The following is a 57,318-nucleotide window of genomic DNA, read 5'->3' as shown; positions in this document are numbered from 1 at the left end:
TCGCGGATATTGTCGCTGCCGCTGAAAACATTGACGCCGGCGGCACGCAACAGCGCGACCGGCGGGAAATTGTGATTGCCCGGCGCGTTGGTCATGATCGAGACGCCGCTCCGAGCGATCAGGGCGGCAATCTTCTTTGCTGCCTCCGGTGCGAGATCGCCGAGACCATAGGCATGGCTGACGGCGACATGGCCCTGCATGCCAAGTGCGGTCGTGCGAGCGCAAATCTCCTCGATCGTCATGGCCCCGAGCGTGCCTGCATCATGAAGATGGATATCGACATCGACGCCGCGCCTTTCCGCGATGCCGAAGACGACGTCGAGATGGCGCTTGATGTCGCGGTCGAAGGACAGCGGATCGAGACCGCCGACAAGATCGGCACCCATCGCGATTGCCTCGTCCATCAGTTCCGGCGTGCCCGGGCTCTTCAGGATACCGCTTTGCGGGAAGGCAACGAGCTGGATGTCGATGATGCCGGCATATTCCTCACGCACCCTCAGGATGGTTTCGAGCGACTTCAGGCCGACCGATCCATCGACCATCACGTGGCTGCGCATCTGCAATGCCCCGTTCGAAATGCAGAGGTCGAGCTGATTGCGGGCGCGCTCATCCATGGGCGCTGCGGCAGCCATGTTCTCAGCCTGAAAAGCGACGCGTTCATGCACGTCGAAACCGTTGATGCATGGTTTATGCGGGATCCACCTGTCGCCGTAGAAGCTGGTATCGAGATGGATATGACCCTCGACGAAGCTTGGCACGACAAGGGCTCCACCGATATCGACGACATCTTTCACGCCCTGGCTGGAGCCCGTCTCTCCTATCGCCGTGATCCGGCCGTCCTGCACCACGATATCTTTCAGCGTACCGTCGGCAAGCTTTGCGTTGGTGAAGACTGTTTGTGTTGCGCTCACTTGTGTTTCCTTTCCCGTCAATTCTGGTCCGGCCCCCGTTTGTGCGGTGGCCGGCCACTTTTTGGCAATGGATGATCAGTTCTGCGGCAGCGTACCCTGCACGCCGTCGATCAGCCATGTCATGCCCTTGATGTCATTCTCGGAGAGTTCCTGACCGGAGGCGACCTTCACCTTGCCGCTCTGGTCTTTGATCTCACCCGCAAAGACTTTCAGCTTGCCGGCAACGATGGCATCCTCGGCCACCTTCATTTCCTTGGCGACGGTTTCAGGCAGTTCCGGGCTGCTCGTCGTCATCTTGACGTAGCCGCCTTCGCCAAGCCCAAGCCAGCTACTTTCCGGCTTCCAGTTGCCCTCCATGACAGCCTTGGCAGCACTGATATGGGCCGAGCTCCAGTCGAGTTCGTAGGAGACAAGCTGTTTCTTCTTCACGTAGCGAGAGAAATCGCCGGTATTGCCAATTGACCAGACGCCCTTCTCCTCGGCGGCAAGGCCCTGAACCGGCGTGTTGGGACTACCCGAGAGAACGTCGGCGCCTTGAGCCACGAGGGCGGCGACAGCATCCTTTTCCTTGGCCGGATCGACCCAGGCATTGGCCCAGACGACCTTGACGACGACATCGGGATTGACGCTGCGTGCCCCGAGAAGGAAGGCATTGATGCTGTAAATGACCTGCGGCACGGGGAAAGCGCCGACCCAGCCGAGTACATTGGACTTCGTCATACGGCCGGCGGCAATGCCGGTCACATAGGCGCCTTCATATTCGCGGGCTTCGAAGACGCCAAGATTGGTGCCGGCAGCAATGCCGGCGCAGCATTCGAAATGCGAGTTCGGCATCGTCGGCGCGAGCTTCTTCAGCGAGGCATATTGCGAGAAGGTGGTACCGAAGATCAGCTTATGGCCCTGGGCCGACAACTGGCGGAACAGCCGCTCGCAGTCCTGGATCTGGGCGATATTCTCGAGGGCGGTGACCTTTACCTTGCCCGGGAAGGCACTTTCCAGGGCGCGCCAGGCATTGGCCTGGAAATATTCCCAGCCGGTGTCGGAAATCGGACCCATGTGAATGACACCGACTTTCAGCACTTCATCGGCGGCGAGAAGCGGGCGGACACCGGTTGCTGCGATCAGAGATCCGGCTGCTGCCGTCTTCAGGAAATCGCGTCTGGATTGGAATTTCATCTTCAGTTCCTCTCTTGTTGTGTTTGTATGCGGCATCGAGGTTCAGCCTCCGGCGACGAAGGGCTGTCCAAGGGAAGCGGGGACGTTGAGACGCATCAGCGTCGCGTTGCGTGAGATCAGCACCAGCACGAGGATCGTGACGAGGTAAGGCAGGGCGGACATCAGTTCCGAGGGCAGGCCGATGCCGGCGCTCTGGGCAAAGAGCTGCGCGATCGTCGCGCCGCCGAAAAGATAGGCGCCGAGAAAGCATCGGCCTGGACGCCATGTGGCGAAGACCACCAGCGCGACTGCAATCCAGCCGCGTCCGGCAATCAGCCCCTCTGTCCAGAGCGACGTATAGACAATCGAGATATAGGCGCCTGCGACCCCGGCCATCGCGCCACCGAACAGTGTGCAGAGATAACGGATCAGCACTACCGGATAGCCGATGGCATGGGCCGAGGAGGGCGCCTCGCCCACTGCCCGGACGATGAGGCCGGACCGGGTGCGATAGAGAAAGAACCAGACGCCGGCAAACAGTGCCCAGGAAAGCCAGACCAGCGGGTGCAACTGTCCGAGGACGATGCCAAGTAGTGGGATTTTGGATGCGAGCGCAGAAAGCGTCGACGGCTCCATGACAATCGCCATGCCGACATAGCTCTTGCCGATGAAAGAGCCGAAGCTGGTTCCGAAAATGGTCATCGCCAGGCCGACCGCTACCTGATGGGCGCGAAAGCTGACGACCAGCACCGAGAACATCAACGCCAAAACCATGGCGGCAAGCATCGCTGTCATCACGGCGAGCCAGAGCTCACCCGTCGTCTGCATAGTGATGAAGGCGATGACCGCGCCGACCACCATCATGCCCTCGACGCCCATGTTGAGCACACCGGAGCGCTCGGTGACCAGCTCTCCAAGGGCTGCATAGACGAGCGGCGTACCGGCGATCAGTGTGGCAATCAGAATGGGAAGAATCTGGCTCATCATACCGTGACGCCCTTTCTGCCGGATGTCTTGAAGCGGATACGGTGGTGGACGAGGACATCGGCCGTCAGCAGGAAGAAGAGCAGTGTGCTCTGCAACAGGCCGGTGATGGAGGAGGGCATGCCGAGCGACATCTGGGCGAGATCGCCAGCGAGATAGAGCAGCGCCATCAACAGTCCTGACAAGAGGATGCCGAGCGGGTTCAATCGGCCGAGATAGGCGACGATGATCGCCGCATAGCCGTAGCCGGGTGAGGCATTGGGAAAGATCTGCGCCAAAGGCCCGGCAATCTCGCCGACACCCGCCATGCCGGCAACTGCGCCGCTGACCAGCATGCCGATCCAGACCGCGCGCGTCACGCTGAAGCCGGCGTAACGCGCTGCCCCCGCAGACAGGCCTGTGACCTTCAGTTGGAACCCGATGAAGCTGCGCTTCATGAGGATCCATCCCATGACAACGGCGATCAGCGCGAAGATGATGCTGGCATTCATGCGCGTGCATTCAACGAGAATCGGAAAGAGGGCAGCCGGCGCCAACGGCTCGGACTGTGGGAAATTGAAACCGGCCGGGTCGCGCCAGGGGCCGAAGATCAGCCAGGTCAGCCAGAGCCCGGCGACATAGTTCAACATGAGGCTGGTGAGGATCTCGGACGCATTGAAGCGAACACGCAGAAACGCGGGGATGGCCGCCCAGATCATGCCGCCGATTGCTCCGGAAATGACCATCGCCGGCAGCACTGAGAGGCCACCATCCGGGCCGAAATGCAGGGCAACATAGCCGCCGAAGATGACGCCTGCGGTCAGCTGTCCCTCGGCGCCGACATTCCAGATGCCGGCACGGAAACCGATCGCAAGACCGATGCCGATCAGCACCAGGGGGGCCGCTTTGATCAGCAATTCGCCGACACCATAGAGATCAGCGAGCGGCGCCGTCAGAAAGGTGACGAGCGCGCCAAGCGGTTCGAGGCCGGCCGAGGCAAAGATGACCATCGCGACACTTGCGGTCAGAACAAGCGAGATCACCGGCGAGAGGAAAATCATCAGCGTGGAGGGCTTAGGGCGTCGCTCAAAGCGCATCGGCCATCTCCTTTTCCATCCTGCTGCCGGACATGGCGAGGCCTATATCGTTGCGATTGGCGTCTGCGATCGCCGTTGCCTCTGTCAGTCGGCCGCCGGCGATGACGGCGATGTGATCGGCAATGTCGAAGAGCTCATCCAGCTCTTCCGAGATGACGACGATTGCGGCGCCACGCTCACGCAAATCGAGCAACGCCTGGCGGATGACGAGCGCCGCACCGACATCGACGCCCCAGGTCGGCTGCGAGACGATGAGCACGCCTGGCTCCTGGAGGATTTCGCGTCCGATGATGAATTTCTGCAGGTTGCCGCCCGACAGACTGCCGGCAGGCGCTGCCGGTCCAGGGCAGCGGACGTCAAAGGCTCTGATGCAGCGTTCGGCAAAGTCGAGGATGCGGTCGAAACGGATAAGGCCGGCCTCGACGGCGCCGCCGCTATTGGCGGTGAGCAGCACATTCTCCGACAGCGGCAATGAGGGAACAGATCCCTGCCGCAGCCGATCCTCGGGGACCGAGCAAAGGCCGAGTTTGCGCCGTCCGGCCGGATCGAGATGTCCCGCCGGAGCGCCGTCGATGATAATGGCGCCCCTTCTTGCAAGACGGGTTTCGCCGGAGAGTGCGGCCAGCAATTCCTGTTGGCCATTACCGGAGACCCCCGCAATCCCAAGGATCTCTCCACCCCGCACCGATAGCGTAATACTGGATAGTATCGTGCCGAATGGATCGGCAGTCGGCAGATCAAGACCGTTTACGGCAAGCCTGACGGCACCGGCAACGCTCCGCGTGCGCTGGCGATAATCGGCAAGGTCCGTGCCGATCATAAGGCGGGCCATCGAGGCCGGGCTTTCCAGCGATGGATCGCACACACCGGTGACGCGGCCGCCCCGCAGGATCGTCGCTTTATGGCAGAGATCCCTGATCTCATTCAGCTTGTGGCTGATGTAGAGGATGCTGCAGCCCTCTTCCGCGATCTGCCGGAGCGTTATGAAGAGCTTCTCGACCGCTTGCGGCGTCAGGACGGAGGTGGGTTCGTCGAGGATCAGCAGGCGTGGATTCTGCAGCAGCGCGCGGATGATCTCGACGCGCTGTCGCTCGCCGACGGACATGGTGTTGATATGCCTGCCAGGCTCGACCGGGAGGCCGTAGTGGGTCGCGACATCGGCAATCCTGCCGGACAGTATTTCGATATTCTGTTTGCCCGGCAGAGCGAGAGCGATGTTTTCTGCGACCGTCAGCGTATCGAAGAGCGCAAAATGCTGGAACACCATCCCGATGCCGAGTCTCTGCGCGTCCGCAGGTGAGGTGATGCTCACCTCCCGCCCATCCCACAGCATGTCGCCGGAGTCGGCATGGACCATCCCATAGATGATCTTCATAAGCGTCGACTTGCCGGCACCATTCTCGCCAACGATCGCGTGGATCTCACCAGGATTGACGCGGAGATCGATCCCATCATTGGCAATGACGCCCGGATAGGTTTTACCAATGCCTCGTAGCTCCAGACGGTATTCCGATGAAGATAACGCAGTATGCGGCATGAGCAAAATCCAGGCTACATGATCTTGAAAATCAAGTATGCAATATGGATGCCAAGACGTATCGCAAGCGGCGACATCGAATTCATAAAAGACTAAGCATAGGAATTCGTTGCGAGAAAATGACGACGAGGCCATGCTCACTGCAAAGTGCAGCTACTGATCTGGAAGATAGGTAACCAGATCGCGTCTACATAATGATCATAATATTGTATACGTGATTGAAAAATCGGCAGCTCAGCCGGCTGCGCGGTTGGAAAATCGCGAGAGAATCGAACCGATGTCAGCTTCCACAGCAAGATCGTCTTCGATCAAGGCGCGGCTTTCGACGGACGACAGATGTTCGTCCATCAGCTGTTCCGCTGCGGGCAGGTCGCCCTTCTTCAATGCGCCGATGAGACCGGAATGTTCACTGATAGCGCATTCGCTGGAATGCGGCCGGCTGTACATGGCAAGGATCAGCGAGCAGCGGGAGACGAGTTCGGAGAGGTAGCGCTCGAGCAGGGCATTCCCTGACAACTCGGCAAGCTTCAGATGGAATTCGCCCGCAAGACGGGTCGAAAGCCGCACATCTCCTCTGGCGTGAGCGGCTTCCTCTTCCTGCACATGCTCTCGCAGCAGCTTTTCGATTGCAGGGTTCCAGCGCTTTATAACCGCCTTCATCACCTCCCGCTCGAGCGCGCGTCGGACGGCGAAGGCGTCGCGGGCCTCATCGAGGCTCGGCTGGGCCACAGTGGCAGTGCGCTTATGGTAGGTGTCGACCAGTCCCTGGGCTTGCAGCTTGGCCAGCACAGTGCGCACCAGCGTGCGGCTCATCGAAAAATGCCGGCCGATCTCGTCTTCAGGAAGCTTGGTGCCTGCTTTCAGCGCCTGCTCGATGATGGCCTGACGAAGGGTGCGATGGGCTGTATCTACCCGATCGGAATTGGAGGACATGTGATTTCAGAGGCTCGTTTGATTTTGTATACGTTAGCGCGCTGCCAAGGATACAACAAGCCGATACTTGTCGTGTAAACGCGGTGATGCCGCATTGAAATAGTCCGCGTCGGATGGACGCTTATTCTCTTCGGGAAGGTCAAATCTCGCGGCTTACGGAGATCAAATGCGGGTCTTCGGCGCAATCGTCAGCTCCGAACCATAGGCGCCGCGCATTTCCGTCGCCGCGGATGGATCGCGGTCGTCGGCCTTGTGCAGAAGCGTGGAGCGATAGCCTTCCGCATGACTGCCTTCGATCAGTGTCACATCGGCATTGCCCGGATTATCGGAGCGCTCGAACCATTCGACGCTGTGATGCAGAAAATTCATCTCGAAGGCACGATTGGTGACACCGTGGCCGACGATGATCACGGTGTCGTTGCCGCTTCCGATGTCATGCATAACAGTTTGCAGAAACAGCCGCACCCGCTGGGCAACGTCCGCCCGGCTCTCGCCATCCGGCGGACGGGCGTAGAATTTGCCGCTGTTGTTGCGCAGCCGCGCCCATTTCTCAAATTCTTCTGGAAACTTGCGTCGCTGCTCGGCCCGGTCATAAATCTCGGTGAACAAGCCGAAATCCTGTTCCCGCAGCAGGTAGTCCTCATGCACACCGCCGATGGCGCTAGCAGGCGAGGCCTCGATGATTGCGTCCTTCGTCTGGCGCGTCCGAAGATATGGCGAATGCCAGATGGTTGCCTTCCGCGCAGCAACGGGCAGCGCAGCCAGAGAGTCAGCGATCCTGCGCCCCGCTGCCAGCGCCTGCCGATAACCCCATTCCGTCAGCGGAACATTATGATCGCCGAACTGCCGGTAGGCGCTCTCGCTGATGTTGCCAAGAGATTCGCCGTGTCGAACGAGATAGATGTGCATGGCCGTCCGTTCATGCCGAAGATCATGCATCATGACGGGCGCGCCGGCGCTGCGCAATGGCTACGAATTGGTGGACGAACTCCCCCAACAAAGCCTGCGTTCGTAGCTGCCGTCCGATTGACGGACGGCAGCATCTTCGAGGCAGGTCAGGGCAAAGTGTGTCCTGCGGCCGTAAACAGCCGATACCATTCCTGGCGGGTGAGCGAGACAGAAGAGCCGGCTGCGGCTTCGACGACACGTTCCGGTTTCGTGGTGCCAAGGACTACCTGGATTTTTGCCGGATGGCGGGTGATCCAGGCAACGGCAATACCTGTCGGGGTGACGCCGTAAGCCTTGGCGAGTTCGTCGATGACATCGTTCAAATCGGCAAAGTTTTCGCGGTCGCCGAGGAATACGCCGTCGAAAAAGCCCTTCTGGAAGGGCGACCACGCCTGCAGCATCATGCCATTGATGCGGGAATAGTCGAGGAGACCGTTGTCGCGATCGACTGACTGGTCAAGGCCGGCCATGTTGGCTGCGACGCCTGATGCGATCAATGGCGCGTGCGTGATGCTGAGCTGTACCTGGTTGACGATGAGTGGCTGCGTCACCGCAGTTTTAAGAAGTTCGACCTGGCCAGGCGTGTGGTTGGAAACGCCGAAATGGCGTACCTTGCCCGAAGATTTGAGCGTGTCGAAGGCTGCGGCAACTTCCTCGGGCTCGACGAGCGTATCAGGACGATGCAGCAGAAGCACGTCCAGATAGTCGGTCTTCAGCGCCGCGAGCGATTGATCCACGGAGGCCAGAATATGCTCGGCGGAGAAATCGAAAAATCCCTTGCGGATGCCGACCTTGCTCTGGATGACAAGCTTTTCCCGTTCGGCCGCATCAAGTGAAATTGCCTCGCCAAAGCGAGCCTCGCAGCGATGCGGCGTGCCTCCATAGATGTCAGCATGATCGAAAAACGTCACGCCGGCGTCCCGGGCCGCGCCAACGAGCTGCTGAATTTCGCCGTTGCTCATGTTTGGGATCCGCATCATTCCAAGGATGATGCTCGACACGTCAAGGTCGGTTTGCGGAAGCCTGTAGAATTTCATGATGAATACCTCGGAGGTTGGGAAATAACTAAATAGTTATCTGCTTATTATGCGAACGACGGCCGCATGGCCAGCCGAAGCTATTGTTGTCAGCGATCGATGGCATCGAAGATTCGCTGATGCCGGCCTCGGATTCGGTCGCCCCCTTTGGACGAACCTCCCATGATAGGCTAGAGATTGCCATGCTTCCGCAAGGATATCGGCTGTAAATTGGAGGAAATGGGTGGCGGATCAGGCAAAATTGGCGGCGTCCCGCCGGGCTGCGCAGCGGGTGACCCTGCGTACCGTGGCAAAATCGGTGGGCCTCTCCGTCACGACTGTCAGCCGCGCCTTGAAGGACGGGCCCGAGGTCAACCGGGAGACGATTGACCTCGTCAAGAAAGCCGCATCCGATCTCGGTTATCGACCGAACCTCGGCGGCATAAACCTGAAAACGGGCAAGACACATGCTGTCGGTGTCATCATGCCGTTCCAGCGGGAGGGCGAGATGAATATCGTCGTCGCTTCGTTGATCGAAGGTTTTTGCGGCGCGATGAAACGCCTGGGCTACCGCACGACCGTTGTCCCACAGTTTCAGGCAGACGATCCGCTGACAACGGTGCGGGATCTCGTCGAGGAGGGGACGGTCGATGGCGTCATTCTCACCCATACGAGACCCCAGGACGATCGGGTGAAATATCTGCTGGAGGTCGGCATGCCCTTCGTCACCTTCGGGCGTACTGAACTGCTGAGCAAACATCCAAGTATCGACATAGACCACGAGGAGATCGGCGCGGCGGCTGCGGCGCGTTTGCTCGATGCAGGACACAAGGCACCGCTGCTTGTCGCGCCTTCCAGCCAGTTCACCTACAGCCTGCAATTCATCAAGGGCTGGACGGCTGAGTTCAATCGCCGGAACCAAACCGTTCCCGACGAGCGGATGTTCTTCACCGCAACCACCCCTGACAGCGGCAAGAAGATTGCCGTGGATGCGCTTGCCAAATACCCTGATGTCACCAGCGCCTTCGTGGCAAGCGACGAGGCGGCCCTTGGCTTCGTTTCCGGTCTCGCCGATCTCGGGCGAAAGGTCGGCGAGGATTTTTCCATACTGACCTATTCGGGCAGTCGGCTTCACGACTTCTACAACCCGTCGCTCAGTACCTATTATTTCCCGAATTTCCTCATCGGACAGCGCCTGAGCGATCTTCTCTACAGGTCGATGCAGGGCGAGGCTGCGTCCGGCCTGATTGAGATCGTCCGTGCCAGTTTTGTCGAACGCCGCAGCGAATTCAACCTTCGCTAAAAATCCCCCGGAAATTCTTCGCAGGCCAAGTCGTTCGTAACGTTACGAATTCGGCTGGCGTTGTCGCAAGGGAAATAGAAATCCAGAGGGAATGCCGTTGACACAATAAGCCACGCCATGCATTCGTAACGTTACGAATTGCCTTTTGAAGCGGAGGAGCGCTCCAGAGGGCGAGAAAATACGCTGCGAAATGATGGGAGGACGGCGTGGGTGCTCAAGCGCTTTTTTTCGGCTCGCCAATTTGGACGTTTAACTGGAACCCGCCTTATGCAGCGCCTCTGCGCCGGCTGGCTGCCACCGGCTGCAAAGGTTTCGAGCTGACGGCATGGTCGGTCGATATGCTCGGTTATTACACTGACGAGACGATCCGCGAGCTCAGGTCGATCGCCGATGGCGAAGGGCTGACGCTGACCAATTTCTTCTACAATCTGCCATTTTCACGCGACGATGGCGCGCCGGTCTCACGCGCGGACCTCGATGCCTATAAACGCGGCGTCGAGCTGGCGGCAAAGATTGGCACGCCGATCATGACAAGCATGACGCCTTATCCTTTCCAATCGGATATCCGGCCGATCCTGCAGCGGCCCACTGCCCAGGAATGGTCCGCCGTCGTCAGGCCCGAGTGGGATTGGGCTGAGGAATATGAGGTCGTCGTGGAAGGCTTCGCCGCCGCTTGCGGCCTTGCCGCGGATGCCGGGCTGCGTGTCGCCATCGAACCGCACCCCTATCGCTGGGTAAGCTCGGGTCAGGGAATGCTGCGATTGATCGAGCGCACGGGCGCACCCAATCTCGGACTCAATTTCGATCCAAGCCATCTCTTTCCAGCGGGCGACATGCCGCATTACGTGGTGCTGCAGCTTGGAGACCGGATCTACAACACACATTTCTCCGACAATGAGGGGCACACAAATGCCCACTGGCGCCCCGGTCGGGGCAAGATCGACTGGAAGGCGATCTTCGCGGCCCTGCGCACAATAGGCTATTCGGGACCGATAACCCTGGAGCTTGAAGATGCGCCCGGCGCGTCGCACTGGACCCATTTCCGGGAAGCCACGCCGGAATTCGATTCCGAAATGAAGCGCGGCATCCGCTACCTGCGCGACTGCGCTGCCGAACTCGACATCATCATCGCCTGAGGAACCAAAATGAGCGGGAACAACCCTATGAAAGTCGGCATTGTCGGTGCCGGGAATATTAGCGCCACTTATGTCGCGACGCTGCATATGTTCGATTTCATTCGCGTGAAATCGATCTACGACCTCTACCAGGAACCGGCGCGCAAGCTTGCCGAACAGTTCGGGGTGCAGTCGGTGTCGCTCGATTCAATGCTTGCCGACCCCGAAATCGGCCTCATTATCAACCTCACCACCCCGACTGCGCATTATTCCATCAGCAAGAAGGCGCTGCTTGCCGGCAAACACGTATACTCCGAAAAGCCGCTCGGGGTTTCGATGGAAGAAGCCGAGGAATTGATGGCGCTCGCTCGTGCCGGCGATCTGCGGCTTGGCTGCGCACCCGATACGTTTCTGGGCGGCGGCCATCAGCTGACGCGCCGCCTCTACGACGAAGGCCGCATCGGCACGGCGATTTCCGCAACCGCCATGCTGCTTCTGCCGGGTCACGAGCATTGGCATCCCAATCCGGCATTCTTCTACGGTCGTGGTGGTGGGCCGATGCTCGACGTCGGTCCCTATTATGTCACCAATCTGATCGCCCTTCTTGGACCGGTTCGCGAAGTCTTCGGCGCTGCCAAAGTCACCCGAATAGAGCGAACCGTGAAGACGCGGCCACGTTTCGGCGAGACAATCAAGGTGCTGACGCCGACGCACCTGACCGGTGTCATGGAGTTCCATAGCGGTGCGACGGTGACGATCGCCACGAGCTTTGACGTCATCAAGCACAAGCACAACCAGATCGAGATCTATGGTTCCAAGGGCTCGATGGTGACGCCGGATCCAAACAACTTCACGGGCAAGGTCGAGATCTTCACCGAAGGCGATGAGGCCTGGGAGGAGGTGGCGGTCGATCATCCCTACGTCGAAGGCGTTCCTGGTCATCTCGGCCTGAGAGGACTTGGTGCAGCCGAGATGGTGGATTCACTGCGCTCCGGCAGGCCGCACCGCGTCTCGTCGGAACTCGCTTTTCATGCCCTCGAGGTGATGACCGCCTTTGAACGATCTGCACAGTCCAAACGGCCGGTCGCCATCCGCAGCAGCTGCGGTCGTCCGGATCCGATTCCGAAGCATCTGAAGGAAGGCAGTTTCATTTAGAACTCTCTCCCGCCGGCCGGGCGATGCGAGAATGCATCGTCCGTCGAGGAGAGGAGAGTTCAGACGGCTGGATGTCTATCGCTGCTTCGGCCTTGTTGCCGTCTTTTGATTTGCGCGCTTTGGTGCCGGCTTCTCGTCGGCCAGTTCTTCCGAAGCCATGTGAGGCGTAGCAGAGCGGATGTCGTTGGTGATTGATTGTGCTGCCGCGATCACCGCCTGCCTGATGTCCGCTATACGCTTTTCGTCGACGCCTGTGACGAAGGGAACGCTGACGGCTGCAATGACCGTATCCTGATGATCCCGGACGGGGGCTGCGATCGCGTGAACGCCGGACATCTGCTCCCCCATGTCCCGCGCCCAGTTCTGCTTCCGGATCAGCGCAAGCTCGTCAAGCATCTGCCTGGGGTCAGTAATCGTCTGGCTGGTGAAGCGTTCGAGCTTGGTCAGGCGACGCTCAATATCCTCCTGCAGTGAAAAGGCGAGCAGGATCTTGCCGGCAGCGCCCGCATGAAACGGCAGGCGCTGGCCGGCCGTCGCCGACAGAGCATATTGGCCATGCCCCTGCGCCGAGGCGACGACCAGAATATTGTCGCCGGATGGTACCGTCAGCTTGCTGCCTTCACCCAGGAGTTCCGAGATCTTGTTAAGATGCGGCTGCGCGATCGCCAAGAGATCGTAGCTCGCAACGGTCGGGGCGACATGGGCAGCAAGGGTGAGCAGGCGCCGCCCGAGCGTATAGCTTCCCGCCGGTGAACGGTGCACGAAATCGTAGGCGCTCAGCGTGTTCAGCATGCGGTAGACCGTGGTGCGTGACAGCTTCACGGCCTTCACAACGTCGCGGATCGTAGCGCCTTCCGGCGTGCGCTCCAGGAGCGCAAACACCTCCACCATCTGCTCGATGACGGGGATGCGATATTTCTGCGCGGCGTCTTCGCTAATGTCGGTCATGAAAATCCTGCCAGGCCCATCGGGGCAATGCTTAGCCTTCCATAAGCAATGCGTGGAGTTCACGCAATCGCGGCTCCTTTCGATTGACTCCGACACCTGAATGCCGATAAATTCTTAAATGAACTTATATCAGTTCAAATAAGAAACGTCACGTCGATTTATCCTCGGCACGACGTTCCGAGAAATGCCGGATCAGGAGGTTCGGCAGGTGGCTGCGCCAGCGTGCGCTGTGAAACGGAAATACGGAGGAGGATGCAATGAAAAGTGTGAAATCGATCGGACATGTGGCCGTCAGTGTGAAGAACATCGACAGCTCGCTCGACTTCTATGTCAACAAGCTGGGCTTCGACGAAATGTTCCGGCTCGAGCGTGACGGCCGCCTGTGGATCGTCTACCTCAGGATCACCGACACGCAGTTCATCGAACTGTTTCCGGAGGGTGTTGGCGACGGCGCACCGCCATTTGCCAATGTCGGCTATAACCATCTGTGCCTCGAGGTCGAAAACATCGACGAGGCGATCGCCGACATCACCAGCCGTGGCGTTGTGTTGACGGCCGAAAAGAAGCTCGGCGTCGACAACAACTACCAGGCCTGGATCGCCGATCCCGAGGGCAACCGCATCGAACTGATGCAGCTTGGCACAGACGCCATGCAGACGGCCGCTATTCGCCGCATCAACGGACGGGCCTGAGCCATGGACCTTTTCAAGCATCTCGGCCATATCGCCTTGCGCGTCAACGACCTGGATAAGTCGCTCGCATTTTACCAGAAACTCGGCTTTCGCGAGATGACGCGTCTGCTGAACGATCAGGGCGAAGCGTGGATCGTGTATCTGCGCATCAACGACGATCAGTATTTGGAGCTTTTCCCAAAGGGCGTAAGGCGGCCGGAAACCGCCCCTGACACTATCGGCATCTTCCATATCTGCCTCACCGTCGAAAATATCGACAAGACGTTCGAAGAGCTTGCAAAAGTCGGTATTCAGCCCAGCCAGCCAAGGCCGACCAAAATCGGTATCGATGGCAATCGCGGTGCCTGGATCGAGGATCCCGATGGCACGCAGATCGAGGTCATGGAAATGGCGCCGGATTGCATTCAGCTGCAGGCCATCAAGAGGCTGCATACTGAATCAGTCTAAATGGACTGTTTTGCCTTAACGGCAAGGATTTAAGCTAACCCGGCAGTCACCTGCCGGGTTCTTTCGTCTGTCGATCTCAGAAAATCTGGTCGTAGGCGTCCTGCATCGCCTGAACGAACTCGTCATCCGTCCGCTTCGGATCGCTCCAGTATTTATCGGCTTCCTGCCAGATGGTGCGATACCAGTCGGCGTCGGCCATATTGAAGGGGTTGGAAACCTGCTTCGTCGGATCTTTCAGCGTTTCCAGAACGAGCTTGTTGCAGGCATCGAGGTTCGTCGTATCGGCGTCGGTACGAACGGGGCTTGCACCCTTCTTCAGTACGAAATCGGCATTGAGCTTCGGATCGACATCGAGCTTGGCAAAGTCTTCCTGGGCTTTTGCGGTATCGGCATTGTTGGTGTTGAGGAAGCCCCAGGAATCGACGGTGACGACGACAGCCTTGGTTCCCGGAATGTTGATGCAGTCGAAATCCTCGCCGAGCTTCTTTTGCGCGGCCATGAACTCGCCCTTCATCCAGTCGCCATGGATCTGCAGCAGGGCCTTTCCGGTGATGACCAGATTGGTCGTGTCGTTCCATTGGCGATTGGGTGAGCCCGGATCCGTGTGGTCGGCAATCTGGCGGAAACGCTTAAGAGCCGCCCGCATCTCCGGCGTATCGATCACGGTGCGGTCGGGCTTCTCGCCGTAGAAGCGATTGTAGATATCGGGGCCTTCTTCCGAGGCGATCAATGCCTGCAGCAGGTAAGCCTTCTGGAATTGGTCGCCGCCCTGGGCGATCGGGATGTAGCCGGCTGCCTTGACCTTGTCGAAGGCTGCAAAGAGATCGTCGAGCGACTTCCAGGATTTCGGGTCGACGCCGGCCGCTTCAGCGACATGTTTGTTGTAGTAAACCATGCCGTCGATATGCACCGTTGCGGGAGCCTTCATGATCTCGCCGTCGACAGTGATGTTCTTGAGAACCGAGGGCGGGAAGTTCTTCGTTGCGCCGATGCTGTCGAACAGTTTGGTGAGCGGCACGCCGAGACCCTGCTTGTTCAGATCCCGATAGATGCCGGGATCGGAGTTCATGAAGATCGCAGGCGGATTGCCGCCCGTGATCATGTTCATCAGGCTTACGTTGGCCCCGGAGTCATGGGCAATGGACAGATCTTTCCACTGGTGGCCGTCCTTGGCCCACGCCTCCCTGAGAACGGTGAGCGCCGCAATCTCTGAGGGTTTGGACCAGGTGTGATAGACGACGACTTCATCTGCCCAGGCGCTTGCAGCAAGAGTGGTCGCGGCAAGCAACAGTGATAGTCGTTTCAGCGATTTCCATTTTGTCATGCATCATTCCTCCCTTTTAGATCTGATCAGAGCCGCTGGCCGGTCGGAGCGTCGAAGACGTTCAATTTGGTCAGCGGCAGATAAACGGGCAGAGCCGGCTGGCTGCGATAGCGATTTGCGTCTCGCCCATCGATGCGCACGGCGATGCTCTTTCCCGACATGGTCAGGAAGGCAAAAGCATCTGGTCCGGATTTCTCGAAATATTCGACCGGGCAATCGAAACGGACGGTATTTCCCGCATCCTGGCGCTCCTCGATCAGAAGCTCCTCCGCCCGGAAGCCGACCTTCACAGGCTTGCCTTCGGCCGCCTTCGACTTCCACTTATATTCGCCGAGATTGATGCGGATGCTGTCCTTCTCATCCACGGCAACGAGATCGCCGCCATCACGCCTGAGGGTGCAGTCGAGCAGGTTCATGGCCGGCGACCCGACGAAATCGGCGACGAAGAGATTGGCCGGCTCGTTGTAGATCTCATCCGGCGTGCCGAACTGCTGGATGACGCCCTTGTTCATCACGGCGATCTTGGTGGCCATGGTCATGGCCTCGACCTGATCGTGGGTCACGTAGACGACGGTATTCTTGAGTTGGTTGTGGAGCTTCTTGATCTCCATGCGCATCTCGTTGCGCAGCTTGGCATCGAGGTTGGAGAGCGGCTCGTCGAACAGGCAGACGCCGTACTGTTTGACCAGCGCCCGGCCGATCGCCACGCGCTGGCGCTGGCCGCCGGAAAGCTGCGAGGGTTTGCGGTCGAGCAGATGCTCGATCTGCAGGAGCCTGGCTGCCCAGGCGATCCGCTTATCCGCTTCCTCCCGCGAAATGCCGCGGGAAGAAAGCCCGAAATTCATGTTCCCACGCACGGTCTTGGTGGGATAGAGCGCATAAGACTGGAAGACCATGGCGAGCCCGCGATCCTTGGGGTCGAGGTAACTGACATCCCGCTCGTCGATGAGGATTTCTCCGTCGTCAATCTCCAGCAGGCCAGCCAGGAGATTGAGAAGCGTTGTCTTGCCGCAGCCGGAGGGCCCGAGCAGCACAAGAAACTCGCCGTCACCAATGCTGAGGTTCAGGTTCTCGATGACTGTCAGCGCGCCGAACTTCTTGACTATATTGTTGAATGCGATGGAAGGCATGCATCTATCCCTTGATGGCGCCGGCAGTGATGCCCTGCACGAAGAACCTGCCGAGAACGAAGTAGATGACGAGCGGCGGCAGCGCGGTGAGCAGTGCCGAAGCCATGTCGACCGCATAGTTCTTGGCGCCTGTCGTCGTGACGGTGATGTTGTTGAGTACGACTGTCATCGGTTGCGTGTCCTGCGCACCGAATGTCAGGCCGACCAGGAAGTCGTTCCAGATGCCTGTTATCATCAGGATCAGCACGACAATCATGATATTGCCTGACATCGGCAGGACGATCTCGAAGAAGATCCGCCAGAAGGAGCCGGAATCGATCATCGCGGCGGCAATGATCTGCGGCGGCATTCCCTTGAAATAATTGCGGAAAATCAATGTGAGGAAAGGCATTGATAACACGCTGTGAATGACGGCTATACCGAATGTCGTGCCGTAGATATGCAGCGCACCGGTGATCTTGATCAGCGGATACATGATGATCTGGAACGGCACGAAGGCGCAGATGAAAAGCACGAACAGGAAGCCGTTCGCCCATTTGACGTTCCAGAGTGCCAGACCGTAACCGGTAATGATCGACAGCGAGATCGTCAGGACCAGGCTGGGAGTCAGAATATAGAGCGAATTGACAAAGCCGATGCGCACGCCGTTGCAGTTCATGCCCGAACAGGCCTGCATCCAGGCATAAGACCAGGCATCGGTCGTCCAGGGCGAGGGCAGGGAAAATATCTGCCCCTCGCGGATCTGATCCATCGTCTTGAAGGACGTGACGACGATGACATAGAGCGGCACCGCAAAGAAGGCGGCCGCCATCAAAAGGAACAGGAAGATCACCACCCGGCTCGGCCGGATCAGCGGACGCCTGCGCACCCTGGTCTCGCGACCGGATTGCGATGCAGCTGATATCGCCGTCATGCCTCCCTCCTTTGCCTGATGGCGGTGATGATGACGAGCGGCAGGAACAGAATGAGCGTCGTCAAGAGCATGACGGTGGCACCCGCGGACGCGAAACCGAGGTTCTGCTTCTGCCAATAGGCATCGATGACGAAATAAGCAGGCATGACCGAGGCGCCGCCCGGTCCACCATTGGTCATGGCGACGATGATGTCATAGGCCTTCACCACGCCGATGCAGAGCAGGATGATGCAGGTCAGGAAGGTGAGTTTCATCATGGGAATGATGACCTCGATGTAGAGCCGCCAGAAGGGCACGCCATCGAGGCGCGCGGCCTGCCAGATCTCGGTATTGATCGACTTCAGGCCTGCGAGCATGAGCGCCATGAAGAAACCGGTCGATTGCCAGACCGCCGCCAGAATAACGCCGAACATGACGGTGTCCTGACTTGCAAGCCAGTTAAAGGAGGCGCTCTCCCAGCCCATCGAGTGCAGCACATTCTCTACGCCGAGGCCCGGATTGAAGAGCCAGCGCCAGACGAGGCCGGTGACGATTAGCGAGACGGCGAGCGGATAGAGAAAGACGGTGCGGAAGACGCCCTCGCCATGCACTTCCTTGTCGATCAGCGCTGCCAGGATGAAACCCGTGACGATCGACAGCAGGCTGCCCACAGCAAAGATGACGAGGTTCTGCAGCGACAGAATCCAGGACGGATCGTGAAACAGCCGCCAGTACTGCTTCCAGCCGACCAATTCATAGTCGGGAAAGCGTCTGGACGCCGTGAATGAGAGATAGACGGTCCAGCCTATCGCCCCAACGAAAAAGACAAGCGTCAACAGTGCCGCAGGCGCAACGGCCAGATGCGGGGTGACGCGGCTCCATCGGATTCCCATGAGCCTCCTCCTCAGGTCTTCAGCGCTCTGCTCCTCCAGATCGCTGCTCTCCTGTTTCTGATATGAACAACATCTAGTTCATAATAGATCAACTATAGGAATCAAATAATCGCGATGTCAAATGACAATTGGCTGCGGCCGCAGCTGTTGCTCGCGCTGAAGTTGGATCGAGTGGCGACCTTCGGATCGTCGATCAATCGAAGAATGGACAATCGTCTTGCGCGAGACCCCGTCTCGTCCGTTCGGGCGGAAGATCGATACCTATGCCTGGCCGGTCGATCACATCGACAAAACCATCCTCGACGATCGTCTGCGGCAACCCTCCGGATCGCCGGCCCTATATTCGAAGGCGATGATGTCATGGGGCAGGGTGGCGCGGACCTGAATAGTGCCTTGAGGCCGAGCGAACCATTCGCCGTGCCATGGGCGCCATCACGATCGAAAGCAGATTGGCATATTCGGCAATCCATTTGAGCTCGGCGATGCCGCCCAGATCGACCGAGTCAACACCGTTCGGCGAGCAGTCATGGCGGACTCCATGGTGATGGCTCTACCAATCGCTCTCCTGTTTTTCTTCTTCCAGAACCTTTTCGTCGACGGGCTGACGTCAGGTGCGACAAAAGGCTGGATTGGCCTTCCGGTCAGTGTAGGGACTACGCGCGCTCGACAGGTTCTGCTTCGACCGAAAGCGCTTCGCCAATGGCGTAGAAATGACCACCCGCAACGTGATGCAGACTGCGCCATTCAGGCCCGGCTGTTTCAAAGTGCCAGTGTCCGTCGCGAAACACACGGTCATCCGCCCATGCCGCCGTTACGTCGCCGATAAACAGGTCGTAAGCATCCTGGATATGAGGCTCGTCGATCAACCTGCAGGAGAGCCAGGCCGAGCAGCCTTTCACGAAGGGCAGGTCCTGGCCCGGCACATCGAAAACCGATACCCCTGACTTCTGCAGCTTGTCAGGCTCCTCAAACAGGCTGCGGTTTCCAACCTCATGCGTCAGCTGGAGCTGCGCAACCGTCGGCACCTGTATGACGAAACGTCCGCTCGCCTCGATCAGTGTTCGCGTCTGGGCAAGCTTGTCGACCACCACGGTCAGCTTCGGTGGATCGATATCGAGCGCGCAGCACCATGCGGCAGCCATGACGTTGTCAATGCCGCCGTGGCGGGCCGATACCAGGATCGTTGGTCCGTAGTTGATCAGGCGAAAGGCCTTTTTGAGTTCAACTGCCTTCATATGTTCGTTCATTGGAAGTCCACGGTGAATTGCGGTTCCTGACATTTCTCCAAGTCTTACGATGGAGCGAGACGCTGCGAAAGGACGCATTTCTGCGAGCGCCCCATCCACGGATATCGGTAAGGTGAAGGTCTAGTACGAGTGTTTGGATACCATATGCCGCGACCAGGAGCACAATCGCGGTAGCCGCCCGGATCTAGAGCGACATCTGCCGCATCAACGGGCCGGCTGTCCAGGTGCAGATGCAATTGCCATGGCGACGACCATCGAAGACCTCACCAGCATCACCTGTTCTGAAGCGCCTGGGAATCGCCGCGTGACTGGAGGAGCCTTGCCGTTCGCACCTTTATATCAGCAGTGTATCGAATCCTCGCAACCCGGTCGCAGGAGCTCTCAAATCCCTGACCCGTCGAGTTGCTGGGCGTCGTCGCCTTCCCAGGGTGAGGGCATGGAGGTGATGCCCGAATTGGCCGAGGGCATTGGCATCCAGCACTTCAATTCCGGCTCGGCATATTCCACGAGGCGGCCGGGCGAGGAATCGGAAGCACGCCAGCCTTCTGCACCGAACTGATCGCCATTCGACCAATAAGCAAGGTCAACTTCCGCCGGCCCCTGTTCGGACGGGCGGATCGTAACGAGTATCCGGCTGCCGTCTTTCGGCGCGGTTGTCATCTGGCGCCAGCCGTGTGGCTCATCCATAATTTTTCCTCCTGGCTTGCCGCAGACCGTGAGTGTCGCCTCGCGGTTGGAAACGGTCAACTCACACCTTTATAGAAATCACGCTGAGAGTTCTGGCCACGCGACCGCTAAGGCATCAGCAAATCCCCAAAACTGCGCGGCTCTTGTCATTGCTAAGTAGATGAGGCGCGGACCGGGGCAAGGCGGTCAGCATGCTCAGCAGAACAAGCGGCGAATTGGGGACTGAGCCATTCCCCCGACGGATTGTGACGTTCTGCCGGTTGAATGTCCGCATCACGGCTGAGAGGTCCGGCAGTCCGATCAATCGGTCCGCGATTGTGCTGCTTTCATTGAAAGAAGGGCGTCATGTCCAGTGCTCAGGCCGGCGGCATCTTCTCGAATTTTGGGACGGCCGGATCGAGGTGGTCCCAAGCGTATCCGGCTGCGGTCCAGGATACCAATTGCGGCTGATATCGGCTTGGATCGTCAAGGCTTGCCGGCGTGACGATGTAGACTTCAGGCATTTCGGGGAATGTCATGAAAACGGCCGATCCACATGTCGGGCAGAAGCCGCGCTGCTTGACCGTTCCGCCTTCGCCGACGGTCTGATATACGGATGCTTCTCCGTCGACCTTCACTTCGGCTGCAATGAAGGTCAGATGCGATTGATGTCCGGTACCGCTGGAGCGCTGGCATTGTCGGCACTGGCAATCGACCATCACGGCGGGTTCACCCGATATTTCGTAGCGGATCGCGCCACAGGCGCAGCCACCGTTATAGGACTTCGTCATATCGCTCTCTCCTTGCCTCAATCCAGCCCCTGCGAAGTCGCCTCTTCAGCAACGACGGTATCCAGCCGCTCGACGACCTTCTTCCAGCCTTCGCTCATGTTGCGGTAGGCAATATCGTTCCGCGGCAGAACGAAGCCGGAATGGACGAGCCGCAGGCGCGTGCCGGTTTCCGCCTGGGCGAGGGTGAAGGTCACCACCGTCTCCAGCTTCGAACCATATCCGTCATCATTGCTCTTATGGCCGCCCTTCCATGCATAGGACAATCGCTCGTTCGGCACGACCTCCAGCACCTCGCAATGAATGGTTCCGTCCCATTTGCCGGCCGGTTTGGTCTGAAAGGTGAAACGATTGCCGGTGACGGGCACAAATCCATCGGGCGCCATCAGCCACCGGCCGATCAACTCGCCGCTGGTCAGCGCTTTCCAGATGATATCAGGCGCGTGCGGGAAGACTTCGTCCACGACGATGGCCTGCGTGTCGGAGGCGTGCCTCCCGGGGTTCATGGCTTGGTTCATGGGTCGATTTCCTTCAGGAGCTTTCTGAGATCGGTGAAGCGTTCACGCCAGAAGATGCCGTAATGGGTCATCCAGTCGGCCAGCGGCTCGAGACCGGCAGGCTCCGCGCGGTAATAGACATTGCGGCCCTCCGGGCGTTCGCTGACAAGGCCAGCCTGCTTCAGTGATTTGAGATGCTGAGAGATCGCGCCCTGCGTGACATTGCTGCCTCGGGTCAGCTCGACCACCGTTATCTCCTCGGCATTGACGATACGCTCGAACACGGACCGCCGCGTGGGATCGGCCAGCGCACGCATGACAGTGGTTATGGTTTCGGCTTCGAACATGAAAACCCAATAGCATCCGCTAATCAATTAGTCAATGCTATTGGATTTTTTGATTGACCTCATCACCGGGGACTTTGGTCGGATAGGGCCTGAGACTGAAGTCCTATATGTGGAACTGCTTAAGAACCGAGCGGTTTAGCGGTTGGCGACGCCAAGAGACAGGAACCGAATTCTGCGATGGCTGCAGTGTCCTATTCTTGATCTCGCGCATTGACGCCAATCTCGCCAGCAGGGCAGGGCCTTTGCTTCAGATCAAGCGGTCCCGAGGCTCGACCGGATCATCCGGTCTAGCAGCGTCCTCGTGCGCCGCCGATAAGTACTTGAACCACCTTTAGGAGGAACCATGCGCTTGCTCATCGTCGAAGACGAACCGGGAATTGCTCTCGCAATTGAGGACGTCGCAATCGCCGCCGGCTTTGAGATCGCCGGTATTGCAACAAACATGTCCGAAGCCGTGGAGCTTGGACCGGAGGCGGATGTCGCACTCGTCGATGTTCGACTTGGCGATGGTCTTACAGGCCCTTCCATCGCTCGTGCGCTTTTTGCTGGATTCGGACTGGGCGTCGCCTATTTCACGGCCAATCCCGATCTCATCGAGCAGACAGATGGGCGGCCCGTCATCAGTAAACCCGCAAGCCCCGAAAAGATCGGGGAGGCGTTGTCCCTGGCGGCTAGAAGCGCTCGCGAACAAATGCTTCAGCATCAGTCAGGACAGGCCACATAAGAGGAGACGCCGGATTTAGGCCCCACTTTCCTTCTGCGGCACGCAGCGCCGCTTCCGGCATCGGAAGAGAACATGAGGGGATCGTCGCGAGGTATGGCTGGAACTCATCAGGGTCAAGAACCTCGATACTGATGTTCATTCCGTTCAGAAGTTTCTGCCATTGCGTTTGATGGGGTCACCATTGCGCAAGAACTGCCATTCGATACCGGTGATCCGTGTCGGCTTCACAATGTGCATGCGCGCCTGCAGCAATCGGAGGGTTGGAACAAGCTTTGTAGGGTCCGCGATCTCCGCTGGGACGGGTCTGCCGGCCTCTATATAGTATTGTTCCAATTCACCGCGAAAGTCTCTGATATCGAACGTGTCTATTCCCGCGTTGAACCAGTCCGCCAAGATGACATCGCAGACAATATCAAGACTATTCGGGTCATCGAAATCGAGCAAGGTTGTCGGCATTGGCGGACCTTCTGATGTTCGTCCTTCAAGCCCCCAACGCAGTCTTTTCTGACGCAGCCTCGTCATGAGTGCGACGAGAATATTGGGGCTCGCCACCCAGCACGAAGACGAGCCCCAGCCCCGGTGCCTGTCTCATCTATGCCCTTCACCGTGACGATCCGATTAGAACCCCGCGCCTTGGCGGCCGCAATTCGATCGATCGGATTAGCTCTACCGTCTGCCGCATAGAATCCCGCTAGTGCGGGCTTTTTTGGGCAATTATTTCGGAAGCGAAACTGTGGATAAGTTGGCAATGCCTCGATGTGATTAGCCTTTTCCGAATTGCCGTTTGGTGGTCGGCCTCCGGTTGTCGAGGGAATGATGTGGCGACCTGACCCGTTGCTGCCACCGGCATCTCATGCCGGTGGCAATTGTAACCACAGCCCAATGGCGACTGTGTCTCTTACCTTGCGCTTTCGGGGAAGACCGGCAGGCGCGAGATATGGGTGGGATCGTGCTGGATGACGAGCGTGGCATTCAGCCCGGCGGCAACCGCCTCGAGGCGTTCCATCGATGCAAGTGTATCTGCCCGGTTTTCATTGAAACCCGGCACGCCATGAGTGGCCAGATTGTCCGCGAAGTGCACGACATCGCCGGAAAGCAGGACCGGTCCCCTCTTCGCAAGCTTTACCAGGAGGGCGGCTTCCCCTTTGGTATGGCCAGGCATCGATAGCATTATCACGCTACCGTCGCCGAAGACGTCGCGGTCACCGGTCACGAGGTCGAGTTTCGCCTTGCCATCAAGCCAGGGTTTGACGAGATCCGGTACAACCGCGAAGGGTAGGGGGTTGTCATGAAAAGTCTGCCAGTCGGCAGCCCCAATCATGAGCGTTGCTTTCGAAAAGGTCGCGGCCTGCCCGAGATGGTCGAAATGGTTGTGGCTGATACCGATGGTGGCGATCTGCTCCGGTTTGATGCCGATCTGTTTCAACTGTGTCGGGATGTCGGTTTTGAGCGAGACGCCGATCGGCGCATCCTGATCGGGTGCCTTGCCGATGAGGCCGGCAGGAAGCCCTGTGTCCCAAAGCAGGTAATCGCCACCGTGGCGGATCACGTAGCAGCTGTCGGTCAGCACGCCCTTCTTGCCGGCAAAGGCGAACGTGTCCGAAAACATCGACAGATCCTTGACGATGACGTCGCCACAATCGAGACGCCAAAGTTCAAGGTCTGGAGCCGCGCGTGTCGGAGTGGAGGCGAAAGATAGCGATGCGACCGTTGCTCCGATTGCAAGCGCAAATTTGAAGGTCTTCATAAAGGTCTCCTTGTGTTGAAGACCTTTCTTATGCCGCCCTTCCTCGCAGGCCGTGCGCCAGATTTGTGGTCACTTGAGCCCGAAACGCTCACCCGCGGTATTTTTTCTTGCCGCGCCTTCTCATACATTGCGCTTATGAACATGATGATCCGCGACCGACGTTCCGAGCTTTCCCGCCGCCTGCTCGATCGACTCCGCCCCATGGTGGCGGGGAAGCTCGACGTAGGGATGCATCCTTATGGCGAGCAACTGTTCGCCTATTGCTGCTTCGACCGCGAACGGCTGGCCGCTCTTCGACTTGATTGTCCCATGATCTGCATCGTGCTTCACGGCCAAAAGGACGTGTGGCTTGGCGATCGCACCCGGTCCTTCCCAGCCGGCTCGCTCTTCGTGTTGCCCGGCGGTGTAGCGATGGACGTGGTCAACATTCCGGACGACAAGACGGGCGTCTATGCAGCGTTGCGGCTCGACGTGCCGTCCCTGCCGGTGGGCATTCCACCGCTTTCCGTTGCAGAGCGCGCCGGTCGTGCCGCCGATCTCGATGCAGTGCCGCTGAGCATCGATCTCGTCGAGACGATTTGCCATGCAGCATCCACGATCGCCGATGTCAGCGTTGGCGAAACGATCAAGCGGCTGAGGCTGACAGAAGTTCTGGCGCTATTGCGGCCGCTTGCCGAGGCCCGACCGCTCTTCAGACAAAGCCTGTCGGACGATATCGCCTGGCTGATCGCAACTGCTCCTTCAGAGCCCTGGAACGTTTCTGATGTTGCAGAAAAACTTGGAATTGGAGCGTCCACGCTGCGACGTCGATTGGCCACGGACGGCACCTCCTTCCGTGCAATCTTGCGGCGCGAGCGTCTAAGGGCAGCGCAACATGCAATCACGTCCGGCGCGACGGCAATCGCCGCCGCCGAGGCTGCGGGTTACGTGTCGCGTTCACACTTTTCCCGCCGGTTTCGCGAGAGTTTTGGGACCAGTCCGACAGGGCGGTCATAACATCGAAAGTCTGTGAACCAGTTTCGCTGTCGTTCGAAACGCTTTGACGCGTCACGATCGGAGCGACTGGCATATCAAAGACCCCATACGACCGCCTCCTCGTGGCGTTTGATGAGGTGCCTCAGACTTTCGAAGCCGGAGCGGACAAATGTGGCAAACTGGTCGACGGCGGGCGAACGGGGCGCATCGACACGGCTGAGGATCGCCAACGCTCGTTCGGGATGCGGAATAGTGATGGGCAGTGCCGTGATCGATTTGTCCCTGCGCTGCGCAAAGACGACGCTATGGGGCATGATCGTCAGCGCATCGGCCATTTTCAGATAGTTGATCACTGCCATCAGCGAACCGCCCGAATAGCGGATCTTGAGCTCGGTTGCCCCGAATGAGAGAAGCAGCGCGCGCAAATCCGCGAGCAAGGGGCTGCCCGGTGGCGGTGCGACCCACGGATATTCGAGAAGATGGCTTGGCTGCGGCCGCCGCTTCAAGAGCAGGGGATGCGTGACCCGGCAGGCGACAACGTTGCGGCCGGGAAGAATCTGCTGAAACTCGAGCCCCGACCCTTCGTCGAGAATATCGATCGGACAGATAGCAAGGTCGATCTGGTCGGCCTTCAACGCCGCCCTGAGATCCGGGAAGTAACCGTAGCTCTGGTCGATGCGTACATCGGGGTGGCTCGACTGAAACTCCGCACAGATGCCGGCAATCAGTCCGTCCATGAAAAAGGGCGTGCCGCCTACGCGCACGACGCCGCTCTTGCCGACCCTGAAACTCTCGACGAGATCGGAGGCCTTGCGTGAGGACGCCAGCATGACGAAACCGTGCTCGGCGAGAGCGAGACCAAAAGCTGTCGGCTGCAGCGGGCGACGGCCCTTGACGAACAGCGGCTCGCCCAGGCGTTTCTCCAGCATCGACAAGGTGCGCGAGACGGCAGGTTGCGCGAGCCCCAGCAAAGCCGCGCCTTCGGTAACGCCGCCGGTCTTGACGACGGCCGCGAGCTGGATCAGGTGACGCTCATCGATCTTCATAACGATCTGTTATATTATCTTCCAACAAAATCATCAATCGATGTGTCTCCACCTGCTATTCTCCCGATACTGTCGCAGAGCAAGTCGGGAGGATTGGCATGGCGGGGCGCTCTCAACCGCTGACATTCAGCGAGGCTACTTCGTCCGAAGCCTTCGCCGAGCGCTTTTCTTCCGGTCGGGACGACAGGCTGGTCGAACTGCTCGCCGCTGCCGTGACCCATGTGCACGACCTCATCAAACAATTTCGGCCGACCCAGGACGAGTGGCGAAGGTTCATCGCCTTCCTGACGGAGGTCGGTCATGCCTCGGACGAGCGCCGGCAGGAATGGGTCCTCCTGTCCGATCTGGTCGGCGCTTCGGCACTCGTAGAAGATATCAATTCGCGCCGGCCTAAGGGGGCGACGCCCAATACCATCCGCGGGCCGTTCTTCCGCGCCGATGCGCCGGAACGTGCTTCGGCTTCGTCGATCTCGCTCGATGGCATCGGCGAACCGCTGTTGGTCTCGGTTTGTGTCCAGGATCTCGACGGCCTCCCGGTCGCAGATGCTGAGGTGGTGACCTGGCAGGCCAATGCAGAGGGCTTCTACGAGAACCAGCAGCCGGATCTCCAGCCGGAACATAATCTGCGCGGCCTGTTCAGAACCGATGCGCAGGGGTGTTTTTCCTATCGCTCCGTTGTTCCGTCCGGCTACGGCGTGCCGGCCGACGGTCCTGTCGGCGGGCTGCTGTCTGCGGCCGGTTATCCGTTGCGCCGGCCGGCGCATCTGCATTTCGTTGTGCGTGCGAAAGGCTTCGAGACGATTACGACGCATGTCTACGACGCGAGTGATCCGCATCTGCACCAAGACGCGCTGTTTGGCGTGCGGCCCGAACTCGTCACCTCTTTCGATCCCCACGAGGTCGACGGTCGCAGCGCAAAGGCAGTCAAACTTACCTTCGTCATGGTCCGGGCAAAACCGGGGAGGGCGGCATGATCGGCCCATTCTCCTATGCGGGCAGTCCTGCGCAGATCGTCTTCGGTACGGGCAGTAAAAACAAACTGGCTGAATGGATTGCCAATGCCGGCTGCAAGCGGGCACTGGTCCTTTCGACGCCGCATCAGGGGGCCGATGCCGAAGCACTGGCCCGCGACATTGGCCCGCTTGCCTGTGGCGTCTTTGCCGGCGCAGTCATGCACACGCCCGTCGACGTGACCGAGGCCGCGATGAAGGTCGTGGCCGAAACCAGGACGGATTGTGTGGTCTCGCTCGGCGGAGGATCGACGACGGGGCTCGGCAAGGCGATTGCCTATCGCACCGACCTTCCGCAGATCGTCGTGCCAACCACCTATGCCGGCTCGGAAGTCACCCCCATTCTTGGCCAGACGGAAGGCGGTCGCAAGACGACTGTTCGCGACGCACGGATCCTGCCGGAAATCGTCATCTACGATCCGGCGTTGACCCTGGGACTGCCCGTTTCGATGAGCGTGACGAGCGGGCTCAATGCCATGGCGCATGCCGTCGAGGGTCTCTATGCGCGCGATCGCAATCCGATTTCGACCCTGATGGCCCTTGAGGGCCTACGCGCCTTTTCCCGCAGCCTGCCCGTAATCGTCGAAAGGCCCGATGACGCGGGCGCCCGAAATGAAGCGCTCTATGGCGCCTGGCTCTGCGGCACGGTGCTCGGCACTGTCGGCATGGCGTTGCATCACAAAATTTGCCACACGCTGGGCGGTTCTTTTGAAACCCCGCATGCTGAAACCCATGCGGTGATGCTACCGCATACGGCCGCGTTCAACGCCAAGGCGGCAGCATCGGAACTTGCTACGGCAGCCGACATCTTTGGCGGTTCGATCGGCGGCGGGCTTTGGGATTTTGCCAAAGCGATCGGCGCACCTTTGTCGCTCAAGGAATTCGGATTGTCACAGGCCGATCTCGACCGCGCTGCATCGATCGCCGTCGAAAATCCTTACTGGAACCCGCGCCCCATCGATCGGGATTCGATCCGGGCGCTCTTGCAGGAGGCCTGGGAAGGCCGCCGGCCGGTAGATTGAAGATCTGCCGGATCACGCGCTCTTTGGGAGGAGAGGAAAATGGGAGGATACATGTTTACGAGACGCGATTTTCTGAAGACGACGGCCGCCGGCGGAGCCGCGCTTGCTGCGTCCGGCCTGGCTGCGCCAGCAATCGGCCAGACGGCGGCTATCAAACTTGGTTACGTCAGTCCGCAGACCGGTCCGCTTGCCGCTTTCGGCGAGGCTGACAAGTTCGTCATCGATTCCTTCCTGGCAACGACCAAGAAGCTCGGCCTCAGCTATGAAGTCGTGATCAAGGACAGCCAGTCCAACCCCAACCGCGCCGCCGAAGTTGCCAAGGAACTGATCGTCGACGACCAGATCAACCTCATGCTGGTATCCTCAACGCCGGAGACGACCAACCCGGTTTCCACGACCTGCGAAGGCGAGGGCATGCCCTGCATTTCGACGGTTGCGCCCTGGCAGCCCTGGTTTATCGGCCAGCAGGGTAATCCGGGCGACCCTGCCTCATGGAAGCCCTTCGACTATGCCTACCATTTCTTCTGGGGGCTGGAGGATATCATTGCCGTCTTCACCGGCATGTGGGGCCAGATCGAAACCAACAAGAAGATCGGCGGGCTGTTTCCGAACGACGGAGATGGCAATGCCTGGGGCGACAAGGTCGTCGGCTTTCCGCCCGTGCTCGAAAAGCTCGGTTATGGTTTGACCGATACCGGCCGCTACCAGAACCTGACGGATGATTTCTCCGCACAGATCAACGCCTTCAAGCAGGCGCAAACCGAAATCCTGACAGGCGTGATGATCCCGCCCGACCTCACCACCTTCTGGAACCAGGCCAAGCAGCAGGGTCTGAAGCCGAAGATTGCCTCGATCGGCAAGGCGCTTCTTTTCCCGCAGACCGTCGAGGCGCTTGGCAATGCCGGCCACAATCTGTCGACGGAAGTCTGGTGGACACCGAGCCATCCGTTCAAATCCTCGCTGACCGGTGAGACGACGGCTGCCGTTGCTGACGCCTTCACGAAATCCACCGGTCGTCCCTGGACGCAGCCGATCGGCTTTGCCCATGCCCTGTTCGAACTCGCCGTCGACGTCATGAAGCGCGCCGGCGATGTCAGCGACGGTGATGCGGTGGCGAAGGCGATCGGGGAAACCAAGCTCGATACGCTGGTCGGACCGATTGCCTGGGGCAATGAGAAGCTTCCGCCCTTCGCTCAGAAAAACGTCGCCAAGACGCCGCTGGTCGGCGGTCAGTGGCGGCTGAAATCGGGCGGCGGCTACGATCTCGTCGTCGTCGAAAATGGCCTTGCACCAAACGTGCCGCTCGGCGGCAAGCTCGAAGCCCTTGCGTAGGGTGCACGTCCGCCCGGCTCTGCGGCCGGGCGGATATTTGCGGAGATTGGCCGATGCCCATCCTGGAACTTAATGCTGTCTCGAAGTCCTTCGGCGCGCTCGTCGTTGCAGAGGATATCAGCTTTTCGGTCGAGCCTGGCGAGGCGCTCGGGGTCATCGGACCGAATGGCGCCGGCAAATCCACGCTCTTCAATCTGATCAACGGCAATCTGTCCGTTGCGGGCGGCGCTATCAGCTTCGACGGCCGCGACGTTACCCATGCGCCGCCGATGCAGCGCTGCCTTGCCGGCATGGGCCGCACCTTCCAGATCCCGCAACCTTTCGAGCGCCTGACTGTCTATGAAAACCTTCTGGTCGCAGGCGCTTTTGGTACCCGGGCGAGGGAAGCCGATGTCGCAGGCTTCTGCGCCGATATTCTGGTCGAGACCGGTCTGATTGCCAAAGCCAACAGGCCGGCGGCATCGCTCACCCTTTTGGAGCGTAAACGGCTGGAACTCGCCCGCGCGCTTGCCACCAAGCCGAAGCTTCTGCTCCTCGACGAAATCGCCGGCGGCCTGACGGAGGGCGAGTGCCGGCAGCTGGTCGCGACGATCAGGCGCGTTCATCAGCGCGGCATGACCATCATCTGGATCGAGCACGTGCTGCATGCGCTGACGGCGGTTGCCGAGCGCATCCTGGTCCTCAATTTCGGACGGGTCGTCGGCATCGGTGCGCCGGAGGCGATCATGGCTTCGGACGAGGTGCGCACCATCTATCTCGGTATGGAGGTCTGATGGCAAGCCTTCTTGAGATCCGCGGCCTGACGGCTTTTTACGGCGACTTCCAGGCTATTTTCGGCATCGACATTGATCTCGATGCCGGTGAGACGATTGCCGTCATCGGCGCCAACGGAGCGGGAAAGTCGACGCTGATGCGCTCGATCGCTGGCGTGATTGCGAACCGGGCGGACATGGTCCTGCATCGGGGCGAGGCGATCGGTGCAATGCCTGCCTTTGATGTCGTGGGTCGCGGCATCGCTCTCGTGCCGGAAGGGCGCAAGCTCTTCGCTTCGCTGACGGTGGAAGAGAATTTGCAGATCGGCGGCTATGGCTCCAAGCGCTCCGGACCGTGGTCGTTGGAAAGCGTCTACGCTCTGTTTCCGGTCCTGAAAGAGCGACGCGGCAGTCCGGCGACAGCACTTTCCGGCGGCCAACAGCAGATGGTGGCAATCGGCCGGGCCCTGATGTCGAACCCGGAAATCCTTCTCTGCGATGAGCTCAGCCTCGGCCTGGCGCCTGTCGTCATCAAGGACATCTACGCTGCCTTCACTCGTATTCGTGCATCCGGGATGGCGATCGTCGTCGTCGAGCAGGACATCGCCCAGGCCCTGAAGGTCGCCGATCGTGTCTATTGCATGATGGAGGGACGGATCACACTCACCGGGCGCCCTGCCGATCTCGACAGGGCCGAAATCCATGCAGCCTATTTCGGAGCGGAGAGCGATGAACTGGCTTGATACGGTTCTTCAAGGGGTATTGCTTGGCGGGCTCTATGCGCTGTTTGCGGCTGGCCTCAGTCTGGTCTTCGGGATCATGCGGCTTGTCAATCTCGCCCACGGTGACCTCATCGTGCTGGCAGCGTTCTTGATCCTGCTTCTCGTTTCGTCGCTCGGCCTCGATCCATTCGTTGCGGCGCTGATTGCCGCACCCCTGATGTTTGCGATCGGCTGGCTGCTGCAATACCACCTTCTTAACCGCACGCTCGGCAAGGATGTCCTGCCGCCACTGCTTGTGACCTTTGGCCTCTCCATCGTCATCCAGAACGGCCTTCTAGAGGCCTTCACGGCCGACAGCAGAAGGATCTCCGCCGGCGCGCTGGAGACGGCGTCGCTGCAACTGGGGAGCATCAATGCCGGCCTGATGCCGCTCCTGACCTTCGGCTCGGCAGTCGTGGTCATCGTCGCCTTGAACCAGCTCATCTATCGCACGGCCCTTGGGCGCGCCTTCCGCGCGACGTCGGATGATGTGGTCACCGCCGGCCTGATGGGTATTCGCCCGAATTCGATCTTCGCCATCGCCACGGGCCTGGCGATGATGATCGTTACCATCGCCGCACTCTATCTCGGCATGCGGGCGAATTTCGATCCGACAGCCGGGCCGGCGCGGCTGATCTATGCTTTCGAAGCGGTGATCATCGGCGGTCTCGGATCGCTCTGGGGCACACTTGCCGGCGGAATCATCCTCGGGCTGGCGCAGACGATCGGCGCCGCCATCAATCCGGAATGGCAGATCCTTGCCGGGCATCTCGCCTTCCTGATCGTCCTGCTCCTGCGTCCGCGCGGCCTCTTTCCGCGCGCTGTCGATTGAGGCCGCGCCATGACCACGGGTTTGGAAACGATGACGAGCGGTAGTCAAGCATCCCCCGACTGGCGGATCGAGACAGGCACACGGCTGTCGCGGGCCTTTTCATTCGTCTGCCTGGTTGTGTTCGCCGCCCTTGCGGTCGCACCGCTTTTGCTGTCGCGCGGCGTAGTGCAGGATCTGTTCTTCATTCTGACGATGCTGACGCTGGCGCAGAGCTGGAACCTGCTTGCAGGTTATGCGGGGCTGATTTCGGTCGGCCAGCAGCTCTTTGTCGGTTGCGGCGCCTATGCTCTCTTCGGCCTTGTCATTCTTGCCGGGCTCGACCCGATATTCGCAATTCCGCTCGCCGGCGTTTCGGCCATGCTCATCGCCGTGCCAACCGCGTTCTTCGCCTTTCGCCTCTACGGTCCCTATTTTGCGATCGGAACGTGGGTGATCGCCGAAGTCGGGCGGCTGGTGCTTGCCCAATGGAAGGCGCTCGGCGGCGGCACCGGCACATCGCTGCCGCGGGATGCGACCCGCGACATGCTCGGCATTTCCCTCCTTGAAGACTGGTTCGGCATGCGTGCGGCAGCGGCAGCCGACGCCCTGTCCTTCTGGCTCGCGCTAATCGTTACGGCTATCACAATTGCAATCGTCTACAAGCTGTTGCGCAGCCGGCAGGGTCTCGGGCTTGCCGCAGTGCGCGACAACGAGACGGCGGCGCGTGCGCTCGGCGTCGATGCACGCCGGTTGAAGACGATGATCTATCTGCTCACGGCCTTCATTACCGGCATCATCGGCGCGCTCATCTATCTCCAGAAGGCGCGGATATCGCCCGACGCCGCCTTCTCGCTGACCGACTGGACGGCCTACGTCATCTTCATCACGGTCATCGGCGGCATCGGCACGATCGAAGGGCCGATCCTTGGCGTGCTGGTCTTCTTCTTCCTGCAGAACGCCTTTTCGGCCTACGGCTCCTGGTACCTTTTGGCACTTGGAGCACTCGCCGTCGTCACCATGCTGTTTGCACCCCGGGGTCTCTGGGGGCTGATATCCGACCGTACCGGCTTCGAACTCTTTCCGGTTCGTCGCCTGCTCAGGGGCGGACCTGTTGTACCAAATGAAAAGGGAGGGCCGAATGGCTGACATCACCACCGACGTCTTGATCATAGGCACGGGACCTGCGGGTTCGGCGACCGCCGCATTGCTTGCGAGCTACGGTCTGGAGCCGCTTATCATCAATCGCTATCGCTGGCTCGCCAATACGCCACGCGCGCACATCACCAACCAGCGCACGATGGAGGTCCTGCGCGATCTCGGCCGGGACGTTGAAGATGAGGCATATCTCTTTGCGACCGAACAGGACCTGATGGGCCAGAACGTCTTCTGTACGGCGGTGGCCGGCGAGGAAATCGGCCGCATGCAGAGCTGGGGCAATCATCCACTGTCACGTGCCGAGCATCTCCTGTCCTCGCCAGGGCGGATGAACGACCTGCCGCAGACCTATATGGAGCCGCTGCTCTTCAAGACGGCCTGCTCGCGCGGCGCCCAGTCGCGCATGTCGACCGAATATTTGAGCCACGTCCAGGACGCGGGTGGAGTCACGACGACCTGCCTCGACCGCCTGACGGGCAAGGAAGTGGTGATCCGCTCGAAATTCCTCGTCGGCGCAGACGGCGGCAATTCGAAGGTCGCCGAACATGCCGGCCTGTCCTTCGAGGGCCGCATGGGCGTTGCCGGTTCCATGAATATCCTCTTCGAGGCTGATCTGTCGCGTTATGTCGCCCATCGTCCTTCCGTGCTCTACTGGGTACTGCAGCCGGGCGCGGATGTCGGCGGTATCGGCATGGGCCTCGTGCGCATGGTGCGGCCCTGGAATGAGTGGTTGATCGTCTGGGGCTATGACATTAACCAGCCGGCACCTGCCGTCGACAACGCCTTTGCAACCAAGGTTGTGCGTGAACTGGTCGGCGTTCCCGACCTTGAACCAAAGATCAAGTCGGTCTCCACCTGGACGGTCAACAACATGTATGCGACGACCCTGTCGAGCGGCCGGGTCTTCTGCATGGGCGACGCAGTGCACCGTCATCCGCCATCGAATGGCCTGGGCTCCAACACCTCGATCCAGGACGGGTTCAATCTCGCCTGGAAGCTTGCCATGGTGATCCGAGGACAGGCCGGAATGGGCCTCCTCGACAGCTATCAGGCCGAGCGCGCGCCGATCGCCAAACAGATCGTCACTCGCGCCAACAAGTCGATCGAGGAATTCGGTCCGATCTTCAAGGCGCTTGGCCTCCTGGATTCCGTCGATCCCGTCAAGATGCAGCAGAACATGGACGCACGTTGTGATGACGGTGAGGCTGCCGAACGCCAGCGCGCGGCAATCCGCGATGCCATTGCCTATAAGGTCTATGAATTTGACGCTCATGGCGTCGAAATGAATCATCGCTATGCATCGAACGCGGTCGTCAAGGACGGGCAGGCGGAGCCCGCCTTCGAAAAGGATGCCGAACTTCATTGCCAGCCGACCACCTGGCCAGGTGCACGGCTTCCGCATGTCTGGTTGTTCGGGGCGCAGGGAGAAAAGGTTTCCAGTCTCGATCTCACCGGTCACGGGTTCTTCACGATCCTGACCGGGATCGGTGGCGACGGCTGGATTTCCGCAGCAAAGGCGCTTTCAAAGGAATTCGGAGTGCCGATCACTGTGCACAAGATCGGTCCCCGCCAGATTTGGCAGGACCTGACGGGAGACTGGGCACGCGCCCGCGAGATCAGCGATTCCGGCGCCCTGCTCGTTCGTCCCGACCATCATGTCGCTTGGCGTTCACATGTAGCGGCCTCCGAGCCGGAAGCAGAACTGCGCCGCGTGCTGAAAACAATCCTGGATCGGTGAGGTCGTTATGGGTGCTGAAGAAAACGGTTATTTCACCGAGGAAAATTCCGTCGATGTCGTCATAAGCCGCAATGCGGGGGCAAAGAGCGAACGGCTGAAGCAGATCATGGAGGTCGTCACCCGCAAGCTCCATGAGGCGGTGAAGGAACTCGAGCCGACGCAGGAGGAGTGGATGGATGCGATCCTCTTCCTCACGCGCACCGGCCATACCTGCACCGACTGGCGGCAGGAATTCATTCTGCTGTCGGACGTGCTCGGTGTTTCGATGCTGGTCGACGCGATCAACAATCGCAAACCTACCGGCGCCTCGGAAAGCACCGTGCTCGGCCCGTTCCATGTCGCCGACGCGCCGAAATTGCCTATGGGCGCCAATATCTGCCTCGACCACAAGGGCGAAGACATGGTCATCAGCGGCCGCATACTGGATACCGACGGCAAGCCGATCGCGGGCGCCGTTCTCGATGTCTGGCAGGCCAATGACGAAGGTTTCTATGACGTGCAGCAGCAGGGCATTCAGCCGGATTTCAATCTGCGCGGCGTCTTCCGAACGGGTGAGGACGGGCGCTACTTGTTCCGCGCGGTCAAGCCCAAATATTATCCGATTCCCGATGACGGACCGGTTGGGCAGATGCTGGGCGCGCTCGGCCGTCACCCCTACAGGCCGGCGCATCTGCACTACATCATCAAGGCGGAAGGGTTCGAGAAGCTCGTCACACACATCTTTGATCCCGACGATCCCTATATCCGTTCGGACGCGGTGTTTGGCGTAAAGGAGAGCCTTCTCGCCGACTTCAGATTGACTGAGGATCCCGCGCACGCCAGGGAACTCGGCTTCGAGGGGAAATTCTGGCAGGTCGAGCACGATTTCGTGCTGGCGCCAGTTAATTCTTAGTCGGGACAGGTGGTTGCCGCTTCGACCAAAGGTGTCTCGTCGTCGCAAAGGGCGTCAATGGCATGCGGCTGCCGGTTGGCGCTGAGAGACTGATATTCCTCGGAATATGCTGGAAAAGTTCAGGCTTCTTTCGACGCATTCCGAAGCCGTTGATGCCGGCCTCGTTGAGGGGCGGCGGCGGATGCATCGTCCGTGTCCGCCGTCTCTTTGGCCATCCGCGAGGCGCGCCATTGGGCCGGGGTCAATCCCAGATGCTGCTTGAAGGCACGCTGGAAGGCAGCTTCAGATCGATAACCGGCCAGATCGGCTGCCGCAGCGGTCGATGTCGTCTGCACCCGCAGCGCATTCGCAGCGAGCGTGATGCGAACGTCCTGGAGAAGGTCGGTAGCGGAGCGGCCCAAACTGCTCTGGAAGTAGCGCGCCAAACTTGCACGAGACAAGTTGCAGAGGCTTGCAAGTTTCGAAAGCGTCCATGGGCGGGCGGGTTCGAAGAATATCGCGTTGATCGCAGGAGCGAGCCTGACATGGCTTGCGAGGGCGACCAGCCCGAGTGGTGCGTCATGGGATTGACTTGCCAGCCGGAGCGCCAGCGTGAACAGCGCTGCTGAGAACGCATTCAGCATCGCCTGACCGCCAATCCCCTCGACGTTCGCCTCGGCCCGCATGAGCGCCACCAGGGCCTCCATCTGTCGGCGCGTCACGGATTGTGGTGACGTCGCTGAGTTAGACGTTCCCCGTACGACCATCCGGGAACGCAGGTAAGTCCCCAGCAGTCGGTCATGCGGTGAGGCAAGCACGAAGCGGCCACAAAGCATGTCCAGCCGTTCGCCTTGGCCGGCATTCTCGCTGATCACCACATTCAGCCCTTGCCTCTGCGTCGCCTTCCCCGGCTCGGCGCCGCTGCCATCGGTCAGAACGTGAGGCGCTCCAGCGGGAACCAGCAGAATGTCGCCGGGCGTGAGACGTTGTTCTCTGTTGCCGTCACTATCATTCAGCCATGCCTCGCCGCTCAATATCACGTGATAAACGATGTCCTGGACGGGGCCTTGTTCATAGGCAACCCGCCAAGGTGCACCGTAAAGGCAGTGAAGCTCCAGCTTGCCGGTGACCGGCATCATTTCGAGTAGACGACTGAGCCAATCGATGCCTTGTGACATGTCGATCCCTTCAAGATGAGTCGATCGAGCATGAATATGAGCTAAATCGGCATTAATCAAATCACGCCGTCATTATAACCTGCTCCTATCGTCATTGCAGAAGCAGATCGCCTTCGAAGCGCTCGGCTGCTGCCAGCTCACGGAGAGTCCCATGCCTGATATTGAGAATTTCGACACTCTGATCCTTGGCAGCGGCCAGGGCGGTAAATTGCTCGCTTGGCACCTGGCTCGTTCCGGTCAGAAAGTTGCGGTTGTCGAAAGAAGGTGGGTCGGCGGTTCTTGCCCGGCGGTCGCCTGTCTGCCCAGCAAAAACGAGATCTGGAGCGCGCGAGTTGCTCATCTGGTTCAGCACGCGGCCGAATTCGGTACCGCGACCGGACCAGTCAGCGTCGATATGGCAGCCGTCCGCCGGCGCAAGCAAGCGATGGTCGATCGGGAGATCGCGTTTCACCTTGATGCCTATAAGGCAAGCGGTGCCGAACTCATCATGGGGGAGGGAAAGTTCGTCGAGCCGAAGACCATCGAAGTCAGCTTGAACGATGGCGGTCAGCGCAGGCTTTCCGGCAATCAGGTGGTGGTGAATGTCGGCAGTCATGCTGCGATACCGGATATCCCTGGCCTGCCGGCAGCGCGCGCAATGACACATATCGAGGCTCTCGAGCTCGACTATCTGCCGTCTCATCTGATCGTGCTCGGAGGTGGCTATGTGGGTATTGAAATGGCGCAGGCATACCGCCGCTTCGGTAGCCGGGTGACCATTATCGAACCATCGCAGCGGTTGATGGCTCGGGAGGATGCCGACGTCGCCGAGGAGATACAGCGCATACTTGCCTCAGAAGGGATCGAAGTCGTCCTGGGCGCCAGGCCGACACAGGTGCGGGGCTTGTCTGGGGATGCTGTTGTTGTCGAAATTCAAACCGACGCCGGGAACCGGACCGTCGAAGGCAGCGACTTGCTGGTGGCTGCCGGTCGGGTTCCAAACACGGCCGACATCGGACTTGAGAAGACCGGTGTCGAACTGGATACTCGCGGATTCATTCGCGTCAATGAACGTCTGGAAGCTACGAAAGACGGCGTCTGGGCGATCGGCGAGTGCGCCGGCAGTCCGCAGTTTACGCATGTGTCTGTCGATGATTTCCGGATCGTTCGCGACAACATGGCGGGAGGCAACCGTCGCACCGACGCTCGCCAGATCCCCTATGTGATGTTTACGGATCCTCCGCTTGCCCGTGTCGGCATGAGCGAAAGCGAAGCCCAGCGCCTGGGCATCGCCTATCGGGTCGCGACACTGCCCATGGGAAATGTGCTGCGCACCGAAGCAACCGAGGAGACGCAAGGCTTCATGAAAGCTATTGTAGGCGCGAATGATGATCGCATCCTGGGTTTTACGATGATCGGCTCCGAAGCCGGAGAGGTCATGGCCGTGGTTCAAACGGCAATGATGGGCGGACTGCCCTATACTCAGCTTCGCGAAGCGGTAATCGTGCACCTGACGATAGCGGAAGGCCTCGGCCCGCTTTTTGCTGGAATTCGCTCGCTGAAATAGTTGATCAGGGCGTTCTTGGCGCAGGAGAATGCATCACACCATCATCGGTCTTGCGCTCTCACCGGTCGGCCAGTCCGACCGGTCGGGTGAGCCTCGGGCCGATGCATTTGCGCTTATCACGGGGTCACGCGTCGAGCCGCGGGTATGCAGGAAAACAGGATTGGCTTGATGGATCTGAGATATATGCCCAGCCTTAGGAGAGGTTCATTTCACGATCTGATAGCAAAACCCCGAAACTCATTTCCAGGTCTTCACTAAATAGCCTTCCGTCGATGCGCTGCGCACCTATCGCTCGTTTTCTGTCGTCATGCCTTTCCGCCGATAGCAGCAAACTTTACGCCAGGCGCAAATCAACCAGTGGATGCAGCTTTTTCAAATTCGGAAGCGATTTTGCTTGCCAGGGATATTGGTTGGTGCCTTTCACAACGAGCTGAAGCTCGTCCATTTTCCTGGCCTCGATTGTCAGTTTGGCAAGCAGGTTTATGCCGGAAGAGTTGAGGAACTCGAGGCCAGTCAAGTTGAATATTACCTGTTTGTGACCTCCATGGAGCAGCCCCAGTATCATCGAATGAATAGGCGCGTAGGCGTCGGGTCCTGCCAGCCGAAATACACCATCTAGATATACTTCGTTGTTTTCAGCCCATACACGGAAGTTTTCGTCCCTGATTTCCATTTTTCGCTCACAGATTGGAGGAGGGCGGTAAAGCCACCAAGGCTGTCGTCGTCAGTTTGAATTCGTCCTCGTCGGCCTCTTCGAATGCCCACGCCATTTTTGCATCATAATCGCTTAAGAGGGTGAGCAAACCCAAACCGGAGCCACTCCCTTCGGATATGGCATTGCTTTCGATTCGTTCCAGAAGGAGTTCACCAGGTTCCGTCGAGCGAAGTCGGTGCAGCAGTTGCTGCAGACGAGATGACGATGCGCCATCGATGTTGTTCGTTATCCTCATGAAAAAGCATCCGTCGGATATTCCGGCTTCGATGAGGATTTCTCCTGGCCGTCGAAATTTTACGGCATTTTCGATCAGCTCGTTGCTGAGATAGCCGATGTCGTGATGGGCTTGCGTGTAGTCTCTCTTCGAGTGGGAATAGGGCAGCGCCATAACTTCTGCGATAAAGTCCGAAGTCATGCCCGAATGTTTCCACCCGAGTTGAAGCGGTCCGTCGTGCAAGGTCAGACGCGTGCTTGCATCCAGGTTCTCACCTGCAAGAGTTTCGATTCCATATAACGTCGGTGTCATGCATCACCTGTGTCGTACTGCGAGAAGTGTGATGTCGTCATGGATCTTATGTGACCCGATAAAGTGCATTAATGCCGCCACGATTCCGGAGACGACTTTGTCGGCACTTTCGTTCTTGACGCGAAGTGCCTCGTGGCACAGACGTTCAATGCCAAACAGTTCTCCAGCATCGTTCTCGGCCTCCGTCACGCCGTCTGTGTGGAGAAGAATGAGGTCGCCCTTCTCGAACGTTATCCTGCGCGTCTTGATGAACTCGGAAATGTCGGCCTGCAGCCCGATCGGTATTCCCAGATCCATCGTATCAATACGCTCGATCTCACCGTTCGTCCGTATAACGATCACCTCTTCGTGCTGGCCGGACAGGATCATTTCTTTTCCATCGTAATCAAGGAACGCCAAAGTGAGGTGCTTGTCGATCTTGGTTCTCACGATATTCTTGAAAAGCGCACTATTAAGGTCGGTGAGAAATTTGACTGCATCGGCATTGCCTGCCTCCTGCAGCGCGCGGGCGACCGACTGAACCATTAACATCAAGACTCCGCTTTCGAGCCCGTGCCCGGCGACGTCGCCAATGCCGATTTTCAGGCGATGGCCGCTTTTCAAAACATCGTAATAGTCGCCACCGACCTCCTCGGCGGGTCTCATATATGCCGCTATTTCCAGCGCCTGCACTTCGTCGAGCTCCTGATGCAACGGCAGCACCATCAGCTGGATTCTCTCGGCGACGGCCAGTTCCGTCCCAAGCCGTCGATTTTCTCGCTGAAGCTGAGCGTTCAACGTGGAAATCTCTTCCTTTGCATCCTCGATCTGCGCCGTTCGCTCCTCGACGAGTTGCTCGAGATTTTCGGTGTGAAAGCTGATCTCTTCGGCCATCCTGTTGAATGCTTCCCCGGCCTCGCCAACCTCGTCTCTGCTGGTGATGGCAACCCGTACCGAGTAATCCTTCGTCTGGATCCTTCTCGCGGCATCGGCGAGAGCACTGATACCGCTCGTTATTCGCTTTGATGCTGCAAGCACCGCGATGGTGACGATTGCCAGCGACATCGCGATTGCCAGGATCTGATAGAGCACGATGCGGTTCGTGGCCTCGGAAATCTTGGCTTGCGCCGCATACAGGGAAGCGTCGATTTCCCGCTCGGGGACGACCAGGACGAGGGACATCGCCTCTTGACGGACCGGGCCGCTGGACCAGAGATTGGTCGCAGGGAGTTTCTTCACGATCACGATGTAGGGAACTTTTTGCCCGTTTCGTTCCAACAACAGGTGTTGGATGCCCTGTTCGCGGTCCAGGGCCATTTTCGCAATTTCGGGCTGTGAACTTCCCTTCAATGACCGCTCCAGCCCAGTCACGCCTGTTCCGCTCGCATCGCTCGCGGATCGCAGGCCTAGAGTTTCCTCGCCTGTATGGTTGATCGCGACGACGTTTCCGTCGGACATTGCGAGAAGACCAAACCCGGATTGGGCCACTTTAACGTTTTCAACGGTCTGCGCGAGTTGGTCGAGCGTGATGTCCGCGCCAGCGGCGCCGGCGACGTCCTTCCTGTCGGCTGTCCATAGGGGATGAAAGAAACTCACGATGAGCTTCCCGGTAATCGCATCGGTATATGGCGCTGTCTGCGTGATATCCTCTGCGACCGGCCGCGAATTCATATTGGCGGCCCAGCCCTGCCAAGACTCGTAGAGCCCGGGAAAAAAGAAGTGCCAGAAATTTTCATTGTTGTGACCGGGATAGAGACGATCGAAAGTCTGGGCTTGGTCCGTATATGGTGCGGTTCTGAAAATCGGCCTTTCCTTCGGGCCAATGTAATACATCTGGAGCTTGGAAGAACCGTGCTGCAGCAAACTCGGCGCTACGATGTCGAGAACCGCACTCGTCTGGATGTCGGCTTCGACATCAGGTCTGGGACTGTGGTCGGGCCTCAGCAGGTAGCCCCAGACACTCACAACGGAGACCGAGCCCGGAGCGTTTTGAGACCAGTTGCCCTTCTGGTCATAAGCGAGGTTCACGGCGCCGGGAGAGGTTCGGGCGATTGCTGCGCCGACGTCGGAATTGCGCTGCGGATTGTCGATTTGTGCCTGAAGCACGCCAGCCAACTCGCCAACATCGCTGTGGACCTGCCGAAACAACAAACTGACCTGGGCAGCGGTGGAGTCGGCATATGTCACGATATATTCCTGGCTTGCCGCCTCGAGTCCTTGCCCGACCTCCAGCGTCGCGTCGCGTGAAAGCCGTTGCACATTCCAGAGTGCCAATCCTCCGCTCACCAGCAGATCGAACAGGACTGCTCCGCCGACGACCAATATGAACTTTGCACGGAACGAGCCCAGCTTTATCGGTCTTTTCGAAAATCTCCCGCCCATCATGCTGGCTTTCGGCCGGACGCCGCCCAGATCGGCCAGCCCGCATAGCCTTTCGGATGAAGGGCCGCGAAAACGTGGTCTTTAAACCCCTGCCTGAACCTGCGAATGAACTCCGGCGTATCCCCCCGCCGGACAGCCATCTGGCCTGCATAGACGTTTTCCCAGGCTTCGATGATGTCGGCGAAGTCCTGGGGATCGCCGTCGAGGTTCGTTACCATGAAAGCATCGACCTTGATCGCGTCAAAGCCGGCGTCGGCAAGCAGGTGGCGGCTTTTCGGCCCCATCTCGACATCCATGTCGAAGTAGCTGAACAATTTGGCGACTTCTTCATATGTCCACCTGATCGTTTCCGCATGCGGCTCACCCAGGCAATGAGAGTTTTTCTCGTTGGTAATATAGACGCGACCGCCGGGCTTGCAGATGCGATAGAGCTCGCGCAGCAGCATCTCCGGACGATCGAAAATCTGGAGGGAATGCCGGCACGTCACAAAGTCGAATTGATTGTCCCGAAGCAGCATCTGGGACGCGTCGCCATAAGTGTATTCAATTTCTTTCAAATCGAAGTCCGCAGCCACTCTCCGGGCGTATTCCAGGCTGCGCACCGAGTGATCGAGCGCAACAAGGCGGGACGGCTTGAATTCCCGTTGAACCAAGGCTGCGAAATCACCAATCCCGCAGCAGATGTCCGCAACAGCGAGACCGCTACGCAGACCGTGACGAGGCAATAGTTCCTTCTCATGCCTCCATGTCATTTTGGTCTGAGTACGGAGAATGGGAATGAACGCCTCGTCCTCCACGAAGCTCTGACCCGGATAAAATGCCGAGTCATAAACCGCCACTGTCAAGTTGGCGTGGTGTTTTGCCAGCTTTTCAAAAACCGGGGTCGACCATTCCATCACGCTTGAGGTTACAATGACGATCTTCCGCTCCGGCCTCGTCCGGCAGCTTTCCGCAAGGATATCTGCCAGGGCCGAAAAGGCGGTCATGTTGATATGCGTCAGACGTTTGACATTGAGGTAGACGACCCCGCTGTACCTCTCCAGACTTTGCTGCACCAGCGACAGGGCATCGGCAATTTCTGCAGCACGTTCTGGCCGTATCTTGCCGGACAGGACCACCTCCTGGTTTGTCGGGTCAAAAAGAACCGAGAAGGGCGCTGCGTGGTTCATCGAAAATCCTCGGCCAAGGGAAAATCCGCGACGATCTTCGTGCTCCGCACACCGTCCGTCTCGATCCGGATCGCTGTGCGAAATATTGTAGCCAAATCTTCTAGCAGCGCCGTCGTGCCGGCCGTGGACACCTTGCCGTCTCCTGCTTCAACGACGAGGTCAGGCCGGGCCTCGATCAATCTCGTCTCTGTGTGACGGCCACCGGACATATCCTGATACGGGAGTTCAATTGTCAGGCGATTTGTCGTTGCGTTTCGATGGAGGCTGAAACTCATCAAACCTGATTGACCCGACCAGCGGAAAGCAAGCTCAACAAGTTCGTTCGCCGCGACCGAAAGAAAATTCGAATATCGGGCGGGATCGCTCTGGCCCTGGCCAAGGATATCAGCGAGATATTCGGTAATTCTGTCGCAAAATCTCCATTCGGATTTCACCAGCGCGACGTCCATTTCCAGCGACAGCATGAGGGCGAATGGATGGTGATCGATGCTTGATGCTATCTCTTCCAATACATCCTCCGTTGTATCTGGATGGCGCTTGCCGTCCTTGAAACGCGCCGCAACGCTCGCACTCACGATGTTGCGCGGCTTTGAGATGTTGTCGTCCGATGGATAAATTCGCTGATCGCCGCGATCGGCAGCGGTCTGCTGACCAAATAGCCTTGCAGCCTGTCACATCCCGCTTTGCGCAACCATTCCGCCTGCTGTTCCGTCTCAACCCCCTCGGCGGTTACGCGCATGTGGAGGCCATGAGCGAGCTCAACGACACAGCGGACGATTGCCTGGCTTTTGAAATCGCTCTCGAGATCCGTGATGAAATACCGATCGATTTTTATCGTGTCGAAAGGGAATGTCTTTAGATAACTGAGGGATGAATACTCTGTCCCGAAGTCGTCGAGGGCGATTCTGATGCCGAGCACATTGAGAGTATTGAGGGTGTCGATGTTGTTGACGGTTCGCTCGAGCAGAACGCTTTCGGTTATTTCGAGCTCAAGGCGATCCGATGGAAATCCGACAAGATCCAGCGTTTGAGAAATCCGATCGGTAAGGCCATTTGTCAGGAATTCAGCCGCCGATACATTGACGGCGACGATGTAGTTCTGGGGCCAGTTCATCGCTTCCCGGCAGGCCTGTTCCAAAACCCATGCACCTATTTCCGGCATCAAGCCATCTGCTTCGGCCATCGGAATGAAGGTGCTTGGAGGAATACTTCCGAGCAAGGGGTGGTGCCACCTCAGAAGCGCTTCGAAACCGACGATGGTACTGGCCTCCACGATCGGTTGGTATTCCATCGAGAATTGGTGTTTTGCCAAGGCCATTCGAAGGCTGCGGCGCAGCAGTTCGCGCTGCTCCAGCAATTCAAGCATTGAAGGATCAAACGATTTTGCGCGACCGCGACCTTCTTTCTTCGCCGCGTAGAGTGCGACGTCGGATGCCTTCATAAGTTGCTCGGGACTGGCGCCATCCGGTGGGGCGGTCGAGACACCAACGCTGCTACCGACAAACACCGCGATGCCATCGATAGTGAAGGGTTTTTGAAATTCCGAAACAATGGCTTCCGCCAGTTGGTGACCCTTGAGCGGATGTCCCGGGCCCATGGAGATGACCATGAATTCGTCACCCGCGAGGCGATAGGCCCTGTCGTCTTCCGCAAGGCATCCTTGAATACGGCTGGCAGCAAGTTGAAGAAGCTTGTCCCCGGCCGGATGCCCCAGCGTGTCGTTCACGGGCTTGAAGTCGTCGAGGTCAAGCTGCATCAGAGACAAGGTCTCGCCGGAGGCAATTATTTCCGTCAACGACGTTGCGAGATCCTCGCCAAACTGGCGTCGATTGGGCAGGCCCGTCAACGGATCATGGGTGGCCAGATGCAGTAGGGTTGCCCGTTCGTCATCAAGGCGATCGCCGGATCGAACAACGGCGTACATATTGCCGATCTGAAAGATGGTCAGTCGTTGCGAACCAGGTTTGCTGACATTGACCGATAATCGCAGGGATTGGACGCCTTCGCCCATTGACTGGAGTGCCTGAGTGGTTGCCGATTTGTCCAGCTCAGGAAAATGCTCCCACAGCGACATCGCGGGTGTAAGCGCGGCGGGCAGTTCATCGCCCGGCAAATTTCCAATCGGATTGAAATCGCGGTCAAAGAACAAAAGCCTATCGATCGGACTCGAGGCATGTTCCTGTCTATTTTCAGGAGCCGTGCCTGCGGCACGAGCTTTACGCATGTCTGAGCTCTCCATGGTCGAATTTCCCTGAGAACGATCACCGCAACTGAACGCCGCCACAATATATGTATGAATTTTCTAATTTAGGTAGCGATGATTAAAAATGTTCAAATCTCCTTCCACGCGAACAACACAACCTTCGGCAGGCGTGTCAATCGCCGTGCCGTCCTCAATATATATCTAAAAGTGTAGCTGTGCGAGAGAGCTAAGTGCGTAGTCTCAGAATATGGAGTGGCGTCATCGACGCTGAGCCGTAGGAAAGGGGATGTAGTGGTCTCGTTCTGGTCCGCCGCCGTCCCGAGGAGGAGATTGAAACGGGATTTCCGCTAGCATAGATCGGCTGGCAAGCGGGATCTTGGACCGCACCAATAGGGTAAGCAAGGCCTCTGTCTAGAAGTTAACTTCAACTTCTCGAGGTCTTGGCCAGCATCTCGCTCAGCGTTGCTGCCGAGAGCATGGCTTCCGCCAAAAGCTTCTTGAGCTTCTGGTTCTCTTCCTCCAGCGCTCGCATTTTTTTGGCGTAGAGACTGACATTACCGAATTGCAGGGACTGCCACCGATAGAAGGTCGGCTCGCTGATACCATACCTGTGGCAGACATCCGCTACCGTAACCCCGGCCTGGTGTTCCTTCAGAATGCCCGTAATCTGGTCGTCATCGAATTTTCTCTTGCCCATCACCGGTCAGTCCTCGCGAAATGCTCTGTTGAAACTGTCGAGGAGTGGTCTGACGGCATAGAGCGCCACGCTGCTTTGGCCCGTTTCTATCAGTGTCTGTGCGGGCATGCCGGCGACCAGTTCGACATTTCTCATTTTCGCCAGCCGCTCGTCCGTTACACGGATCGTTGCGGCAAAATAGGGCTGGCCGCTCTGCTGATCGATGAGACGGTCGGCCGATACATATTCGACACGACCTTTCAGGAGCGGGACGCGCCGCTGATTGTAGGGAAGGAGGTGAACCTGTGCCTCGAGCCCCGCACGGACGAGGTTCATGTCTTCCGGTCTGACGTGGACGGACACGATGAGGCGATCGGAGCGCGGCAGGAGATCGACGAGCGGTTCGCCCGCGCCGACCACGCCACCGGCCGTGTGGATGCGCAGGTTCATGATCGTTCCATCTTCTGGAGCCCGGATATCTGTTCTTGCAAGCTGGTCGTCGATCGCCCGCAAGCGCTCGCGCAATTGCATGATCCGGCTTTCCGTATCGCGCATGCCCTGGGCGACTTCGCTCAACCGGTCGCTCTCAAGCTTTGCGATATCGGCCTGGGACTCGCTGATCACCTGGTATGCGCGAGAGATCTGCGCCTCGACCTGCCCCTCCTGGCCATCGAGATCTGCCTTTTCCCGCTGGAGGTTGAGAAGCCTGCTCTTTTTTTCCAGTCCCTTGGCGTTGAGGGTCGTAACCTGATCCATCTCCTCGCTCGAGATTGCGGTTCTGCCGGCCAGTGCCGCCTTCTGCGCGCCAAGTCCGGCGATTTCCTGCCGCACCTGCGCGATCTTTTCATTGGCGATCTGGATTTCCGCCTGCATGACCCGGCGGCGGGCTTCGAAGATTTTCTGCTGCCCGGTCAGGATTGCGCCAACCGAGGGATATCTCTCCATTGCTGCCCCGAGATCCCCGGGATAGGTGACATGGTCGGCGCCCGTCTGTTCCGCGAGCAGGCGCGCACGGCTTCCTTCGGCGTCCCAAAGTTGCCCTTGAATGCTGTCGCGCTCCGAGCGGAACTTGGTATCGTCGAGCTCTATCACGATCTGCCCGCCCATGACCGCATCGCCGTTTTTGACGAGGATCCGCCGCACGATCCCGCCTTCCAAATGCTGAATGGTCTTGCGGCTGGTTTCCGGTTCGATAACCCCGGATGCAACCGCAGCGCTTTTCAGCGGCGCCAGAACCGACCAGATACCCAATCCGACGATGAAGACCAGGATCAAAAGGTTGCCCGTCCAGACAACGCCTCTGAGCCCGGGCATGGGCGAGGGCGGCGCGGGCCCGCGCTGTTTCGGATCGATGATCGGGAAGGAGCCTGCCTGTCGCCTGGCTGGCGCTGTCGATCGGTGAGCCAACCGCAAACCCGTCTTCGACAGGTCTGAAAATCTCGCCAGCGCTGCGTCCAACTGAACAAAGGTCACGGCCGCATCCTTCCCTATGTTCCTGTTCGAGATGGTGGCTGAAGATAGGTATCGTAGATACGGTCGCTGTCGCCGAAGGCAGCCACCGTCCCGTTGCGCATGATGGCAATCTTGTTGGTGACCGGCAGGATCCCCATCCGGTGCGTTATGACGATGACGGTCATCCCTCGGGATTTCATGCGCTCGATCGCCGTGAACAGCATGCGTTCGCCTTCATAATCCAGGCTCGAATTCGGATCGTCGAGAACGACGAGAGATGGATTTCCATAGGCTGCGCGCGCCAGTCCCAGCTGTTGGCGCTGAGCCCGAAGGAGCAGGTTTCCCCCTTCGCCGATATCGGTCTCGTAGCCCCGGGGAAGCCGCATGATCGCTTCGTGCAATCCGACCAGCTTTGCGGCGTCGATCGCCTTGCCGGGATCTCCTCCGTCCAGCCGACCGATCACATCCTTGATCGCTCCGCCGAAGAGTTCGATGTCCTGGGGCAGGTATCCGACATGGCGGGTTCCCCCGCAAAGGCGCAGGGTCGAGATATCCACGCCGCCGAGAAGAACACATCCGCTCGTGGCCGGCACGACGCCGGCTATGACGCGACCGAGCGTTGATTTTCCCGATCCCGACGGACCAATCAGCGCTACGCAATCGCCAGGTGCCAGGCGCAGGGTGATCCCGGTCAATATCGGCCGATCGGCGAATGGCCTGACATAGCTGACATTATCGAGCACAAGGCCGTTAGGCTCCGGAACCGGCACTATTCTCCCATCGTGTTCCGAGGCAACTGTTATCAGCATTCTGTTCAAGCGATTGAAGGCATTGCGCGCAAACGTGAAGGAGCGCCATGCCCCGATTGCGCCCTCGATTGGCGCAAGCCCGCGCCCGAGCAGCAGGCTCGCAACGAAGATGATGCCGGGACTGCCGCTGTTTACGAGCACCAGCCATGTCGCCGATCCCATCATTAGGATCTGCGCGAGCGTGCGGATCGATTTGGAGAAACCAAGAATGATTTCTGTCCGATGCATCGCGACGTCCAGCGCCTTTCTTCCCATTTCTGCATCGCGATAGACGATCTGTGCAGCGCCATCCTGCATGCCCATCGCCCTGATCACCTCGATGTTCTTGAGGGCGGTCGCAAATCGGATATAGCTGCTCGAAAGCGCAAAATTGGCCTGGGTAAGCGGCTCTTTCGTCGCCACTTCCGTCAGGAACGCAAACAGCAGAAGTGCAACTGCGCTCAGAAGACCGATGGTCCCGAGCAGCGGATGAACGAGAAAGAGCAGCAGCAGGAATACTGGCGCCCAGGGAACGTCGAAAAAGAGGGAACTGGCCGGTGAATCGAGAAACTGGCGCAATGCGGCCAGGTCCCGGTAGCACTCCGTGGCGGCTCCCGTATCGGCAAGAGTGGCATATTCGAATGATGCGGTGAGCACCATGGGCCGCAGCCTGTGGTCCAGCCAGCTGCCGATGCGCGAAAGAGCTGCCCTGCGCACGATATCCAGCATCGACCCGACCAGGACGGCAACGGCGATGATCAGAGTCAGCATCAGCAGTGTGTCGGCGCTCCGGCTCGACAAGACCCTGTCATAGATCTGCAAGAGATAGATGGAAGGCGCAAGAAGAAAGAGATTGTATCCGCAGCTATAGAGGAAGACCAACCCGAAGGCCCCGGCGCAAGCTCGGAGCGCAACAACGAGGTGGGTCTGCGGGCGCAATGGTTTTATGGAAATCGTTGCCATTATCAGATCTCGCTGCATTTGATACTGACACGAAGAGGCTGCTTGCCGGTTCAGCAATACAGGAGGGTCGCCAGCCGAAGCCGGCGACCCTCAGAGCATTGAGTTCACGAGCCGAGATGGCTGACGTCGATATGGCCGAAGGCGTTTATGAAATGATCGAGAGCATTGTTCACCGTCGTCGTTTCGGGATTTGTGTGAACCACTGCTGACGAGATGTCCCCGCCGAGAGCGTTGTTACCGTTGCCGCCGTTGCCGCCGACGCCTGCCAGGATGGTGGCATGCTGATCGGCCACGAGCTGGGTATACTGTGTTGCAGTCGTAGCCGCATTCACCGTAGCCGTATCGCCGCCGCTCGTGTTTCCTTGGCTGCCGTTGGAAGTAGCCGCTCCCCCTGCGCCGCCGGCGCCGCTGGTGAGCGATGCCAGGAAGCCGTTCTGGGCCTGGCTGAAACCGCCGGGTCCACCGCCGCCAGCGTCCCAATCTGCCCCCTGCCAAACGTGATCGCCGTTGTGCAGATGGGTATCTGCCCCGTAGACCGTTTGAACGGGATCTACATAAGCAACCGGGTTGTAGTCGATATTGCCATGGTTGATGCCATCGCCGCCGTTGCCGGCATTTGCGTCACCCGCATCAGGGTTGTGGAGATAGATCGTGTCAGACAATTGTGGAATAGGCATTGATATCACTCCTTCTACTTCGTTTACTTCGTTTCGTCCGAGTTCCTTCTACGGCTTTTCCCTACGGTGTGGGTATTCAGGAAGCCACCGCCAGCCAATACAACCGCGTGCAAATATTGCCTGCGATTTAAACTTTAAACTATCTAGATATTCGGAGACGTTCTTTTGGATGTATACTTATATTCTGCGCGACGTTATTTGGTGTGAACTTGGTCACATGGCGGGAGATGGTATTGTTATGATCATGTCTGTGTCCTCCCGCTTTTCGAGGCACAGGCCATCAGAAGGAGCCGGCTCTGTTGCAGGGTTCTCATCAGGCTGCGCCCCGCAAATGCGCCCTTTTCCCGCGCTGAGAGACTCTCATGAGCGGCGGCGCGAGCGCAGTGCAGGATGCCGGGCCTCCAACCGGAAGGCGGATCCGACGCTGGCAAACTCGCTTAACGAGCGCCGCCTCCATCACAGCCAAATGGCTACAGAACCAGCCGATGGGATGTAGCCGAATTGCAGGCTCCGCTTTTCGTCCGTTCAGATGCACAATACCTGAGCAATCCAGGGCCTGAACAATTCAGCCTGCATCCGCTGCACGCTCGTTGGCCGTGCGGTTGTCCGCGGAATGGAGACGGTAATGACGGAAACTCGTCCCTTATCGGAAGACCTGCCCAAGTCGGGCTCCGATCAAAACCTCGCCCCCAACGTGGCCGCGGGGCATCTGGCATTGGTGCCGACCTGGCTTCCATTGGATGTCGCCTCCGGTCCAGGCTATAGCTCAGCCGGCGGCGGCGGTGATGGAATAAGCGACGGCGTGATCAGCAGCAATGCATTGGCCGTCTTCATGCCGTCCAATGCCGCTATTACAGGACCGCATTCGAGTGCCGAGGCCTTCCAGGGCAATGATGCGCTCATCAATCAGCATCCCACCGAAATGGCCGGGATAGGCGGGAATGGCGGAAGCGGCAACGTTGCCATCGGCAGCGGCGAGGGCGCCAGTCATGCCGGCAGCGGCGGCATGGGGCTCTTCTACGGCGGGCTCGTCAGCACCGAAACCGCGCTCTTTGTTCCCGTCAACACGGCCGTGGCGGCAGGCCCCGGCGGGGAGGCTCACGCCCTGCAAACGAACAACGCACTTTTCCTGCAGGGCGCAACCCAGATCGGCGGTATGGGCGGCTCGGGCGGAGACCATAATGCTGCGGGCCATGACTCGCTGAGCCCGGGAACGTCACTGACATTGAACGGCGACTTTTATGCGGGCCACGGCGGCAATGGATATTTCGTCGGCAGCATGGTCGACATAAGTATTGCCATATTCTCTCCGATCAACATCGCCATCGGCGCCGCAGGCGGCTCGGCTGAGGCTCATCAGACAAACAATGTCATTTTCGATCAGGGCGCCATGCAGATCGCCGGCATCGGCGGCAATGGCGGTGGCTTCAACCTGTCGTCGGACACGATCTTCACCGGCAACCATGCGGGCGGAGGCGGCGGGACCGGATCGTCGACCGGCAGCATGGTCGACGTCAATTTCGGCTATTTCCATCCCATCAACATTGCCGTTCCCGCCGGCGGGACGGCGGACGCGCAACAGGTCGATCATGTTCTCTATGACCAGCATGCGCTCCAGATGGCTGGCATCGGGGGGCATAGCGGAGAGGGCAACCTCACGGACGCACATTCGGCTCTCGTAGACGACATTCTAGGCTTCATGCATAGCTAGCGTATTCCCACTAGTATTGCGGAGGCCAACTTCACGAGATGCTTCTGCTAGCCATATGTTGAACCGCTTCCTCCGCCCAGCCTTCGTCTCCCGGGCCGGCATGGCACGAAACAGCCGCGTCGGTGAGGGGCGCCACCTCCCACGATGACCTTACCCGCATTGTCATGTATTTCGGCCCCCCTGAGGCCGCTGCCTCCGGTTGGCCTTTGCCGGTTCTGACGCAGCGCTGCCTGTGTGAAAACGCTGAATTCCGGTATCGGCGCGTTCAATGGCCCCTAGTTATTCAGTAATCATAACGGGTTACCGGCGATCTACGGCTTTTGTCGCTTTTTGCGCTGGTCGTCTTGCTGTCGAAGTCTACGGCTATTTTGAACCGAGATATGGGATCAAGGCCGGGCCGATCGGCAGCTCGTTCTATCAAACGGCTCTTTCCCGAATGGATCCATAACAGATCGCCTGCTTTTTCAGTGCCTTTTGCAAGTTTGTTGACGCGCTTTCCATACGTGAATTCGGCTAAAACTGGAAGGTGTGCAGCGCCAAGTCGATTCAACGCTCCTCTTAGATAAGCTTTCAAAACTGTTCTACATGTCTAGTTTTCTCTCGCCCGTATCTCATAGACTATAAGAATTATCATGAGAGATCAGACTATTGTTATCGAGAATACACTCGTTTTTTCTCATGACATGAAGCGAGAACAGGAATAATGTGAGCGGCTGTTGGGTTGCAAATCTTCTGGGGAGCACGAAAGTGTCCGACAGTGCTAAAACTAAGCGCCGTATGGGGCGCAATGCACCAACTGTGATCATAATCGAACATTCTACACTGGCACGCACCACCGTGGTGAAACTGCTTGAGCATGAGCTCGCCGGGTGGAACTTTATCGATTTGATCTCGACTGAGAGTCTCGACAGGGCTCTTGGAGCTGAGGTGCGTTTGATTGCATTGGATTTGGCCGGCAGAAGCATTGAGAGCATCAGCCTGCGTGATGACCTTGCGGCAATTGCTGCACGTTTTCCTGAGGCTCCTGTCACGTTGCTCTCAAGTACGGATGACGTCTTCATAGCCCGTCAGGCGCTCACGATGGGTATCCGTGGCCTCTTCTCGACTTCACTCGGTATTGACATTGCTCTTGCCGGTCTCCGTCTTGTACTGGCAGGAGGAACATTTTTCCCGCAGCTGCTGGGAGCCGTTACGAACGGCCCGCAGCAGTATATTCCGGCCAGGAACGAGGCCGAGAAAAGCCTGGATGACAGGATGCAGTATCTGGCGATTGCCGATTTCACCCCCCGCGAGGCGGATGTGCTGGCAGAGTTGCAAAGTGGCTGCTCGAACAAGGTCATTGCGGGAAAGCTCAATTTGTCGGGGCATACGGTGAAGATGCATCTGCAGCACATAATGCGCAAGCTGCAGGCACAGAACCGCACCGAGGTGGTTGCTCGCCTGGTTCAAAGAGCCGCCGGCGGGCATGACGTCGCCCCGAGTTAGGCGATATTCCCGTAGCGGGGATATTCAGCTGCCTGTCCGGACATTGGTTCCAAGAGCGGGAACTCTGTCATCGCTGCTTGCACCAACAGCGCGGTGCCAATGGGTTCCAGCCTTCAGCCTGAGCGTCGGCGGCGGTCGAGGAACAGCAGCCAGGCCGTCCCGGCAAGCCCAGAGAAAGCGCCGACGACAGCCGTGCCGGAATAGCTGGTGATAGCGGTTCCGGCCGCAAAGAGCACGGCGCTCAGTCCGGCGCTGAGGAAGATGTTGACCGAGATCAGCGCGCTGCCAAGACCTGGCCGCTCAGCTATCAGATCCTGAAGATAGGTGATCGGGACGGAGATCAGCGAGGCTGCGCCTATGCCGCTGATGATGGTGAGGGCGTAGACATGCCAGGGTTGATCGGCAAAAGCCAGAAGCATCAGATAGATCGCATAGATCAATGCTCCAACGGCAAGAGCTGTGAGCTGGCTGACAATGCGCAGCATGCGTGACCATACGATAATGAAGACCACTTCCAGGAGTGCGACGATCCCCACGAGAATGCCGATATCGGCGACCGTGCCGTGGGCGGCACCGGTGACGACGAGGGGAAATATTGCGTCGTTGACATGCAGCGTGCTGCTGATCAGCGCGATCGCCATTACCCGACTGAATATCTTCGGAGAGATCACCTGGCCGAGAGCGGCGAGATAGGAGAGATGGTGCGTGGCAGCTCGGTCGGTGCCGCTTTGCCGCGGCAGCAGGATACCGATGAGGCCGACACAGACCAGACAGGATATGCAGGCAAACAGATAGGCCGGCAACATGGACGGCGAGGAGGAGAGCAGAACGCCCGTAAACCCCGGAACGAGCACCCAGGAAAGCGAAATCATCGCCCGTGTCCCGGAATTGACGGTCGCAATCTCGCCAGGCGCCATTCCTCTGGCTGCCGCGCGCACATTGGCAAAGAGCAACGAGTTCAGCGATCCATAGACCGGCAGCAGCAGGAGAGCGCTGAGAACAAAGATTTCCCGGGTCGGGAAAAAATAGACCGCACCATAACCGAGAATGCCGAATGTCGCGGCAACGAGCATCATCGTGCGGTATTCGCCGAGCCGGTCGGCAAGATTGCCGAAAAGAATGCTGACGATCACGTTGACGGCCGCTGCGGCAAAAATCAGCGCGGAGTAGACCCCGTTCGACAGGCCGAGTTCGACGATACCGACCACGGATCGATAAGGGTTTGTCGTCGCGCCGGCAAAACCGAACGTGAAGATGGCAATCATGCTCACCCGGATTGCAGGATTGCGGAAGACATCGGGGATCAGGCGGTTCATCGTCATCATCAGCAATGGTTTGGAGCGCATCTGCGAAGACGAGCAAAATTCCCGTCCTTGCAAGAATCGCCGTGGGTCAATGTCAGGCGCGCCAGCGGGGAGGGGCGCATTGGCCGTTTAGCCGAATTTCCTATTGAATGGAAAGGTCAGGCCGGTCGCGCCCGACATTTGCCAGGGGCAGGGGCGTCCACTGTCGGATCGATGACCGTGGCGCGCCGACTGCCTCTCGATTACCATGTTAAAGCGTTGGGCTTAGCGGCACGATCGCAGCAAACCGAGCCCAGTCCTTCGATGCCCTCGGCGTCCAGGCGGCTTCGGCAATGGCAGGCAGGCGGGGGAACACCAGCCGGTTGAAATAACCGCGCGACAGGAAGTGCTCCGACCAGATGCAGGCCTGGACGCCTTTCAGCTTGTGCTTCAATTCCTCGGGGAATTCGCCCGCAGCTTCATAGGCATATGTGTGAGCCGGCGGCACGGTGCCTGCCCAGCTCGCACCCGGTTCCTGGAAGGCTTCCGCCTGTACCATGTCGAGATAATAGGCCTGGCCCGGCGTCATGACGACATCATAACCCTGTTCGGCAAGCTCGATACCGACCTGCGGATTTTCCCAGGCCATCAGCAGGCTGTCCTTCGCGGCAACTCCGCCGCCATGAGCGACCTCGTTCCAGCCCGCAAGCTTGCGACCGCGCTTGTCAAGCATCGTCTTGATCTGCTTCAGGAAATAGGACTGAAGACCGAACGTGCCGGAAATGCCTTGTTCCGCCATCAGCTTCCTGGCAAGCGGCGAGGCGAGCCAGGAGCCGTTCGCCACTTCGTCGCCACCGATGTGGATGTAAGTCGAGGGAAAGAGTTCGACCATTTCGTCGAAGACCTTTTCCAGGAACTCGTAGGTCAGCGGCACTGCCGGGTTCAGCGCATTGTTCGGGTAGCCTTGGACGGAATGGTAGCTTTCCGGTGCCTCCTGTCCATCAGTCAGATCGGGCAGGGCAATCAGCGTCGCCGCATTGTGGCCGGGAATGTCGATCTCGGGAACCACCTCGACGTTGAGGGAGCTCGCATGCGCGACGATGTCTCTGACATCGTCCTGCGAATAGAAGCCGCCGACCGGCTCGGCTCCATTGCCGAGTTGTGGCAGCAGCGGCTCGTCCGGACCTCGCAACACGCCTGACGTCGTCAGCTGCGGATAGGCCTTGATCTCCAGCCGCCAGGCCTCGTCATCTGTCAGATGCCAGTGGAAGATGTTGAGCTTGAACCAGGCAAGAATGTCGATCAGCCGCTTGACGTCATCAACGGGATAAAACTGCCTGGAAACGTCGAGATGGCAGCCGCGCCAGCTATAGCGGGGGTGATCGGAAATCGTCCCCGAAACAGGAAAGCGGAATTTGCCCTTGGTGACGCGCGCACCGTTCAGCATCTGCGCGAGCGAGGTCAATCCGTACTGGCGCCCGGCGGAACCGGAATAGGAAAGTGTCACGCGATCGGCCGCGAACGTCAGCCGATAGGCTTCGGCGTCGAGCAAGGCGTCCTTGTTGAAGGTGAGAGCGCGGCCTTGCTGCGAGGCAACCAGATTGAAAACCGAATGATCGCTTTCGAAAAGGCGGCGCGTCAGGGAAATGCATGTTGATATCGCCGACAATTCGTCTGCGCTGGCGCCCTCTGGATAAAGGATGACCGGAAAACTATCGCCCGGCTTCGCATCGATCTCGGCCGGCCATGGCTGCAAGGCAAAGGGCAGGTCGAGCCGGCCTTCAGGCAGGAGCGCAGGCGGAGGCTCGCTCACTCGGCCTTCGAGAAGTAGATCGGAAACTGCAACCGGCACATGCTTTCCGGATGACAGCGTCAGATAGGCGGACTTGGCGCCGTCAGTGCAATGGCGCGCTGGGCGATGCAAGCCGGCGACGGTGAAGGTCCAGCTTTCACCGGCGGCGAGGGCCAACCCGGCCGGCGGCTCGAATTCGTGAAAATTGGCGTTGCGTCTCAGAAACGTGGCATTGCCGCACGCCGTGGCATCGATGACCCGGGTGAGGGAAGTGTAGACAAGCTTGAAACCGGAAAGTGCCGCGCCGGAGAGATTGAAAAGCGTGAAGGTGAACGCGCCATGCGGCCCGCCACCAGGGTTCCAGCTGCTTTCCAGGCGATAGTCGGCCGGCTTCATATCTCATTCCTCTTGTTGTCTATTTCGATTTCAATAGTGCTCGGACTGGGAAAACGTGCGGGCAAGCTCGGCCTGGCCAGCTGTCAGGCCGCAGTCGACCGGCAGGCAGACGCCAGTGATCGCTGCAGCCTGCGGCCCAGCCAGGAAGGCGACGGCATTGGCGACGTCCTTCGGATCGACCACGCGCTGCAGCGGATACCAGCGGCGGGCATCCTCGAAGACATTAGGATTGGCAGCGGCACGGACTTCCCATGCCTGCGTCTTTACCGTTCCGGGAGCAACGGCGTTCGCGCGGATGCCGAATTTTCCGTATTCGACGGCGACCAGCCGGGTGAAATGCAGAAGTCCGGCTTTGGCTGCGCTGTAAGCCGGATGGCCAAACACATTCATGCCGTTGACCGAGGCAATGTTGACCATTGAGCCTCGCGACGCCTTCAACTGGTCTTCGA

General features: G+C 58.9%; 54 protein-coding genes and 1 pseudogene (2 of these 55 running past the window's edge). 20 read left to right on the top strand and 35 right to left on the bottom strand.

The genetic code is table 11. The annotated features are described in order from the left end of the window. From LVY75_04195 to LVY75_04160, 8 genes are all read right to left on the bottom strand, one after another. Positions 1-911, bottom strand: partial view of an amidohydrolase family protein gene (locus LVY75_04195; protein ID XAZ21161.1) — the 5' portion only. The gene continues 289 nt to the left of window position 1, outside the view; 911 of the gene's 1,200 nt are visible here — the first part of the coding sequence; its start codon is at positions 909-911; its stop codon lies off the left edge, out of view. A gap of 75 nt (positions 912-986) precedes the next feature. After that, the gene (locus LVY75_04190; protein ID XAZ21160.1) at positions 987-2,087 is read right to left on the bottom strand and encodes a BMP family ABC transporter substrate-binding protein; all 1,101 of its coding nucleotides are present in this window, start codon (positions 2,085-2,087) and stop codon (positions 987-989) included. A gap of 42 nt (positions 2,088-2,129) precedes the next feature. Then, positions 2,130-3,050, bottom strand: coding sequence for an ABC transporter permease (locus tag LVY75_04185; protein ID XAZ21321.1), 921 nt, complete (start codon positions 3,048-3,050; stop codon positions 2,130-2,132). Further along, a complete protein-coding gene (locus LVY75_04180; GenBank protein ID XAZ21159.1) occupies positions 3,050-4,126 on the bottom strand; it encodes an ABC transporter permease in 1,077 nt (358 codons plus the stop codon). The genes LVY75_04185 and LVY75_04180 overlap by 1 nt, the downstream gene beginning before the upstream one ends. Further along, the gene (locus LVY75_04175) at positions 4,116-5,663 is read right to left on the bottom strand and encodes an ABC transporter ATP-binding protein (GenBank protein XAZ21158.1); all 1,548 of its coding nucleotides are present in this window, start codon (positions 5,661-5,663) and stop codon (positions 4,116-4,118) included. The genes LVY75_04180 and LVY75_04175 overlap by 11 nt, the downstream gene beginning before the upstream one ends. Before the next feature lie 234 nt (positions 5,664-5,897). Further along, positions 5,898-6,596, bottom strand: coding sequence for a GntR family transcriptional regulator (locus LVY75_04170; GenBank protein ID XAZ21157.1), 699 nt, complete (start codon positions 6,594-6,596; stop codon positions 5,898-5,900). Between the two features lie 162 nt (positions 6,597-6,758). After that, entirely contained in the window at positions 6,759-7,505 is a 747-nt protein-coding gene (locus LVY75_04165; protein XAZ21320.1) for a histidine phosphatase family protein, read from the bottom strand. A 146-nt stretch (positions 7,506-7,651) separates the two neighbouring features. Beyond that, positions 7,652-8,581 (bottom strand): aldo/keto reductase, encoded by a 930-nt coding sequence (locus LVY75_04160; GenBank protein ID XAZ21156.1) that lies wholly within the window; start codon positions 8,579-8,581, stop codon positions 7,652-7,654. A gap of 223 nt (positions 8,582-8,804) precedes the next feature. Here LVY75_04160 and LVY75_04155 point away from each other — a divergent pair, with 223 nt between their 5' ends. The 3 genes from LVY75_04155 to LVY75_04145 all read left to right on the top strand — a co-directional run bounded on the left by LVY75_04155 (position 8,805) and on the right by LVY75_04145 (position 12,133). Continuing rightward, positions 8,805-9,863, top strand: a complete 1,059-nt coding sequence (locus LVY75_04155) for a substrate-binding domain-containing protein (GenBank protein XAZ21155.1) — start codon at positions 8,805-8,807, stop codon at positions 9,861-9,863. A gap of 206 nt (positions 9,864-10,069) precedes the next feature. After that, positions 10,070-10,999, top strand: a complete 930-nt coding sequence (locus tag LVY75_04150; GenBank protein XAZ21154.1) for a sugar phosphate isomerase/epimerase — start codon at positions 10,070-10,072, stop codon at positions 10,997-10,999. Positions 11,000-11,008: 9 nt separating this feature from the next. Continuing rightward, the gene (locus LVY75_04145) at positions 11,009-12,133 is read left to right on the top strand and encodes a Gfo/Idh/MocA family oxidoreductase (GenBank protein ID XAZ21153.1); all 1,125 of its coding nucleotides are present in this window, start codon (positions 11,009-11,011) and stop codon (positions 12,131-12,133) included. Between the two features lie 75 nt (positions 12,134-12,208). Here the strand turns inward: LVY75_04145 and LVY75_04140 are convergent, their stop codons facing one another. Then, positions 12,209-13,081, bottom strand: a complete 873-nt coding sequence (locus LVY75_04140) for an IclR family transcriptional regulator (protein ID XAZ21152.1) — start codon at positions 13,079-13,081, stop codon at positions 12,209-12,211. 257 nt (positions 13,082-13,338) lie between these two features. Between LVY75_04140 and LVY75_04135 the strand changes: the two genes are divergently transcribed. Both LVY75_04135 and LVY75_04130 read left to right on the top strand, forming a co-directional pair. Next, positions 13,339-13,773 carry a VOC family protein gene (locus tag LVY75_04135; protein ID XAZ21151.1) on the top strand — a complete coding sequence of 145 codons (435 nt, stop codon included), beginning with the start codon at positions 13,339-13,341 and terminating at the stop codon, positions 13,771-13,773. Between the two features lie 3 nt (positions 13,774-13,776). Continuing rightward, positions 13,777-14,220 (top strand): VOC family protein, encoded by a 444-nt coding sequence (locus tag LVY75_04130; protein XAZ21150.1) that lies wholly within the window; start codon positions 13,777-13,779, stop codon positions 14,218-14,220. Between the two features lie 76 nt (positions 14,221-14,296). Here LVY75_04130 and LVY75_04125 read toward each other — a convergent pair whose 3' ends face one another. The 4 genes from LVY75_04125 to LVY75_04110 are packed head-to-tail and all read right to left on the bottom strand — an operon-like array spanning position 14,297 to position 18,459. Beyond that, positions 14,297-15,544, bottom strand: a complete 1,248-nt coding sequence (locus LVY75_04125; protein ID XAZ21149.1) for an ABC transporter substrate-binding protein — start codon at positions 15,542-15,544, stop codon at positions 14,297-14,299. A 26-nt stretch (positions 15,545-15,570) separates the two neighbouring features. Next, positions 15,571-16,674, bottom strand: a complete 1,104-nt coding sequence (locus tag LVY75_04120; GenBank protein ID XAZ21148.1) for an ABC transporter ATP-binding protein — start codon at positions 16,672-16,674, stop codon at positions 15,571-15,573. 4 nt (positions 16,675-16,678) lie between these two features. After that, positions 16,679-17,587, bottom strand: coding sequence for a carbohydrate ABC transporter permease (locus LVY75_04115; GenBank protein ID XAZ21147.1), 909 nt, complete (start codon positions 17,585-17,587; stop codon positions 16,679-16,681). Next, positions 17,584-18,459, bottom strand: coding sequence for a sugar ABC transporter permease (locus tag LVY75_04110; GenBank protein ID XAZ21146.1), 876 nt, complete (start codon positions 18,457-18,459; stop codon positions 17,584-17,586). The genes LVY75_04115 and LVY75_04110 overlap by 4 nt, the downstream gene beginning before the upstream one ends. A 529-nt stretch (positions 18,460-18,988) precedes the next feature. Between LVY75_04110 and LVY75_04105 the strand changes: the two are divergent. Further along, positions 18,989-19,084, top strand: a pseudogene (locus tag LVY75_04105) (carbohydrate ABC transporter permease). Between the two features lie 28 nt (positions 19,085-19,112). Here the strand turns inward: LVY75_04105 and LVY75_04100 are convergent. The 5 genes from LVY75_04100 to LVY75_04080 all read right to left on the bottom strand — a co-directional run bounded on the left by LVY75_04100 (position 19,113) and on the right by LVY75_04080 (position 22,004). Continuing rightward, a complete protein-coding gene (locus tag LVY75_04100) occupies positions 19,113-19,706 on the bottom strand; it encodes a flavin reductase family protein (protein XAZ21145.1) in 594 nt (197 codons plus the stop codon). A gap of 381 nt (positions 19,707-20,087) precedes the next feature. After that, positions 20,088-20,393 carry a hypothetical protein gene (locus LVY75_04095; protein XAZ21144.1) on the bottom strand — a complete coding sequence of 102 codons (306 nt, stop codon included), beginning with the start codon at positions 20,391-20,393 and terminating at the stop codon, positions 20,088-20,090. 356 nt (positions 20,394-20,749) lie between these two features. Beyond that, entirely contained in the window at positions 20,750-21,163 is a 414-nt protein-coding gene (locus tag LVY75_04090) for a GFA family protein (protein ID XAZ21143.1), read from the bottom strand. Positions 21,164-21,180: 17 nt separating this feature from the next. Further along, on the bottom strand, positions 21,181-21,678 hold the full coding sequence (locus tag LVY75_04085) for an SRPBCC domain-containing protein (protein ID XAZ21142.1): 498 nt from the start codon (positions 21,676-21,678) through the stop codon (positions 21,181-21,183). Beyond that, complete coding sequence (locus LVY75_04080; protein XAZ21141.1) at positions 21,675-22,004, bottom strand: metalloregulator ArsR/SmtB family transcription factor; 330 nt, start codon at positions 22,002-22,004, stop codon at positions 21,675-21,677. The genes LVY75_04085 and LVY75_04080 overlap by 4 nt, the downstream gene beginning before the upstream one ends. Positions 22,005-22,347: 343 nt before the next feature. On the opposite strand from LVY75_04080, the gene LVY75_04075 reads away from it, so the two are divergent. Next, a complete protein-coding gene (locus tag LVY75_04075; protein ID XAZ21140.1) occupies positions 22,348-22,728 on the top strand; it encodes a response regulator in 381 nt (126 codons plus the stop codon). Between the two features lie 144 nt (positions 22,729-22,872). Here LVY75_04075 and LVY75_04070 read toward each other — a convergent pair whose 3' ends face one another. Continuing rightward, positions 22,873-23,184, bottom strand: a complete 312-nt coding sequence (locus tag LVY75_04070) for a hypothetical protein (protein ID XAZ21139.1) — start codon at positions 23,182-23,184, stop codon at positions 22,873-22,875. Positions 23,185-23,626: 442 nt separating this feature from the next. Then, positions 23,627-24,475 (bottom strand): N-acyl homoserine lactonase family protein, encoded by an 849-nt coding sequence (locus LVY75_04065; GenBank protein XAZ21138.1) that lies wholly within the window; start codon positions 24,473-24,475, stop codon positions 23,627-23,629. A 135-nt stretch (positions 24,476-24,610) separates the two neighbouring features. Here LVY75_04065 and LVY75_04060 point away from each other — a divergent pair, with 135 nt between their 5' ends. Beyond that, a complete protein-coding gene (locus tag LVY75_04060; GenBank protein XAZ21137.1) occupies positions 24,611-25,471 on the top strand; it encodes a helix-turn-helix domain-containing protein in 861 nt (286 codons plus the stop codon). Positions 25,472-25,545: 74 nt separating this feature from the next. On the opposite strand, the gene LVY75_04055 is transcribed toward LVY75_04060, so the two are convergent. Continuing rightward, positions 25,546-26,496: a LysR family transcriptional regulator gene (locus LVY75_04055; protein XAZ21136.1), complete on the bottom strand. Its 951-nt coding sequence runs from the start codon at positions 26,494-26,496 to the stop codon at positions 25,546-25,548. Between the two features lie 98 nt (positions 26,497-26,594). On the opposite strand from LVY75_04055, the gene LVY75_04050 reads away from it, so the two are divergent. The 9 genes from LVY75_04050 to LVY75_04010 are packed head-to-tail and all read left to right on the top strand — an operon-like array spanning position 26,595 to position 35,969. Then, positions 26,595-27,470, top strand: a complete 876-nt coding sequence (locus LVY75_04050; GenBank protein ID XAZ21135.1) for a 6-chlorohydroxyquinol-1,2-dioxygenase — start codon at positions 26,595-26,597, stop codon at positions 27,468-27,470. Next, complete coding sequence (locus LVY75_04045; protein XAZ21134.1) at positions 27,467-28,528, top strand: maleylacetate reductase; 1,062 nt, start codon at positions 27,467-27,469, stop codon at positions 28,526-28,528. The genes LVY75_04050 and LVY75_04045 overlap by 4 nt, the downstream gene beginning before the upstream one ends. A 51-nt stretch (positions 28,529-28,579) precedes the next feature. Beyond that, a complete protein-coding gene (locus LVY75_04040) occupies positions 28,580-29,860 on the top strand; it encodes an ABC transporter substrate-binding protein (protein ID XAZ21133.1) in 1,281 nt (426 codons plus the stop codon). 53 nt (positions 29,861-29,913) lie between these two features. Continuing rightward, entirely contained in the window at positions 29,914-30,633 is a 720-nt protein-coding gene (locus LVY75_04035; protein ID XAZ21132.1) for an ABC transporter ATP-binding protein, read from the top strand. Continuing rightward, entirely contained in the window at positions 30,633-31,355 is a 723-nt protein-coding gene (locus LVY75_04030) for an ABC transporter ATP-binding protein (protein XAZ21131.1), read from the top strand. Before LVY75_04035 ends, LVY75_04030 begins: the two co-directional genes overlap by 1 nt. Beyond that, positions 31,342-32,205 carry a branched-chain amino acid ABC transporter permease gene (locus LVY75_04025; protein XAZ21130.1) on the top strand — a complete coding sequence of 288 codons (864 nt, stop codon included), beginning with the start codon at positions 31,342-31,344 and terminating at the stop codon, positions 32,203-32,205. Before LVY75_04030 ends, LVY75_04025 begins: the two co-directional genes overlap by 14 nt. 9 nt (positions 32,206-32,214) lie before the next feature. Next, on the top strand, positions 32,215-33,330 hold the full coding sequence (locus tag LVY75_04020) for a branched-chain amino acid ABC transporter permease (protein XAZ21129.1): 1,116 nt from the start codon (positions 32,215-32,217) through the stop codon (positions 33,328-33,330). Then, complete coding sequence (locus LVY75_04015) at positions 33,323-35,077, top strand: FAD-dependent monooxygenase (protein ID XAZ21128.1); 1,755 nt, start codon at positions 33,323-33,325, stop codon at positions 35,075-35,077. Before LVY75_04020 ends, LVY75_04015 begins: the two co-directional genes overlap by 8 nt. A gap of 7 nt (positions 35,078-35,084) precedes the next feature. Then, a complete protein-coding gene (locus LVY75_04010; GenBank protein XAZ21127.1) occupies positions 35,085-35,969 on the top strand; it encodes an intradiol ring-cleavage dioxygenase in 885 nt (294 codons plus the stop codon). Between the two features lie 119 nt (positions 35,970-36,088). Here LVY75_04010 and LVY75_04005 read toward each other — a convergent pair whose 3' ends face one another. Beyond that, a complete protein-coding gene (locus LVY75_04005; protein ID XAZ21126.1) occupies positions 36,089-37,126 on the bottom strand; it encodes an AraC family transcriptional regulator in 1,038 nt (345 codons plus the stop codon). A 151-nt stretch (positions 37,127-37,277) separates the two neighbouring features. Between LVY75_04005 and LVY75_04000 the strand changes: the two genes are divergently transcribed. After that, on the top strand, positions 37,278-38,672 hold the full coding sequence (locus tag LVY75_04000) for an FAD-dependent oxidoreductase (protein XAZ21125.1): 1,395 nt from the start codon (positions 37,278-37,280) through the stop codon (positions 38,670-38,672). A gap of 334 nt (positions 38,673-39,006) precedes the next feature. Here LVY75_04000 and LVY75_03995 read toward each other — a convergent pair whose 3' ends face one another. The 10 genes from LVY75_03995 to LVY75_03950 all read right to left on the bottom strand — a co-directional run bounded on the left by LVY75_03995 (position 39,007) and on the right by LVY75_03950 (position 50,202). Beyond that, positions 39,007-39,345, bottom strand: a complete 339-nt coding sequence (locus LVY75_03995; GenBank protein XAZ21124.1) for a hypothetical protein — start codon at positions 39,343-39,345, stop codon at positions 39,007-39,009. A 7-nt stretch (positions 39,346-39,352) separates the two neighbouring features. Beyond that, positions 39,353-39,913, bottom strand: coding sequence for a hypothetical protein (locus tag LVY75_03990; GenBank protein XAZ21123.1), 561 nt, complete (start codon positions 39,911-39,913; stop codon positions 39,353-39,355). A gap of 3 nt (positions 39,914-39,916) precedes the next feature. Next, a complete protein-coding gene (locus tag LVY75_03985; GenBank protein XAZ21122.1) occupies positions 39,917-42,277 on the bottom strand; it encodes a SpoIIE family protein phosphatase in 2,361 nt (786 codons plus the stop codon). Continuing rightward, positions 42,274-43,443, bottom strand: coding sequence for a class I SAM-dependent methyltransferase (locus LVY75_03980; protein ID XAZ21121.1), 1,170 nt, complete (start codon positions 43,441-43,443; stop codon positions 42,274-42,276). The genes LVY75_03985 and LVY75_03980 overlap by 4 nt, the downstream gene beginning before the upstream one ends. Beyond that, positions 43,440-43,952, bottom strand: a complete 513-nt coding sequence (locus LVY75_03975; GenBank protein XAZ21120.1) for a hypothetical protein — start codon at positions 43,950-43,952, stop codon at positions 43,440-43,442. The genes LVY75_03980 and LVY75_03975 overlap by 4 nt, the downstream gene beginning before the upstream one ends. 62 nt (positions 43,953-44,014) lie before the next feature. Further along, positions 44,015-45,667 (bottom strand): bifunctional diguanylate cyclase/phosphodiesterase, encoded by a 1,653-nt coding sequence (locus LVY75_03970; GenBank protein ID XAZ21119.1) that lies wholly within the window; start codon positions 45,665-45,667, stop codon positions 44,015-44,017. A 403-nt stretch (positions 45,668-46,070) separates the two neighbouring features. Continuing rightward, a complete protein-coding gene (locus LVY75_03965; GenBank protein XAZ21118.1) occupies positions 46,071-46,343 on the bottom strand; it encodes a transposase in 273 nt (90 codons plus the stop codon). A 6-nt stretch (positions 46,344-46,349) separates the two neighbouring features. Next, positions 46,350-47,795, bottom strand: coding sequence for an HlyD family type I secretion periplasmic adaptor subunit (locus tag LVY75_03960; GenBank protein XAZ21117.1), 1,446 nt, complete (start codon positions 47,793-47,795; stop codon positions 46,350-46,352). A 14-nt stretch (positions 47,796-47,809) separates the two neighbouring features. Next, positions 47,810-49,525, bottom strand: coding sequence for a type I secretion system permease/ATPase (locus tag LVY75_03955; protein ID XAZ21116.1), 1,716 nt, complete (start codon positions 49,523-49,525; stop codon positions 47,810-47,812). A gap of 104 nt (positions 49,526-49,629) precedes the next feature. Next, a complete protein-coding gene (locus tag LVY75_03950; protein ID XAZ21115.1) occupies positions 49,630-50,202 on the bottom strand; it encodes a PE-PGRS family protein in 573 nt (190 codons plus the stop codon). Between the two features lie 625 nt (positions 50,203-50,827). Here LVY75_03950 and LVY75_03945 point away from each other — a divergent pair. Both LVY75_03945 and LVY75_03940 read left to right on the top strand, forming a co-directional pair. After that, positions 50,828-51,913: a hypothetical protein gene (locus LVY75_03945; protein ID XAZ21114.1), complete on the top strand. Its 1,086-nt coding sequence runs from the start codon at positions 50,828-50,830 to the stop codon at positions 51,911-51,913. Between the two features lie 777 nt (positions 51,914-52,690). Beyond that, a complete protein-coding gene (locus LVY75_03940) occupies positions 52,691-53,398 on the top strand; it encodes a response regulator transcription factor (protein ID XAZ21319.1) in 708 nt (235 codons plus the stop codon). A gap of 113 nt (positions 53,399-53,511) precedes the next feature. Here LVY75_03940 and LVY75_03935 read toward each other — a convergent pair whose 3' ends face one another. The 3 genes from LVY75_03935 to LVY75_03925 form a co-directional block, all read right to left on the bottom strand. Continuing rightward, on the bottom strand, positions 53,512-54,714 hold the full coding sequence (locus LVY75_03935; protein XAZ21113.1) for an MFS transporter: 1,203 nt from the start codon (positions 54,712-54,714) through the stop codon (positions 53,512-53,514). 238 nt (positions 54,715-54,952) lie between these two features. After that, positions 54,953-56,869, bottom strand: a complete 1,917-nt coding sequence (locus tag LVY75_03930) for a beta-N-acetylhexosaminidase (protein XAZ21112.1) — start codon at positions 56,867-56,869, stop codon at positions 54,953-54,955. Positions 56,870-56,899: 30 nt separating this feature from the next. After that, positions 56,900-57,318 carry the 3' portion of an SDR family oxidoreductase gene (locus LVY75_03925; GenBank protein XAZ21111.1) on the bottom strand. The gene runs 358 nt beyond the window's last position, so the window shows 419 of its 777 coding nt (coding positions 359-777); its start codon lies off the right edge, out of view; its stop codon occupies positions 56,900-56,902.

The sequence above is a fragment of the Sinorhizobium sp. B11 genome, assembly GCA_039725955.1.
Classification (GTDB): domain Bacteria; phylum Pseudomonadota; class Alphaproteobacteria; order Rhizobiales; family Rhizobiaceae; genus Rhizobium.
This window is presented reverse-complemented; position numbering and strand designations above follow the sequence as displayed.

Bases quoted from the DNA above. Each gene is read 5' to 3' on its own strand.
- LVY75_04190 (XAZ21160.1), bottom strand. From the start codon at position 2,087: ATGAAATTCCAATCCAGACGCGATTTCCTGAAGACGGCAGCAGCCGGA.
- LVY75_04185 (XAZ21321.1), bottom strand. From the start codon at position 3,050: ATGAGCCAGATTCTTCCCATTCTGATTGCCACACTGATCGCCGGTACG.
- LVY75_04180 (XAZ21159.1), bottom strand. From the start codon at position 4,126: ATGCGCTTTGAGCGACGCCCTAAGCCCTCCACGCTGATGATTTTCCTC.
- LVY75_04175 (XAZ21158.1), bottom strand. From the start codon at position 5,663: ATGCCGCATACTGCGTTATCTTCATCGGAATACCGTCTGGAGCTACGA.
- LVY75_04170 (XAZ21157.1), bottom strand. From the start codon at position 6,596: ATGTCCTCCAATTCCGATCGGGTAGATACAGCCCATCGCACCCTTCGT.
- LVY75_04165 (XAZ21320.1), bottom strand. From the start codon at position 7,505: ATGCACATCTATCTCGTTCGACACGGCGAATCTCTTGGCAACATCAGC.
- LVY75_04160 (XAZ21156.1), bottom strand. From the start codon at position 8,581: ATGAAATTCTACAGGCTTCCGCAAACCGACCTTGACGTGTCGAGCATC.
- LVY75_04145 (XAZ21153.1), top strand. From the start codon at position 11,009: ATGAGCGGGAACAACCCTATGAAAGTCGGCATTGTCGGTGCCGGGAAT.
- LVY75_04140 (XAZ21152.1), bottom strand. From the start codon at position 13,081: ATGACCGACATTAGCGAAGACGCCGCGCAGAAATATCGCATCCCCGTC.
- LVY75_04135 (XAZ21151.1), top strand. From the start codon at position 13,339: ATGAAAAGTGTGAAATCGATCGGACATGTGGCCGTCAGTGTGAAGAAC.
- LVY75_04130 (XAZ21150.1), top strand. From the start codon at position 13,777: ATGGACCTTTTCAAGCATCTCGGCCATATCGCCTTGCGCGTCAACGAC.
- LVY75_04125 (XAZ21149.1), bottom strand. From the start codon at position 15,544: ATGACAAAATGGAAATCGCTGAAACGACTATCACTGTTGCTTGCCGCG.
- LVY75_04120 (XAZ21148.1), bottom strand. From the start codon at position 16,674: ATGCCTTCCATCGCATTCAACAATATAGTCAAGAAGTTCGGCGCGCTG.
- LVY75_04115 (XAZ21147.1), bottom strand. From the start codon at position 17,587: ATGACGGCGATATCAGCTGCATCGCAATCCGGTCGCGAGACCAGGGTG.
- LVY75_04110 (XAZ21146.1), bottom strand. From the start codon at position 18,459: ATGGGAATCCGATGGAGCCGCGTCACCCCGCATCTGGCCGTTGCGCCT.
- LVY75_04100 (XAZ21145.1), bottom strand. From the start codon at position 19,706: ATGAACGAACATATGAAGGCAGTTGAACTCAAAAAGGCCTTTCGCCTG.
- LVY75_04095 (XAZ21144.1), bottom strand. From the start codon at position 20,393: ATGGATGAGCCACACGGCTGGCGCCAGATGACAACCGCGCCGAAAGAC.
- LVY75_04090 (XAZ21143.1), bottom strand. From the start codon at position 21,163: ATGACGAAGTCCTATAACGGTGGCTGCGCCTGTGGCGCGATCCGCTAC.
- LVY75_04085 (XAZ21142.1), bottom strand. From the start codon at position 21,678: ATGAACCAAGCCATGAACCCCGGGAGGCACGCCTCCGACACGCAGGCC.
- LVY75_04080 (XAZ21141.1), bottom strand. From the start codon at position 22,004: ATGTTCGAAGCCGAAACCATAACCACTGTCATGCGTGCGCTGGCCGAT.
- LVY75_04075 (XAZ21140.1), top strand. From the start codon at position 22,348: ATGCGCTTGCTCATCGTCGAAGACGAACCGGGAATTGCTCTCGCAATT.
- LVY75_04070 (XAZ21139.1), bottom strand. From the start codon at position 23,184: ATGCCGACAACCTTGCTCGATTTCGATGACCCGAATAGTCTTGATATT.
- LVY75_04065 (XAZ21138.1), bottom strand. From the start codon at position 24,475: ATGAAGACCTTCAAATTTGCGCTTGCAATCGGAGCAACGGTCGCATCG.
- LVY75_04060 (XAZ21137.1), top strand. From the start codon at position 24,611: ATGAACATGATGATCCGCGACCGACGTTCCGAGCTTTCCCGCCGCCTG.
- LVY75_04055 (XAZ21136.1), bottom strand. From the start codon at position 26,496: ATGAAGATCGATGAGCGTCACCTGATCCAGCTCGCGGCCGTCGTCAAG.
- LVY75_04050 (XAZ21135.1), top strand. From the start codon at position 26,595: ATGGCGGGGCGCTCTCAACCGCTGACATTCAGCGAGGCTACTTCGTCC.
- LVY75_04045 (XAZ21134.1), top strand. From the start codon at position 27,467: ATGATCGGCCCATTCTCCTATGCGGGCAGTCCTGCGCAGATCGTCTTC.
- LVY75_04040 (XAZ21133.1), top strand. From the start codon at position 28,580: ATGTTTACGAGACGCGATTTTCTGAAGACGACGGCCGCCGGCGGAGCC.
- LVY75_04035 (XAZ21132.1), top strand. From the start codon at position 29,914: ATGCCCATCCTGGAACTTAATGCTGTCTCGAAGTCCTTCGGCGCGCTC.
- LVY75_04030 (XAZ21131.1), top strand. From the start codon at position 30,633: ATGGCAAGCCTTCTTGAGATCCGCGGCCTGACGGCTTTTTACGGCGAC.
- LVY75_04025 (XAZ21130.1), top strand. From the start codon at position 31,342: ATGAACTGGCTTGATACGGTTCTTCAAGGGGTATTGCTTGGCGGGCTC.
- LVY75_04020 (XAZ21129.1), top strand. From the start codon at position 32,215: ATGACCACGGGTTTGGAAACGATGACGAGCGGTAGTCAAGCATCCCCC.
- LVY75_04015 (XAZ21128.1), top strand. From the start codon at position 33,323: ATGGCTGACATCACCACCGACGTCTTGATCATAGGCACGGGACCTGCG.
- LVY75_04010 (XAZ21127.1), top strand. From the start codon at position 35,085: ATGGGTGCTGAAGAAAACGGTTATTTCACCGAGGAAAATTCCGTCGAT.
- LVY75_04005 (XAZ21126.1), bottom strand. From the start codon at position 37,126: ATGTCACAAGGCATCGATTGGCTCAGTCGTCTACTCGAAATGATGCCG.
- LVY75_04000 (XAZ21125.1), top strand. From the start codon at position 37,278: ATGCCTGATATTGAGAATTTCGACACTCTGATCCTTGGCAGCGGCCAG.
- LVY75_03995 (XAZ21124.1), bottom strand. From the start codon at position 39,345: ATGGAAATCAGGGACGAAAACTTCCGTGTATGGGCTGAAAACAACGAA.
- LVY75_03990 (XAZ21123.1), bottom strand. From the start codon at position 39,913: ATGACACCGACGTTATATGGAATCGAAACTCTTGCAGGTGAGAACCTG.
- LVY75_03985 (XAZ21122.1), bottom strand. From the start codon at position 42,277: ATGATGGGCGGGAGATTTTCGAAAAGACCGATAAAGCTGGGCTCGTTC.
- LVY75_03980 (XAZ21121.1), bottom strand. From the start codon at position 43,443: ATGAACCACGCAGCGCCCTTCTCGGTTCTTTTTGACCCGACAAACCAG.
- LVY75_03970 (XAZ21119.1), bottom strand. From the start codon at position 45,667: ATGCGTAAAGCTCGTGCCGCAGGCACGGCTCCTGAAAATAGACAGGAA.
- LVY75_03965 (XAZ21118.1), bottom strand. From the start codon at position 46,343: ATGGGCAAGAGAAAATTCGATGACGACCAGATTACGGGCATTCTGAAG.
- LVY75_03955 (XAZ21116.1), bottom strand. From the start codon at position 49,525: ATGGCAACGATTTCCATAAAACCATTGCGCCCGCAGACCCACCTCGTT.
- LVY75_03950 (XAZ21115.1), bottom strand. From the start codon at position 50,202: ATGCCTATTCCACAATTGTCTGACACGATCTATCTCCACAACCCTGAT.
- LVY75_03945 (XAZ21114.1), top strand. From the start codon at position 50,828: ATGACGGAAACTCGTCCCTTATCGGAAGACCTGCCCAAGTCGGGCTCC.
- LVY75_03940 (XAZ21319.1), top strand. From the start codon at position 52,691: ATGGGGCGCAATGCACCAACTGTGATCATAATCGAACATTCTACACTG.
- LVY75_03935 (XAZ21113.1), bottom strand. From the start codon at position 54,714: ATGAACCGCCTGATCCCCGATGTCTTCCGCAATCCTGCAATCCGGGTG.
- LVY75_03930 (XAZ21112.1), bottom strand. From the start codon at position 56,869: ATGAAGCCGGCCGACTATCGCCTGGAAAGCAGCTGGAACCCTGGTGGC.